Origin of the sequence: Salipiger thiooxidans (genome assembly GCF_900102075.1) — a bacterium.
Taxonomy (GTDB): Bacteria; Pseudomonadota; Alphaproteobacteria; order Rhodobacterales; family Rhodobacteraceae; genus Salipiger; species Salipiger thiooxidans.
In genome coordinates, this window is record NZ_FNAV01000022.1 from 1 (window position 1) to 56214 (window position 56214).

A 56214-nucleotide genomic window follows, 5' to 3' on the forward strand; every position below is an offset into this window, starting at 1 on the left:
ACCATGCTCTTCTGGCCGGTGCCCAGGAGGCCCACGTTCGAGATGTGGAACCCGTCCACGTCCTTGGCGGGCGAGATCGCGTTGATCACCGCGTCCGAGTTCATGTGGTCCGGCAGCGGCAGCTGCACGAGGATGCCATGCACCGCCGGATCGGCGTTCAGCCGCTCCACCAGCGCCAGAAGGTCGGCCTCGGAGGTCTCGGCGGGCAGCTTGTGCTCGAAGCTCTGCATCCCGGCCTCGAGGGTCTGCCTGCCCTTGTTGCGGACGTAGACCTGGCTCGCCGGGTCCTCGCCCACGAGCACCACCGCCAGACCCGGCGTGATGCCGTGGTCCGCCTTCAGCCGCGCCACATGCGCTGCGACCTTCTCCCTCACCTGCTCCGCAAAAGCCTTGCCGTCGATGATCCGTGCCGTCACGTCGGTCTCCCTCACTCGCGCCCGAGCGCGGTCTGTTCGCGCCGGATCGACCATTCCACCAGTTCGCGCCAGAGGGCCTCGGCCAGAGCCGGGTCGTAGCCATCGGTCTCGGCGTTCGCGCGGGCGTTGCCGATCACCTCGTCGACGCGGTCTTCGATGCGGGCCGGCCAGCCGTTGCCCTCCTTGAGCGCCGCGGCGCGCGAGATCAGCCGCGCGCGGTGCCCGAGGAGCGCGCTCAGCGCGCGGTCGGTCACGTCGACTTCGGCCCTCAGTTCGCTCATGTCGCCAAGGTCTTCGGGGTTCCGCATCGGGCCTGCTCCTTGTCTGCCGTCGCGTCCCTAATGCCGTTGCGGAACGGAATGATCAACGCCCGGACGCGGCGCTTTGAGGTCCGACTGCGGCGTTTCGCGTTCCGATGAGCGCCCGCCGGGCGCCGATCAGAACAGTCCCTCGACCTCGCCCGCGTCGTTGAGACGGATCTTCTCAGCCGCGGGGCGGCGCGGCAGTCCGGGCATGGTCATGATCTCGCCGCAGATCGCCACGACGAAGCCCGCCCCGGCCGAGAGCCGCACCTCGCGCACAGGCACGACGTGACCCTCGGGGGCTCCGCGCAGGCCGGGATCGGTCGAGAAGGAATACTGGGTCTTGGCCATGCACACCGGCAGGTGGCCGTAGCCCTGCGCCTCCCATTGGGCGAGCTGCTCGTGGATGCGCTGGTCGGCGGTCACCTCGTGGGCGTGGTAGATGCGCTCGGCCACGCATTCGATCTTCTGCCAGAGCGGCATCTGATCGGGATAGAGCGGCGCGAACTGGGCGCGGTCGGCGTCGGCGATCTCGGCCACCCGGGTCGCCAGTCCCTCGATGCCGGCACCGCCCTCGGCCCAGTGCTTGCAGAGATGCGCCTCGGCCCCCTGCCCGGCCACGTAGGCGCGCACCGCGTCGATCTCGGCCTCGGTGTCTCCGGTGAAGTGATTGATCGCCACCACCACGGGCACCCCGAAGCTCTTGAGGTTCTGGATGTGCCGCCCGAGGTTCGAGCAGCCCTCGCGCACCGCGCTGACGTTCTCGTCGCCGAGCTCGTCGCGCTCGAGCCCGCCGTTCATCTTGAGCGCCCGCACCGTCGCCACCAGCACCACGCAATCGGGGTGCAGCCCGGCCTTGCGGCACTTGATGTCGAAGAACTTCTCGGCGCCCAGATCGGCACCGAAGCCCGCCTCGGTCACCACGTAATCGGCGAGCCGCAGCGCGGTCTTGGTGGCGATCACCGAGTTGCAGCCATGGGCGATGTTGGCGAACGGGCCGCCGTGCACGAAGGCGGGCGTGTGTTCGAGCGTCTGCACGAGGTTCGGCTGCATCGCGTCGCGCAGCAACACGGTCATGGCGCCGTCGGCGTCGATGTCGCGGGCGAAGACCGGGGTGCGGTCGTGGCGATAGGCCACGATCATGTCGCCGAGACGGCGCTGCAGGTCCTGCAGATCCTCGGCGAGACAGAGGATCGCCATGACCTCGGATGCCACGGTGATGTCGAAACCGCTCTCTCGCGGGAAGCCGTTGGCCACGCCCCCGAGCGAGGTCACCACCTGGCGCAGCGCCCGGTCGTTCATGTCGACGACGCGGCGCCAGACGACGCGGCGCACGTCGATCTGATGCTCGTTGCCCCAGTAGATGTGGTTGTCCAGCATCGCCGCCAGCAGGTTATGGGCGCTGGTGATGGCGTGGAAGTCGCCGGTGAAATGGAGGTTCATTTCCTCCATCGGCACGATCTGCGCATAGCCGCCACCGGCGGCGCCGCCCTTCATGCCGAAATTCGGCCCGAGCGAGGCCTCGCGGATGCAGATCGCCGCCTTGCGCCCGATGCGCTGCAGCCCGTCGCCGAGACCCACGGTGGTGGTGGTCTTGCCCTCGCCCGCGGGGGTCGGGTTGATCGCGGTGACGAGGATCAGCCGGCCGCTCTTGCGCCCCTCGAGCCCGGCGATGAACGCCTGCGAGACCTTGGCCTTGTCGTGCCCGTAGGGCAGCAGCTGCTCGGCCGGGATGCCGAGTTTCGCGCCGATCTCGGTGATCGGGCGTTTCTGCGCTTCGCGTGCGATCTCGATATCCGGCTTGACGGCCACGGCTGCGTTCTCCTGTGTCTGACGATCACGCGGACATTGCCCGAACCGCTCGCGAGAGGACAGACCGCAATCCGTATCGGGTCGTCGCGTTGCGGCGTTTCGGCCACCGACCGGGCCAGGCGGCGGGCCGTTGCCCGCCCGGGATCAGCCGCGCACCGCCTCGATATGGGCCCAGAACGGCTGGTCGGGGATGTGCAGCGTGAGCACGTCGCCGAGGGCCAGCCTACCCGGGCGCTCGACCCAGGCGGTAACGCCGCGCAGCCCTGCGGCGGCGGGCTTGAAGCGCTTGCCGAAACCCTCGCGCTCGGTCTCGATCTCGCGCCCCGGCAGCACGCAGGGGCGGTTTTCCATGTCCACCGCAAGCGTCAGCCCGTCCGGCCCCTGCAGCCGCGAGGACGGCGGGATGTGCGAGAAATCCGGCAGCCCCTCGAGCACCACCGACGTCCCGAGCCATTCGTGCTCGAGGGACCCGAGCCCCATGCGCTCGGCGATGCGGGCGATCTCCTCTACCGACATCATCGCAAGCTGGCGGACGTTGCGGATCTCGGTGCCGCGGGGATGCTGCGACAGGAGACGGCTGCAGGAGGGGCGGGTCAGGCCGGAATGGCGCTCGCCCACCGCGCCTTCGAACCCGAGCTCGAGATGGTCCACCGCGACCGAGCGCAGCCCCTCGTCGGTCTCGGGGACGCGCCCGAGCCAGCGTACGGTGGCCGTGAAGTCGGTGGGTTTCAAAGCAGGCATGGTTCGGCAACTCCTTGGAATCCGGTCGACCTTGCCCAAGCCGGTGGTGGCGTCCAACCCGGCCGGGGCAAATTCACGATTATTTCGCGGTGGGCTGTTAGCGCGTGAGGGTGAAGAACAACCTGCGGAACGGGAAGAGAACGCGCCCGTCCGGGAACGGCGGGTAGGCGCTGCCGATGACGCTCTCGTAGGCGGCGATCAGCCGGGTGCGGCCGGCCAAGTCGAGCGGCTCGAGCACCGGGCGCGCAAAGGTCGATTCGGTGAAGCGGCGCACCGGGTGGCCGGTCTCCTCGGCGGGCAGGTCCTGGTAGTACTCCGTTTCCCACAACGACAGCTTCCCGAGCGGCGCCAGAAGGCGATGGTACTGCACCGGCAGCAGGATCGAGGGCACCGCGTCCGGGTCGGTGCTGTCGGGGAACAGCTCCTCGGCCAGCGTCAGCCACAGCCGGTGCGAGGGCGCGTTGTTCTGGTGCGGCACCTGCACGGCGAGCGTGCCGCCCGGTGCCAGCATCGAGACCAGCCTGGGCAGAAGCGTCTCGTGCCCGTCGAGCCAGTGCAGCGCGGCGTTCGAGAAGATCAGCGCGGGCGGCGTCTCGGGCTCCCACGTGGCGAGATCGGCCTCGACCAGCTCGTCGTAGCAGCCGACGGCGCGCGCCTCGTTCAGCATCGCGGGGCTCAGGTCGACGCCGGTGAGCGTCCGTCCCAGCTGCTTCAGCGCCGGGCCCACCGCGCCGCTGCCGCAACCGAGATCGACCACCGGCCCCTCGGGCAGCGGTCCGAGGCTGTGCAGCAGGTCGATGGCGGGGCGCAAACGAAGGCCCCGGAATCTGTGATAGAGTCCGGGGCCCCAATCTGACTTTGCGTCAGTGTTCATGCAGACGGCTCAGGCTCCAGCCCACCCTCGCCCGCCGGCTTGGTCTTGGGCTTGGTCTTGGGGATGGCGGTGACGCTGGGCGTGTCGTCGCCCGAATCCGTCTCGGCGCTGTCGCCCGCGTGTGGCGGCTCGCCCTTCATCACGCGCTTGATCTCCTCGCCGGTAAGGGTCTCGTACTCCAGCAGACCCTGCGCGAGGCGCTCCCAGTCTTCCTTGCGCTCGGTCAGGATCTGGTAGGCGCGCTCGTAGGCGTCCTGGATGAAGGTCTTCACCTCGTCCTCGATCATCTCCTTGGTGTGCGCCGACACCGAGAGACCGGCGGTGTTGCCCTGGTAGCCCTCGTGCGCCTCGGAGTAGTCGATGTTGCCGACCTTGTCCGACATGCCCCAGCGCAGGACCATGGCCCGTGCCAGTGCCGAGGCCTGCTGGATGTCGCCAGCGGGGCCGTTCGAGACGTTGGGCTCGCCGTACTTGATGATCTCGGCGGCCTTGCCCGCCATGGTCATCGCGAGCTTTTCCTCGCACTCGGATTTGTGCCAGTTCAGGCGGTCGATCTCGGGCAGCGAGACCACCATCCCGAGGGCACCGCCGCGCGGGATGATCGTCGCCTTGTAGACCGGATCGCACTGCGGAAGGGCAAGACCCACGACGGCATGGCCGGCTTCGTGGTAGGCGGTCTTTTCCTTCTGCTCCGCGGTCAGGACCATGGAACGGCGCTCGGCGCCCATCATGACCTTGTCCTTGGCGTTCTCGAAGTCTTCCATCGTCACGAAGCGGCGACCGACGCGGGCCGCCATGAGCGCCGCCTCGTTCACCAGGTTCGCGAGATCCGCACCCGAGAAGCCCGGGGTGCCGCGCGCGATGATGCGCAGGTCGACGTCGGGGCCGAGCGGGGTCTTGCGGGCGTGCACGCCAAGGATCTTCTCGCGGCCCTTGATATCGGGGTTGCCGACCATGACCTGGCGGTCGAAGCGGCCCGGACGCAGCAGCGCGGGGTCGAGCACGTCGCGGCGGTTGGTGGCCGCGATGATGATGACGCCCTCGTTGGCCTCGAAGCCGTCCATCTCGACCAGCAGCTGGTTCAGGGTCTGCTCGCGTTCGTCGTTGCCACCGCCGTAGCCCGAGCCACGGTTACGGCCGACGGCGTCGATCTCGTCGATGAAGACGATGCAGGGCGCGTTCTTCTTGGCCTGCTCGAACATGTCGCGCACGCGGCTCGCACCGACGCCGACGAACATCTCGACGAAGTCGGAGCCCGAGATGGTGAAGAACGGCACGCCCGCCTCGCCCGCGATGGCGCGTGCGAGCAGCGTCTTACCGGTGCCCGGAGGGCCCACCAGCAGCGCCCCCTTGGGGATCTTGCCGCCGAGGCGCGAGAACTTCTGCGGGTTGCGCAGGAATTCGACGATCTCTTCCAGCTCTTCCTTGGCCTCGTCGATGCCCGCCACGTCGTCGAAGGTGACGCGGCCGTGCTTTTCGGTGAGGAGCTTGGCCTTGGACTTGCCGAAGCCCATGGCGCCGCCTTTGCCGCCCCCCTGCATCCGGTTCATGAAGTAGATCCAGACGCCGATCAGCAGCAGGAACGGCAGGAGCGAGAGCAGGAAGGCCTGGAAGCCTGATTGTTCCTGCTGTTCCGCCCGGACCGTCACGCCGTTGTCGATCAGGAGGTCCGTGACCTGGGCGTCCTGGGGTTTGACCGTCACGTAGTCGGTGCCATCGGTGCTGCGGTACCGGATCTGCTCGCCGTCGATGGTCACCGAACTGACGTTGTCCGCCTCGACCGCGGACACGAAGTCCGAATAGCTGATCTCACGGCTCTGCAGCGTGCTGCCGCCGCCCGAGAACAGGTTGAACAGCGCCAGGATCAGTAGGAACAGGACCACCCAGAAGGCGATATTGCGTGCGTTGCCCAAGGAAAGCCTCCAAACATGCCTTGCGCGCCCGAGCCGAGCGCGATGTACCTAACATAAGGATCGGGGCGACACGTTCAATGCGAAAGAAGAAAAGCCGGGTAGCTCTGGCCTTCGATCCCGCCCGGACAAAGCCGCGTCGTCCCGCCCGGACCGATCCCAAGCGCATCGCAGGCGACAAGCCTGTCCCCATCCCAGATCGCCGGCAAAGCCCGTGCAACGGCATGAGGCGGCCCGCCTGCCCGGCGTTCCGCCGACTGCCGCCAGCCGTCCTCGCCAAGGGCGCGAATCTCGAGCCCTGACGGTGTCGGGTGGCTGACGCGCCACCTGCCGTCCCAGAGCCCGCCCTCCGTCACGGCCCGTCGCAGCCCGGCGACGGCGGCATATTCGCGGAAGATCCGGATCTCGGCGCGGTCGCAGCGCAGCTCGGCCCCGTGCAGGGTACCGCCCGCCCCGGCATCCAGCCGGTCGAGCAGCGCCTCGAGTTGCGCGGCGCGCGGGCGGTACTCCGCCGACGAGACGTATTGCAGCGCCGCCGCGAGAAGCCGCATGCGGGTGTCCGCCTCCAGCGCCGCGAAGGCGTCGCGCTCGAGGATGAGGTCGCCCGCGACGCCCTCGCGCCCGCAGCCGTGCCACGCGGCAACGGCGCGGGCCCGAAGCGCCTCGCGGGCGCGGGACATGCGCCCCGCCGTGGCGGCGAGGGTCTCGGTCCCGAGCCCCTGCGGCGCCAGCTCGGCAAGCAGCTTACGGACGCGGGCGCGGTCGTAGTGCGGATCCTCGTTGCTGGGGTCGTCAACCCAGCGCCCCTTCAGGACGCGCAGGTAGTGCCGCAGCTCCTCGCGCCCCATGTCGAGGCAGGGGCGGACGACCCGGAAGCCCTCGGTCGCGATGCCAGGCGGGCGGTCGCCGCAGCACTCATCCTCGGTCAGCGGTGCGGGCGGGGCCACGTCGCGGATCTCGCGCACGGGGGCCATGGCGGAAAGCCCGTCGACACCGGAGCCCCGCGCAAGGCGCATGAGGAACGTCTCGGCCACGTCGTCGCGGGTGTGGGCGAAAAGCACCGCCGGCAGGCCGCCGCGCCAGCGCCCGATCAGCGAGAGCCGCCCGCGCCGCGCCGCGTCCATGAGGTTGCCCTGCCCGTCCCAGTGCCAGCGCAGCGTGGCATGGGGCCAGCCGAGCTCGGCGCAGGTGTCGCGCACCAGTGCGGCCTCGGCCGCCGCCTCGGGACGCAGCCCGTGGTCGACCGTCACCACCCAGAGCCGCACGCCCCAGCGGTGGGTCCAGTTGTGGGCGAGGGTGAGCATCGCCATGCTGTCGCCGCCGCCCGAGACGGCGAGACCGATGTCCGAGGGAAAATCCGGACCCAGCGCCGCGCCCATGGCATCGGCGAAGCGCTGGTCCAGGGACGGCGTCACTGGCAGCCGAGGCGGCCCATTTCGGCCTGTGCGTCGGTCACCGACGCCGACCCGGGGTAGCGGGCCGAGACCTCCGATAGGGTGACGCAGGCTTCGCTGACGCTGCCCAGTGCGCCCAGCGACGCCCCGAGCCGCCACAGCGCCTCGGGCGCGGCGTCGCTCTCGGGGTAGTTCGCGTAGGTGTCGAGAAAGCGCCGCGCGGCCTCGCGGGTGTTGCCCACGTCGGCCAGCGCCTTGCCTTCACCCAGCAGGGCCGCCGGTTCTAGGGGGCTCCCCGGAAAGGTCTGGCGGAAGGACGCAAACTGGTCCGCGGCGGATTGAAAGTCACCCGAGGCGAGCGCCTCCTGGGCTCGCCGGAAGTCCGTCTCTTCGCCCACGGCAAGTTGCGCGCCGCCCGCCTGCTGGTTGCCCTGCCCCCCCTGCACCGGACCGGGAAGCGGCGCCGGCGCCGTCACCGAAGAGGTGGTGCTCTCGCCGCCGAGAAGCGGGCTGTCGCCAAGGCTGCCGATGTCGCAACCCGGCTCGATCTCGCAGAGCCGGAACTCGAGATCGCCGACCCGGTTGCTGCCGTCCTGGACCACGGTGTCGATCCGGTGCTGAAGCTCCTCGGTGCGGGCGGTGACGCGCTGCAGCTCGGCCTCGATGGTATTGACCCGGTCGAGCATGCCGCCACTAACCTGAACCCCGGTCGCCCCGGTGGTGTTCATCTCCTGCTTGAGACGCAGCAGCTCGCCCTTCAGGACCGTGAGGTCCTGCCGGATGTCGGCGAGCGTTTCCGAATCCTGGGCCTGCACGGCGGTCGCCGCGAGGCCCAGGCAGAGTGCGATTGCGACAAGGCGCATGCAGATCAGCTCCCGAGACCCATCGAGATCACGGTGACCGCGCGACGGTTCTTGGAATAGCAGGCTTCCTCGGCGCAGACCTCGACCGGGCGCTCCTTGCCGTAGCTGATGAAGCGCAGGCGGTTGGAGGCGATGCCCTTGGACACGAGGTATTCCATCGTGGCGTTGGCGCGGCGGGCGCCGAGCGCGATGTTGTACTCGCGGGTGCCCTGCTCGTCGGCGTGACCTTCGATCACGGCGAGGTAGTCGCTGTTGGTCATCAGCCACTGTGCCTGCGCATCGAGCGTCGCCTGCGCCTGCGGCGACAGGGTCGACTGATCGACGGCGAAGAACACGCGGTCACCGATGGTCTGGTTGAAGTAGGCCGGCGAGGCCGGGTCGCTGGCGCTGCCCGGAACGATGCCGCCATTGGCACCGGCCCCCGCGCCGTAGCCGCCAGCGGCGTCCGCGTCGGAGAAACGGTTGCCGTTGGTGCAGGCCGCCATGCCCAGCACGGCGGCGATCATCAGGGCCTTGGAGAAATATGTCATGAGACTGTCCTGCTCGTATCTTGCCCGCACGCTAGCACAGCCTGCGGGACATGGAAAAGTCGCGAAGACCCCGGCAAGGGGGTGTGGCGGCAAAAATCCCGTGATCGGGACTCCTGCCGCCCGGCATCACTGCAGCGGGCCCCAGCTCGGGTCCGAGGCGCCGTCGGGCGTGCGCACGCGGGTCAGCTTCCGGCCCGCCACGTCGACGGTATAGAGCGACGAGGTGCCCTGCGCGCCGAGCGTCTCGCGCGAGAACATGAGGACGCGGCCGTTGGGCGCCCAGGTCGGGCCCTCGTCCAGCGGCGAGGCGGTCAGGAGGCGTTCCTCGCTGCCGTCGGTGCGCATCACGCCGATGTGGAAGCGGCCCTGATGCTGCTTGGTGAAGGCGATCATGTCGCCCCGCGGCGACCACACCGGGGTGCCGTAGCGGCCCTGCCCGAAGCTGATCCGCGTCGCCTCGCCGCCGCCGGCGGGCATCACGTAAAGCTGCTGGGTGCCCGAGCGGTCGCTCTCGAAGACGATGCGGCTGCCGTCCGGCGAGAAGCTGGGCGCGGTCTCGATCGCCGGGGTGGCGGTAAGCTGGGTGCTCGCGCCGCTGGCGACGTCCATCATGTAGATGTCGGTGTTCGAGCCCTGCGTCACCGAGTAGACGACGCGGCTGCCGTCGGGTGAGAAGCGCGGCGCGAAGCTCATGACGCCGGCGGCCGAGCGCAGGATGCGGCTCTGCACGGCGCCCACGTTGAGCACGTGGATCTGCGGCTCGCCGGTCTCGTAGCTGGTGTAGAGCACGCGGTCGCCGTTGGGCGAGAAGCGCGGCGCCAGCACGATCGAGCGCGAGTCGGTCAGGTACTGCACGTTGGCGCCGTCGTAATCCATGATGGCGAGCCGCTTGGCGCGCTGCTCCTTGGGACCGCTCTCCGAGACGAAGACCACGCGGCTGTCGAAGTAGCCGGTCTCGCCGGTGAGACGCGAATAGACCTGGTCGGCAACCTTGTGGGCCAGCCGGCGCCAGCCGTCGGCGGTGGCGGCGAACTGCATGCCGTCGCCAAGCTCGGTGCCGGCGAAGACGTCCCAGACGCGGAACTTCACGCTGATCCGCCCCCCCTCCTCGGACACGGCGCCGGTGAGCAGCACCAGCGCGTTGATCGCCTTCCAGTCGGCGAACTGCACCGGGCTTTCGAACGAGGTGATGCGGCTGATGTGGGCGTCGCGCGGGATCTCGCGGAAAAGGCCCGTGCCGGTGAGGTCATCGGCCACCACGCGCGCGATCTGCTGGGCGTATTGCTGCGCCCCCGGCGTCTCGGCGACGAAGTCGGGCACCGCGTAGGCCATCGGCTCGATGGTGCCCTCGGTGATCTCGATCCGCAGCGGTCCGTCCTGAGCCCGTGCCGCCGCGGGCAGCACCAGCGCGGCGGCCAGTGCCATGCACAAAGCCATCAGAAATCTCATGCCAAACGTCTCCTTGCCCGTCCTGCCAGCGTCATTCGCGCGTTTTGCAGGATGATAGCGCCCTGATAGCCCTCCGACAGGGATTCTGCGAATTCCGCGTGCGCGGTTCCTTGCCGTCGCAACGCTCATCGCAGCCTCATGTCGTCGGGATTGAAAGTCATCTCGATGCGCTTCCACTGCTGGTACTTGTCCTGCGGAAGCTCGTAGCCGGCGCCCTGGCAGCGCAGGATCGCACGCCGCGCCGCCTGGAAGGCGGTGTCGGCGGCCGACGAACTGCCGCCCGAGCTGCCAACCAGCTTGAGGCTCGAGGACACCACCTGCCCGTTCGGCTCCATGTCCATGGACACCGTCACGGTCACGTTTGCGGCCTCGCTGCCCACGTCGACGATCCAGCACCGCTGCACCGCAAGGCGCAGCGCGTCCTGTTCGCCGCGGGTGAGCGGCGGCCCCGAGGGCGCGTCCGAGCTCGACGATCCGCCCCCGCCTCCGGCAGCAAGCGCCTCGGCGATGGCATCGGCGACCGCGTCATCGGCGGGCTCGGGCTCGGCGGCGGGGGTCGAGGCGGTCGACTCGCTGGCCGGCTGTTCAGGTTCCGGACGCGCCGGGGTCTCCGGCTCGGGTTCGGAGCGCGAGGCGATGTCGCTCGGGCGGGTGCGTGGACGCACCGACTGCGACGGCGCCGAGGCGGCCGGGGTCTCGGCCTCGGTCACGATCTCGGTCGCGGTCTCCTCGGGGGCGGTGGCCTCCTGCTCTTCCTCGACCACGTCCGGGCTCTCGGACTCGGGATCGGCGGCCTGCTGCGCCTCCTCGGCGACGGTCACGTCCTCTTCGGGCGGTGCCACCGGTTCCGGGGCGACGCGCGGCGCGGGGCGCGGGATCGGGCGCGGCGCGGACTCGGGCGCGAACACCTCCGGCACGGTCTCGGCAGCCGGGGGCAGCGGTTCCGGCACCGGTTCGGGCTCGGGCTCGGGCTGCGGCGGCTGGGGCACGGGCTCCGGTTCCGGAGCGGGCTCGGGAGCCGGTTCGGGTTCGGGCTGCGTCTCGGCGACCGGAGGCTCCGGTGCCGGGGTCGGCTCGGGCGTGGGCTGCGGCTCGGGACGCGGCTGCGGGCGCGCCTCGGGGGTGGGCTCGGGCTCGGGCGGCTCGGCCAGGCTCGGCGGGGCGTCGACCTCCTGCTGGGCCTCGGGCGCCTGCGCCGCACGGGTCATCGCGGCGAATTCGTCTTCCGAGAACACCGACACCGCCGACACCTCGAATTCCGGGGGATCCGGCCGGAACACGTTTCCGACCAGCAACCACAGGATGACCAGAGCGTGCACTCCGGCCGATATGAGGAAACTCCTGCGCAATCAGGCCCCCTCAGCCGCCGTCCGCGCCGTCCAACGCGGGACCGCCGCTGTCGGTGACGAGTCCGATCGAGGAAAAGCCGCCGCGGTTCAGCGCGCCCATGACCTGCGCCACCACCTGGTAGGGCACGGCCCCGTCGGCGCGGAGGAAGATCCGGTCGTCGGCACGCTCCACCGCGATGGCGCGCAGCCGGTTGACCAGCTCGTCCATCGGCACCTCGGTGGTCTGGATGGTGATCACGCCGTCGGCGGTGATGGTCACCGCGAGCGGCTCTTCGGCCTCGGACGGCAGCGCACTGGCGGCGGTCTTGGGAAGCTCGACGGGCACGCCGACCGTGAGCAGCGGCGCGGCCACCATGAAGATGATGAGCAGCACCAGCATCACGTCGACCATCGGGGTGACGTTGATCTCGGCCATGGGCTGCCCGCCCCGGCCGCCGCGGCGCCGCCTGCGGCCGCCGCCGCCCCCGGATTTCATCACGCCCCCGGCCATGGATCAGGAATCCAGCTGGCGCGAGAGGATGGTCGAGAATTCGTCGGCGAAGGCCTCGTAGCCGGCGATCACGCGGTTCGCGTCGGCGGAGAGCTTGTTGTAGAAGATCACCGCCGGGATGGCCGCGACGAGGCCGAGCGCGGTGGCGAAGAGCGCCTCGGCGATGCCGGGCGCCACCACCACCAGCGAGGTGTCCTGCTGGTTCGCGATCTCGATGAAGGCGTGCATGATGCCCCAGACCGTGCCGAAGAGACCGACGAAGGGCGCGGCCGAGGCCACCGTCGCCAGCACCGGCAGACCGCGCTGGAGCTCTTCGCTTTCCTTCTGGATCGCCACGTCCATGGACCGGTCGATGCGGGCGTGCGCCCCGGCGATCAACCCGCCGTCATCGCGGTGCGAGCGGCGCCACTCGGTCATGCCGGCGGCGAAGACCCGCTGCGCCCGGCCCTTTGGGTCGGCGCCGATCTGGTCGTAGAGCTCGTCGAGCGGCTCGCCCGACCAGAACGCCCGGTCGAAGCGGGCGGCCTCGCGGCGGGCATGACGGTAGCTGACGATCTTCTCGAAGATGATCGCCCAGCCCCAGACCGAGGACAGCACGAGCATCAGCATCACCAGCTTCACCGTGAGCGTGGCGCGCGCGAAAAGGCCCCACATGGAGAAGTCGATCTCCTGCGCGACCGCGAGGGTTTGTGGATCCATAAGCCTGCTTTTCCTCTCGGGCCTCTGTTCTCGAGGCTCTCGTTACCGTTGATTCTAGCGTATTTGCAGGGGAAACTCCAACACATTGGCGTCATCGGCGAGAACTGCGGTGCTGCAGCGCGGCGCACCGGCGTCTTTCCGCCGGGCCGCCCTCCGGGACAGGGTGGCGGCTCAGTGCACCTTGCGGCGCAGCGCCTGAGGCAGGCGCACCGGCTGGCCGTCGAGGGTCATCGAGACCAGCGTCACCTCGGCCGAGAACAGCAGCTCGCCGTCGCGCAGCACCTCCTGGTGCAGCACCAGCCGCACGCCGCTCACCGCGCCCACGCGGGTCATCACCGTGAGCCGGTCGTCGAAACGGGCCGAGGCGCGGAAGTCGGCCTCGATGCGGCGGATGACGAAGACGATGCCCTCGCTCTCGCGCAGGGCGCTCTGGTCGATGCCCATGCCGAGAACCCAGTCCGACCGGGCGCGCTCGATATATTTCAGGTAGTTGGCGTGGTAGACGATCCCCGCCATGTCGGTGTCCTCGTAATAGACCCGGACCGGAAACTCGTGCTGCATGTGGTGCCCCCTTGCCTGTGTCGCGGCGACCCTAGGCGGGGCGCCGGGGTGGTGCAAGCAGGCCGGGCGCGGCCTAGCGGCGGTTCTTCAGCCAGGCAAGCCGCACGAACCCGCGTTCGACCAGCGCCATGGCGGGCGCCCGCTGCCCGGCCGAGCGCAGCGACAGGTCGGTGTCCATCAGCATCGCCAGCGCCGCCTCGAGGCGGTCGGGCTGCCAGCCCTGCGCCTGCCGCAGCATCCGGTCGCGGCGCGGCCCGAAGAGCGGCGGACGCAGCCGCTGCACCCCTGCCTGCGGCCCGCCGGGGGCCGAGGCCAGCGCGTAGAGCACGCGGAAATGGCGCATTGCCATGATCAGCAGCGTGACCGGCGTGACCCCCTGCCCGGCGAGCCGCTGCACCAGCGGCCCGATCTCGGCGCTGCGGCCCTCGGCCACCACGTGAAGGATGTCGTCGAGCTCGGCCTCGATCGAGGCGGGCGCGCAGGCGGCGACCTCCTCGGGCGCGAGCGGCGTGGGATCGTCGAGCTTGTAGAGCGCGACCTTCTCGAGCACCTGCCGGAAGTCGCCCGGGTCCAGCGCCCGGCCCAGCCCCTCGAGCGCCTCGAAGGCGGCGCGGTCGACCCGCTCGAGCCCCGCGGCGCGCAGCGCGGCCTCGATCTCATCGCGGCCGGGCGGGTCCGAGTAGATGCCGATGGCCAGCGCGTTGTGGTGGCTCTCGAAGAGCTTGCGGAGCTTCGACTTGGCGGCAAGCTGGCCCGCGGTCACGATGACCTGCGCATCGCCGTCGCGCCAGTCGCCCAGCGCCGTGCCGATCACCTCCGAGAGCCCGTCGCCCGCATCCTCGACGAAGGCGACGCGGGGACCGGGGAAGAAGCCCTGCGCCTTGATCGCGTCCAGCAGCATCGCCGGGTCGCGCCGCAGCTCCGGGGCCTGGATCCGCGTCAGGCGCATCTCGGCCTCGCCCTCGGGACCGACCAGCGCGGCGATGACCTCCTGCCGGCGGTGCGCGACGCGCATCGCGTCCTCGCCGTAGAGCAGGACGCCCGCGCGCGACGCATCCGGTTTGCGGAAGAAGGCCTGTGCGTCGCGACCGGTGAGCTTCATCGCGCGCGCTTCATTCCGACAGCGTGTCCGCTTCGAGCAGCAGCCGGTCGACGACCTGATCCGCGAGGATAACCATGAGCCGCCGGTACGCATCGCGTTCGGAGGTCTGGGTGGCCACGGTCGAGCCGGTGGCGGAATAGGCGGTGAAGGAGCTGGTGCGGCCCGAGACCAGAACCTCGTCCACGCCCACCGGGCTCAGCGTGTAAGTCGCCCAGCCGGTCAGGCGGTAGCGCGTGGTCTGGCCGTCGGCGAGCGAGCCCAGCCCCTTGGAGGTCACCGCGGTGCTGACCTTGAGCTGGTACGGGCCGATGCCGCGCCCGAGCCGTTCCTCGAAGCGCTGGTTGAAGTCATAGCTGTCGCGGTCGGTGGGCTCGTCGAGCGCCACCGCGTTCAGCAGCTTTGTGCCGCCGCCCTGCGGCCCGTAGACGGGCGTGAAGCCGCAGCCCGTGAGGGCTGCGAGCGACAACAGCAGGGTTCTGCGATCAGGCAACCACATTGACGATCCGGCCCGGGACGACGATCAGCTTCTTCGGCGCGGCCCCCTGGAGGGTCCGTTCGACAGCCTCGTGCGTGAGAACGAGTTTTTCAATCTCTTCCTTCGGCATGTCCTTGGGCACGGTCAGTTCACCGCGGCGCTTGCCGTTGACCTGGATCGGCAGGGTCACGGTGTCCTCGACCAGCATCGCCTCATCGGCCCTGGGCCACGCGGCGTCGGCGATCAGCCCCTCGCCGCCGAGCAGCTGCCAGATCTCTTCCGAGAGGTGCGGCGTCATCGGCGACATCAGCTGCGCCAGCGCCCTGGCGGCCTGGGTCTTGGCCTCGGTGCCCGCGCGCGACTTGGTCAGCGCGTTGGTGAAGGCGTAGAGCCGTGCGATGGCCGCGTTGAAGCCGAAGCTCTCGACGCCCATGGTCACGTCGTGGATGGCCTTGTGCATCTCGCGCAGCAGCGCCTCGTCCTCGCCGGTGGGCGGCACGTCGGAGCCGGCGATCTCGGCGCAGGCGCGGAACACGCGGGCGAGGTGCTTGTTGGCGGCCTCGGCACCGGCGGCGGTCCACTCGACGTCACGCTCGGGCGGGCTGTCGGAGAGCACGAACCAGCGCGCGGTATCGGCGCCGTACTGGCCGATGATCGCCACCGGATCGACGACGTTGTTCTTGGACTTCGACATCTTGGCCGAGGGGATGATCTCGACCTCGCGCCCATCCTCGAGGAAGCCCTTGCCGTCGCGCAGCTCGACCTCTTCGGGGTAGTGATAGACCGAACGGCCCTCGTCCGAGCGGGTCTGGTAGATCGCGTGGGTCACCATGCCCTGCGTGAAGAGCGCGTTGAACGGCTCCTTGCTCTTCTCCGGCAGATGGCCGGTGATGTACATCGCCCGTGCGAAGAAGCGCGAGTAGAGCAGGTGCAGGATCGCGTGCTCGATGCCGCCGATGTACTGGTCGACGTTCATCCAGTACTCGGCCTCGGCCATGTCGACGGGCGTCTCGGCGCGCGGCGAGGTGAAGCGGGCGAAATACCAGCTCGAGTCCACGAAGGTGTCCATCGTGTCGGTCTCGCGCTTCGCCGGCGCGCCGCAGGTCGGGCAGGCGCAGTCGCGCCACGTCGGGTGACGGTCGAGCGGGTTGCCGGGGATCGAGAAGTCGATCGGCTTGCCACCCTCGTCATAGGGCAGCGCGATCGGCAGGTTTTCCTTCTTCTCCGGCACCACGCCACAGCTCTCGCAGTGGACCACCGGGATCGGGCAGCCCCAGTAGCGCTGGCGCGAGAGGCCCCAGTCGCGCAGGCGGAACTTGGTCACGCCGGTGCCGACGCCATTGGCCTCGCAGAAGGCCACGGCGGCTTCGACCGCCTCTTCGCCGGTCTGCACCTCTTCGCCCGCGACGAGGCGGGTGTAGCGGACCTTCTCGGACTTCAGCGGCACGAAGGGCTCGGCCGCGATGTCGATGCCGCCCTCGAGCGGTTCGAAGGTCTCGACGATGGGCAGGCCGTACTTGGTGGCGAACTCGTGGTCGCGCGCATCATGCCCCGGGCAGCCGAAGATGGCGCCGGTGCCGTAATCCATCAGGATGAAGTTGGCGATGTAGACCGGCAGCTCGACCGAGGTGTCGAACGGGTGGCGCACGGTAAGCCCGGTGTCGAAGCCCAGCTTCTCGGCGGTCTCGATGGCCTCTTCCGTGGTGCCGCCCTTGCGGCACTCGGCCACGAACGCGGCGACCTCGGGGCTGTGGCGCTCGAGGTGCTTGGCCAGCGGGTGGTCCGGCGAGATGCCGACGAAGCTCGCGCCCATGAGCGTGTCCGGGCGGGTGGTGTAGACCTCGATGCGGTCGAAGCCCTCGGGGGCGTCCACGGTCGAGAAGGCGAACTGCAGACCGCGCGAGCGGCCGATCCAGTTGGCCTGCATCAGCTTCACCTTGGCCGGCCAGTCATCGAGCCCGTCGAGCGCGTCCAGAAGCTCGCCCGAGAAATCGGAGATCTTGAAGAACCACTGGGTGAGTTCCTTGCGCTCGACCAGCGCGCCCGAGCGCCAGCCGCGACCGTTCTCGACCTGCTCGTTGGCGAGCACGGTCATGTCGACCGGGTCCCAGTTCACCACAGCGTTCTTGCGGTAGACCAGCCCGGCCTGGAGCATGTCGAGGAACAGCGCCTGCTGCTGGCCGTAGTACTCCGGATCGCAGGTCGCGAACATGCGCGACCAGTCGAGCCCGAAGCCCAGCGGCTTCATCTGCTCGACCATCGTGTCGATGTTGGAATAGGTCCAGTCCTTGGGGTGACCGCCCGAGGCCATGGCGGCGTTCTCGGCGGGCATGCCGAAGGCGTCGAAGCCCATCGGGTGCAGCACGTTGAAGCCGTTCTGCTTCTTGTAGCGCGCGATCACGTCGCCCATCGTGTAGTTGCGCACGTGGCCGATGTGGATGCGGCCCGAGGGATAGGGGAACATCTCGAGCACGTAGTACTTCGGCTTGCCGGCGGCGCGGGCAGCCTTGAAGGTCAGGGCCTTTTCCCAGGCCTGCTGCCATTTCGGCTCGATCGTGGCGGGGTCGTAACGCGACATCTGTCATCCCTCGGAACGGACGGGTTTCCGGGCCGGGTGATACGGCCAAGACCCGCGGGCGTCCAGTGCAAGGCGACATTTCGGCCACCGGAGCGGCGATTTGCGGCCCGGCGCGCGGCCTCGGCCATTGGCGGATGGCCGGGCGCGTGCCACAACTGCGGGATGTCGTTCCCTCACTGACCCGATTTTGCCATGAAGATCCTTGTCATCCACCAGAATTTCCCCGGCCAGTACAAGCACCTCGTCCCGGCGCTTGCGGCAAGGGGGCACCAGGTCGTGGCGCTGACACCCAAGGTGCAGAAGCCGGTGAAATGGCACACGGTCACCATCCTGCCCTACGAGATCAAGGGCCAGAGCACCCCGGGCATCCAGCCGTGGATCGCCGACTTCGAGACCAAGCTCCTGCGCGGCGCCAGCTGCTACCGCGCGGCGCTGGACCTCAAGCACAAGGGCTTCGAACCGGACATGATTCTCGCCCACCACGGCTGGGGCGAGAGCATGTTCCTCAAGGACGTGTGGCCGAAGGCGCGCATGGGGCTCTACTGCGAGCTCTACCACGTCACCTCCGAGACCTTCGTGGCCTTCGATCCCGAGTTCCAGAAGCCCTCGCCCGAACTCGACCCGCTGCGCATCCGCATGAAGAACCTCAACAACCGGCTGCACGAAGAGATCATGGACGCGGGCATCTCGCCCACCCGGTTCCAGGCCAACACCTTTCCGCCCGAGTGGCGCGACCGGATCACCGTCGCCCATGACGGCATCGACACCGACGTGGTGCGTCCCAACCCCGACGCGACGCTCGAGGTCACCGACGGCCGCATCCTGACCCGCGACGACGAGGTCATCACCTTCATCAACCGCAATCTCGAGCCCTACCGCGGCTACCACATCTTCATGCGCGCCCTGCCCGAGATCCTGAAGCGGCGGCCCAACGCCCACGTGACCATCATCGGCGGCGACGAGGTGAGCTACGGCGCCCGCGCACCCGACGGCAAGACGTGGAAGCAGATCTTTATCGACGAGGTCTCGGACCGGGTCGCGCCCGAGGACTGGAAGCGGGTCCACTACCTCGGCCGGGTGCCCTACGAGCGCTTCCTCGCGATGATGCAGGTGAGCCGGGCACACGTCTACCTCACCTACCCCTTCGTGCTGAGCTGGTCCCTGCTCGAGGCGATGAGCGCGGAATGCGCGATCCTCGCCAGCGACACCGAGCCGGTGCGCGAGGCGCTGACCGAGGGCGAGACCGGCTGGATGGTGGATTTCTTCGACAAGGAGCGGCTGGTCGACCGGCTCTGCGCCCTGCTCGACGACCCCGAGGAACGCGCCCGGCTCGGGCGCAACGCCCGCGCCCATGTGCGCGAACACTACGACCTGCGGACCCGCTGCCTGCCGCAACACGTCGAATGGGTCGAATCCCTGATGGCGCTCGAGCCGCGTCCGCCACGGGACTGACCGCCGGGCGCCCGATCTCGGCCCGCGCGCCGGGCGGTGCACGGTTGTGTGTTGAGCTGACGCAGGGGAATGCGATATCCTTGCGGCCAACGGGCAGAACAACACGACCCACCGGGCAGCAGAGTATGACGAAACGCAGCACCTTCCTCGCCGCCGCGACACTGGTTCCGGCACTGGCGCTTCTGGCCGCCTGCGGAGGCGGCGACCGACGACACGGCCACGTCGCCCACGACGAGCTCGATTGCATGACGCGGGCGATGTTCTTCGAGTCGCACCGCTCGAGCCGCGACGGCCTGATCGCCGTCGGCAGCGTGGTGATGAACCGGGTCGAGTCGAGCGATTTTCCCAACACCGTCTGCGGCGTGGTCGGCCAGCGCAACCAGTTCGCGCCGGGCGTCATGACCCGCGAAATGAACTCAAGGGCCATGCCCGAGGTCACCGAGGCCGCCGTCGCGGTGCTGCTCGGCGAGCGTCATCCGCGGATCCAGAACGCCCAGTTCTTCCACGCCGCGAGCTACCACGCCAATTACAACAACATCCATTACGTGCTGACCGCCGGCGGCAATGCCTTCTACGAAAAGCGCCGCCCCGAGCACGTGACCCGCTCGCGCCCGCTGCGCGCCGTCGAGGGGCTCACCGGCGGCTGAGCAGCGCGCCCGGCAGAGCCCGGGCTCAGCGCCCCCGCCGCTTGCGCCGCCCGCCGCTGCTGCGCGCGTGAAAGCTCGGCGGGCGCTTCGCCACCCATGTCAGGAACCGCGCCATCCGCGGATGCGCCCGCAGCGCCTCGATGGTGTGGAACTCGCGCGCCAGCTCGGCCTCGGTGAAGGTCGCGTGGATCTCGCTGTGGCAGATCTGGTGCAGCCGCACGACCGGCCCGCCCTTGCCTCCCTTCAGCTTGGGCACAAGATGATGCAGGCTCTGCCGCGCCTCGGCGGGGATCGGTCGCAGGCAGAGCGGGCAGACTGGATCGGTCACGGGCGGGCCTTGTGCGAGGGCGGCTTGTTGGGCAAGAGACTGGGACCGGAGCGCAGGGGATCAAGGGAAAAGCGACGTGGCGACATCATCCGACAGCCCGGCAGTGGTGATCGGCGGCGGCCCCGCCGGGCTGATGGCGGCGGATGCACTGCTGTCGGCGGGCGTGCCGGTGCTGCTGGCCGAGGCCAAGCCCTCGGTCGGGCGCAAGTTCCTCATGGCCGGGAAATCCGGTCTGAACCTGACGCGCGCGCAGCCCTTTGGCCCCTTCCTCGCAGCCTATGGCGGCGCCGAGGCGGCGCTGCGCCCGATGCTGGCCGAATTCACCCCGGAGACCGTGCAGGACTGGGCGGCGGGGCTGGGACAGACCACTTTCGCGGGCTCGACCGGGCGGGTCTTCCCCACCGCCATGAAGGCCTCGCCGCTCTTGCGCGCGTGGCTGGAACGGCTCGAGGGCATGGGGCTCGATCGCCGCACCCGCTGGCGCTGGACCGGATGGAAGGCCGGCGCGGTCTGCTTCGAGACGCCCGAGGGCCCGCGGCGGCTGATGCCCCCCGTCACCGTGCTGGCGCTTGGCGGCGCGAGCTGGGCGCGGCTTGGCTCGGACGGTGCGTGGGCCGGTCTGCTGGCGGACGAGGGCATCAAGGTGGCGCCGTTCCAGCCCGCCAATGCAGGGCTCTGCGTCGACTGGTCCGGGCACATGGCCCCGCATTTCGGCGCGCCGCTCAAGGGCATCGCGCTTGCGGCAGGCCCCCTGACCAGCCGGGGCGAGGCGGTGATCTCGGCCCGCGGGCTCGAGGGGGGCGGGCTCTACCCGCTGTCGCCGGCGCTGCGCGAGGGCGCCCCGCTGCATATCGACCTCGCGCCCGATCTCTCGGCCGGGGAGCTCGCCCAGCGCCTCGGCAGGCCGCGCGGCAAGCAGAGCCTATCGAACCACCTGCGCAAGGTGCTGAAGCTCTCGCCCGCCGCCCGCGCGCTGCTGATGGAATGCGCCCGCCCGCTGCCCGACGATCCGGCCCGCCTTGCCGCGACCGTCAAGGCGCTGCCGGTACCGCACAAGGGCCTGCGCCCGATGGACGAGGCAATCTCGACCGCCGGCGGCGTGCCCTTCGCGGCGCTTGACGAGGCGCTGATGCTGCGCGCCCGCCCCGGAACCTACTGCGCCGGCGAGATGCTCGACTGGGAGGCGCCGACCGGCGGTTACCTTCTCACCGCCTGCCTCGCCACCGGCCTCTGGGCCGGGCGCCACGCCGCCCTGCGCGCGCTGGGGGCCTGAGGGGTTGGGTCGTCGCGGAAAGCCGCACTCAGGCCCCTGTGGCGCGACCCGCTCACGCGGTGCTGCGCTTGGTCCGGGTGCGCTGCGGCTTCGGCGCCACCTTCGCCTCGATGTGCTGGATCACCAGCCCGGCGATGTCCTTGCCCGAGGTGCGCTCGATCCCTTCGAGCCCCGGCGAGGAGTTCACCTCCAGCACCTTGGGGCCGTCGTCGCCGCGCAGCAGGTCCACCCCCGCAACGTCGAGTTTCATCGCCCGCGCCGCCCGCACCGCGATGTCGCGCTCGGTGCGCGAGATCCGCACCGGCTCGGCGGTGCCGCCCTGGTGCAGGTTCGAGCGGAAATCGTCGGGCCGGCCACGGCGGCGCATCGAGGCCACCACCTTGCCGCCGACCACGAAGCAGCGGATGTCCTCGCCCGCGGCCTCCTTCACGAAGCTCTGCACGAGGAAGTCGGCGCGCAGGCCCTGGAAGGCCGAGATCACCGATTCCGCCGCCTTCTTGGTCTCGGCCAGCACCACGCCCTTGCCCTGCGTGCTCTCGAGCAGCTTCAGCACCAGCGGGGCGCCGCCCACGAGGCTGATGACGTTGCCTGAATCCTTGGGGCTGCGGGCGAAGGCGGTGGTCGGCATGCCGATGCGGTTGCGGGCGAGCACCTGGTGCGCGTGCAGCTTGTCGCGCGACACGGTGATGCCCTCGGAGCCCGCGAGACAATAGGTGCCGAGGCTCTCGAACTGGCGCACCACGGCAGTGCCGTAGGAGGTCACCGAGGCGCCGATGCTCGGGATCACCGCGTCGTAATGCGGCAGCCGGCGGCCGTCGTAATGCACCTCGCCGCCCACGGCGCGGATGTTCATGTAGCAGCGCGAGGTGTCGATCACCTCCATCGTGTGGCCGCGATGCTCGGCGGCCTCGATCAGCCGGCGGGTCGAGTAGTTGCCGGGCTCGCGGGTCAGGATCGCCAGCCGCAGCGCACGGTGGTGATGCTTGTGGCGCGGCACGTCCCGGTAGGTGTCGAAGGACAGCTCGGGCTGGCAGAAGCTCTGGGAGGGCGAGACGATCATGCCCTCGTCGAGCGCCGAGCGCCCGAGCAGCATCCGGTAGGCCATCGAGCCGCGGTCGGTGAGCGTCACCTCTATCGGCCAGCGCCGCCCGCCCATCTCGACCATGGTCTCGATGACGAAGCGCAGCTCGGTCTCGCCGTTCGACGAGGTCACCTCGCGGCGATCCTTGAGTGGCGCCGAGCAGATGATCTCGAGCCCGGCGTCCTGCGGATCCGGGTGGATGGCGAAACGCACCATCGGCTTCTCGGCGGGGCCGAAGGGCTCGATGGCGAAGGCGTGCAGCGCCGAGGTCCGCGCCCCGGTGTCGACCTTGGCACGGATGGCACGGAGGCCGAGGTCCGGAAGGGCGAGCCATTCCTCCCAGCCGAGCGTGAACTGTGTCATTGTCTGGTCCTTTCCAATCGGCCGGTTGCGCGCTCTACCCTTGCAATGTGACGCGCACAATACGGTTCCCCACGGCCCCGGCGATGCCCCGCCACTGTGACGCCTTGCACGCGCCTTTGCCCGCCCCGTGATGGAAAAGGGTTAATTTTTATGCAATGATGCCTACCAAAACGCGAGTCTCGAGCAGAAATTCGCCTCTTGGGCGAAAACACCACACCGCTTGGGGGGGAAACGCCCCAGACTGGTACCCTGTATCGGAGACGGAGGCTGCTATGGGCGCAACATTGCGAGATGGCGACGGAAAGCTGTCGCTGACGACCAGGATCATGATCGCGATGGTGGCCGGGCTCGTGCTCGGCGTGATCCTCAACGCGATCGGATCGGAATTCGTGAACACCCACATCGTTGGCGGGCTGTTCGGCATGGTGGGGCGGATGTTCGTGAACGCGCTCCAGATGCTGGTGGTGCCGCTCGTGTTCTTCTCGCTGATCTGCGGCGTGGCCGGCATCGGCGACATCCGCATTCTCGGCCGCGTCGGAGGCAAGAGCTTCGGGCTCTACATCGCCACCACCGCGACGGCCATCGGCGTCGCCATCCTGATCGCGCTGGTGGTGGGGCCGGGCAACGGCTTCGTGATGGAGGGCATCGACACCTCGGGCGTCACCGGCAAGGATGCCCCGAGCGTCTGGGACACCTTCGCCGCCATCGTGCCGCGCAACCCGGTCGCCGCCTTCTCGGGCGGGGAAATGCTGCAGATCATCTTCTACACCATCGTGCTCGGCATCGCCGTGCTGATGCTGGGGGAACGGTCCAAGCCCTTCGTAGAGGCCTGCGAATACATGAACGAGCTGATGATGAAGGTCGTCCAGATCGTCATGGCCTTCGCGCCCTACGGCGTGTTCTGCCTGATCGCCAAGACCTTTACCGAGCAGGGCATCGGGCTCTTCATCCCGGTGATGGCCTATGTCGGCGTGCTGGTCGCGGCGCTGCTGCTGCACCTCTTCGTGACGCTGATGCTGTTCCTGAAGCTGCTCTCGGGGCTTGATCCCTTCACCTTCATGAAGAAGATCCGCCCGGCGCAGATCTTCGCCTTCTCCACCGCCTCGTCGAACGCGACGATCCCGGTGACGCTGCGCTGCGTGACCGAGCGGATGGGGGTCAACAACTCGGTGGCCTCGTTCACGGTGCCCTTCGGTGCCACGATCAACATGGACGGCACCGCGATCATGCAGGGCGTGGCGACGGTGTTCCTCGCCAATGTCTACGGCATCGACCTCGGGCTCGGCGGCTATATCACGGTGATTGCGATGGCGGTTCTGGCCTCGATCGGCACCGCGGGTGTGCCCGGCGTCGGGCTGGTGATGCTGACCATGGTGCTGGGACAGGTGGGGCTGCCGATCGAGGGCATCGCGCTGATCCTTGGCGTCGACCGCCTGATGGACATGATCCGCACCGCGGTGAACATCACCGGCGACGCGGTGGTCTCGACCATCGTCGCCAAGACCGAGGGACAGGTCGACATGGCGGTCTACCTCGACCCCAATGCCGGAGTGCTCACTGGCGACGACCTGCACATCGACGAAGCGGCCGAGCATATCCTCGCCGACGCGGCGCACAAGCCGGCGGAATGAACCGGCGGGGGGCCGGGCGGGGCGCGTCCCCGGCCGCCGCTACCGTCGGTGGATCTCAGTAGACGACCTGCTTCGCCCGCGACAGGAAGAAGCCATGGCCGCTCTCGTTGCGGCACTCGAGCCCCTTGCGGCTCGAGACGCAGAGAATGCCGCCGATGTCCCAGCGCTCACCGTATTGCAGCACCTGCGGGCCGGGGCCCGAGGGCCGGGCGTAGGACGTGCCCGGCCGGTCGCATTCGACGGTGACCGGGCCGCGGTTGGTCATCGAGACGGTGTGGCCCGAGCTGCGGCAATTGCCGGGGCGCGGCAGGGTCGGGGTGCGTTCGAAGATCGTGCAGATCACGTCCGACATGTCCCGATCGATGCCGACAGAGCAGTTGATGTTGCCGGAAGGGGTATCGAAATAATCGACATCGGCAGAGGCGGGCGCGGCACTGGCCAGCCCTGCCAGAAGGGCAATGGATCTCAACATGGTCTGGTCCTGAAACGGGCTCGTGAAAAAGCGTCCCGAAAAGGGTCGGGCACGCCCCCTGCCCGAGTCAAGTCGGTGTTTCCGGACGCCCCCGGACCCCGGCGCCGTGCTATCCTGCGCGCGGCGGGTCACCCCGGGCCCGCATCATCCCAAAGGTGGCACCATGGCCGTCACGCTTGATATCCAGCAACCGCAGCCCTTCGATCTCGTGGGGTCGACCATCCTCATCGCCGGCAATGCCACGGCCTTCGAGGGGACACTCTCGATCACCGTCTCCGAGGGCCATGACGAGGTCACCTCGTTCATCCAGGTGGGCTCGCTCGGGCTGCGCCAGTTCCAGGGCTCGGTCGAGATCCCCGCCTCGGCGGCCTTCACGCTCAACCGCCTGTTCCTGACGCTGGCCGACGACAGCGGCAACGAGAACGGCCCCTCGGTGACGATCCCGGTGCTCTACGGGCCGCTGATCCTGCCCGGCTATGCCGGCTGGCAGCCCTACACGGTGCAGCCTGGCGACACGCTGACCGCCATCGCGCAGTCGCAATACGGCAACGGGGACTTCCAGCCGATCTTCGAGGCGAACCAGAACATCCTTGCCAACCCGAACCTGATCTTCCCCGGGCAGGTGCTGCGCATCCCGCGCAACGACATCTGAGAGCGGCAGGGGAAGACGGGCACGAAAAGGGCGCGGCACCCGCCGGGTCACCGCGCCTTGCTCAATCAGACGCGCAGGTCAGTGACCGGCGATCATCTCGGATTGCTTCACGATCACCTCGGCCTGCTTGATCGAGGCGATGTCCACCAGACGGCCCTTGTAGACCGTGGCGCCTTCGCCCTTGGCCTTGGCCTCTTCCATGGCGGCGAGGATCTCGCGCGCCTCGGTCACTGCCTTTTCCGACGGGGTGAAGACCTCGTTTGCAAGCGCCACCTGCTTGGGGTGTATCGCCCATTTTCCGACCATCCCCAGCGTCGCCGAGCGCAGCGCCTGCGCGCGGTAGCCCTCGTCGTCGGAGAAGTCGCCGAAGGGGCCGTCCACCGGCAGCACGCCATGGGTGCGGCAGGCGGCGACGATGGCAGCCTGCGCCCAGTGCCACGGGTCGGACCAGTGCTTGGCCCCCTCGTGCAGCATGTAGTAGTTCTCCTGCGTGCCGCCGATGCCGGTGGTGGCCATGCCCATGGAGGCGGCGAAATCGGCCGCGCCGAGGCTCATGGCCTCGAGGCGCGGGGAGCCGGCGGCAATCTCCTCTACATGCGCAATGCCGGCTGCTGACTCGATGATGACTTCGAACTTGATGGGCTTGGTGCGGCCCCTGGCGCGCTCGACGGCAGTGACCAGCGCGTCGACGGCGTAGAGATCGGCGGCGCAGCCGACCTTGGGGATCATGATCTGGTCGAGCCGGTCCGAGGACTTTTCGAGCAGGTCGACCACGTCGCGGTACCAGTAGGGCGTGTCGAGCCCGTTGATCCGCACCGACAGGGTCTTCTTGCCCCAGTCGATGTCGCCGATGGCCTGGATGATGTTCTCGCGCGCGCTGTCCTTGTCGGAAGGCGCGACCGAGTCCTCGAGATCGAGGTTGATCACGTCAGCCGCCGAGCCGGCCATCTTTTCGAAGATTGCGGGGCGCGAGCCCGGACCGAAGAGCTGGCAGCGGTTGGGACGTGCCGGGGCGGCGGGCTGGATGCGGAAGCTCATGTATCACCTCTCCGAGCAAGGAAGTTTCATAAGTGTCGCCGCATGGGTTATTAAATTGCGCAATGCTGCGCAAGCGAAATCCTTGGGCCCCGAATGCTGCAGTGACGAGAGAGTCCCGGGCTGGCGTGCACGATTCTTCGGCGCTGCGCCCGAAATGCACGAATATTCGGCGCGGACCCCGCAGGCAGGGGTGTTTTCGCGATGGAATTGCATGGGACAGAGGGCAAGATCGCGCCGAATCCAAACACAGGGAAAAGAAATGATCGAGACCCCGTATCTGCTCTTCCTCGGAGACGCACCCGACCCGCTGGCCGCGAAGGTGGCACAGGGGATCAAGGACTGGCGCCCGGAGAACTGCGTGGGCCAGTTCCGCCTCGAAGGCTGCAAGGCCGACCTCAAGATCCCCGACATGACGCTGGCCGAAGCCAAGGCCGCCGGTGCCAAGACGCTGGTGATCGGCGTGGCGAACCGTGGCGGCGTGATCTCGCAGACCTGGAAGAAGGTGCTGGTCGAGGCGCTGGAAGAGGGCTTCGACCTCGCGTCGGGCCTGCACAACCTGCTGCGTGACGAGGAAGACCTTGCCGCCGTGGCCCGCGCCACCGGCCGGACGCTGCACGACGTGCGCATCCCCTCCGTCAAGTACCCGATCGCCAACGGCGAGCCCCGCAAGGGCAAGCGCCTGCTGGCCGTGGGCACCGACTGCTCGGTCGGCAAGATGTACACCGCGCTCGCGCTCGACGCCGCGATGCGCGAGAAGGGCATGAAGTCGACCTTCCGGGCCACCGGCCAGACCGGCATCCTGATCACCGGCGACGGCGTGCCGCTCGACGCGGTCATCGCCGACTTCATGGCAGGCTCCATCGAGTACCTGACCCCGGACAACGACGACGACCACTGGGACATCATCGAGGGCCAGGGCTCGCTGTTCCACGTGTCCTACTCGGGCGTGACCATGGCGCTGGTGCACGGCGGCCAGCCGGACGCGCTGGTGCTCTGCCACGAACCGACCCGCAGCCACATGCGCGGCCTGCCGGGCTACCAGCTTCCGACCATCGAAGCGGTGCGCGACATGGCGCTGACGCTGGCGCAGGTCGCCAACCCCGCCTGCAAGGTGATCGGCGTGTCGATCAACACCCAGCACATGGGTGAGGACGAGGCCGTCGCCTATTGCAAGGAGATCGAGGACCGCATGGGCCTGCCCTGCGTCGATCCCTACCGCCACGGCGCCGAGCGCCTGGCCGAGGCGGTTGCCGCGCTCTGACGCGTTTGGCACTGTTGCAACGAACCACGGGCGGCGGCGCGATCTGCGCCGCCGCCAGTCAATCATTTACGGCAAGATGAAGGGGCGGACACTTGAGCATCGAGGTCACGCGCGACACGTTCAGACTGGCACAGGTCTTCACCATTTCGCGGGGCAGCCGCACCGAGGCAAAGGTGCTGACGGTGAAGGTGACCCGGAACGGGGTGACCGGCTGGGGCGAGTGCGTCCCCTACGCCCGCTATGACGAGACGCTCGAGAGTGTCGAGGCCGAGATCATGGGCCTGCCCGCCGACGTGAGCCGCGAGGCGCTGCAGGGGCTGCTGCCGGCCGGCGCCGCCCGCAACGCCGTCGACTGCGCGCTCTGGGATCTCGAGGCCAAGGCCTCGGGCAAGCGCGTGTGGGAGATGCTGGGAATGCCCGCGCCCGGCCCCGAGATCACCGCCTACACGCTGTCGCTCGACACCCCCGAAAACATGCGCGCGCAGGCCGAGAACAACGCCTTCCGGCCGCTCCTGAAGATCAAGCTCGGCACCCCCGACGACATGCCCCGGCTCGAGGCCGTGCGGGCGGGAGCGCCCAACGCCACCATCATCGTCGATGCCAACGAGGGCTGGAGCGCCGAGGTCTACGCTGATCTCGCGCCGCACCTCGTGCGTCTGGGCGTGGCGCTGGTCGAACAGCCGCTGCCCGCGGGCGACGACGACGCGCTGATCGGGATGGACCGCCCGGTGCCGGTCTGCGCCGACGAGAGCGCCCATGACCGCGCCTCGCTGCCCAGGCTCAAGGGCAAGTATGACATCGTCAACATCAAGCTCGACAAGACCGGCGGCCTGACCGAGGCGCTAGCCCTGCGCGAGGCCGCGCAGGCCGAGGGCTACGGCATCTTCGTCGGCTGCATGGTCGGCTCGTCGCTGGCGATGGCGCCGGCGGTGCTGCTGGCGCAGGGCGCCGCCTTCACCGATCTCGACGGACCGCTGCTGCTGGGCGAGGACCGCGCCACGCCGCTGCGCTTCGACGACGCCGGCGTGCACCCGTCGTCGCCCGAGCTCTGGGGCTGATCACCGCCGGTCGATGTAGGTTCTCATGCAGGCCGTCCCGCCCTCCAGCGTCACGTCGTACCGCGAAACCGCGGCCGGCACCTCGACGCCAGTGCAGAGCTCGAAGCTGTTCTCGCCGGACCTGCGGTACTCGACCGCGGCGGCGAAGCCGGTGAGGGTCTGCGGGTTGCGCGCGCAGCTCATCGGGTCAAGCGTCTCCGGGAGGCCATCTTGAGCCAGCGCCTCGCAATCGCGGACCTCGTTGCTCAGCACCCTGAGATCGGCCAGCCGCGCCCGGTCGCGGCGCTCGGCCTGGCCCTGCGCCGGGCCGCCGATGGTGGCGAAGGACAGCCCCAGCGCCAGCACGGAAAGCGCGATGATCGCCCAGCCTGCGGCGGTGGCCAGGGGACGCGTCGCGCCCTCGCGCTCTTGCTGGAAGAACGCCAGCACGATGCCCGAGATACCCGCGACCACGGCGGATTTCGCAAGGAAGCGCGCGGTCATCTGGCCGTCGAGGAAGGTGTAGATCAGGAACAGCGCGTCGCTCAGCAGGGTGATCACCGCGATCAGCAGCGCCAGCGACGACAGCCAGCGCCGGATGGTCCCGTGGCCCCGCGCCGGATCGGCGCGCAGGCCGCGGGCATCGGCGCGCTGCAGCGCCCAGAACACCGGGGTGAAGACGATCAGCGCCGCCATCGACCAGCGCAGCCCGCTGGCGGAGCCCTGCATCAGCCGGTCCGGCTCGGGCAGCCAGATGTTGATCTGCCCGAAGAGCAGCCCCAGCACGTTGCCGGTCACCATGCCGAAGGTCACGAAGAGCAGCGCGTAGAAGAACGCCTCGCGCGCCGCCGAGGAGCGCACCGGACGCGGCACCGGGCCCGCCGGCGTCATCGCGTCGGACCAGCCCGCGAGCGCCGCCTCGGCCTCGGTCTCGGTCCACCCCGCCGCCTGCAGGGCAGAGCGGATCTCGTCGCGCGAGAGGCCGCCCTTCAGGGCCTCCCGGACGAAGCCTGCAAGCTCCTCGGTCTGCGACATGGGCGTCTCCTTTCACGGGTAGTGGTCGATGCGCGTCTGCGGCGCTATTGGGCCCTTATGTGGGGAGTCGCCCGCGCCTGTCCAATGTCCGCGTCGGCCCGCCCGCCGCTCCCGCCCCGCAGCACCTGCGGCTTCACCCGTTTCCCGGCGCCGGTTCCGCCGTCGTCCGCCCCGTCGTTCCAAAGGAGAATGCCATGACCCGCACCGTCTATCTGAACGGAGAGTACCTGTCCGAAACCGAGGCCAAGGTGTCGATCTTCGACCGCGCCTTCCTCATGGCCGATGGCGTCTATGAGGTGACCTCGGTCCTCGGCGGCAAGCTGATCGACTTCGGCGGCCACCTGAAGCGGCTCGAGCGCTCGCTGAACGAGCTCGACATGAAGAAGCCCGCCGCCTTCGACGACCTGCTCGAGATTCACCGCAAGCTGGTCGAGCTGAACGGCATCGACGAGGGGCTGATCTACCTTCAGGTGACCCGTGGCGCGCCCGGCGACCGCGATTTCGCCTTCCCCGATCCCGAGACCACCGAGCCGACGCTGGTGCTCTTCACCCAGAACAAGCCCGGCCTCGCGGACAACCCGACCGCCAAGAAGGGCATCAAGGTGATCTCGATCGACGACATCCGCTGGGGCCGTCGCGACATCAAGACCGTGCAGCTGCTGTACCCGTCGATGGGCAAGATGATGGCCAAGAAGGCCGGCGCCGACGATGCATGGATGGTCGAGGACGGCTTCGTGACCGAGGGCACCTCGAACAACGCCTACATCGTCAAGGACGGCAAGATCATCACCCGCAACCTGTCGACCGACATCCTGCACGGCATCACCCGCGCCGCGGTGCTGAAATTCGCCCGCGAGGCACAGATGATCGTCGAGGAGCGTCCCTTCACCGTGGACGAGGCCAAGGACGCGGACGAGGCCTTCTTCACCTCGGCCTCGGCCTTCGTGATGCCGGTGGTCGAGATCGACGGCACCGCCATCGGCGGCGGCTCGGTCGGCCAGGTGGCCACCCGCCTGCGCGAGATCTACCTCGAGGAAAGCATCAAGGCCGGCGTCTGAGCCCGGCCTCCGCGCCCGCAGCCGGGGCAGGACGCCTCGGGCGGGCGCCGTTGCCGCAATGTCGAACAGGGGGCCGCGCCGGCAATCGCGCGGCCCCTTTCACGTGTCCGGGGTCCGCGATGGCGGTGCCCTTGCCGCAGGGGCCGCCGGGCGTTACACATCCCCGACACCGCAATGGAGGGGGAGACCCATGCCCGCCTATCGTTCCCGCACCACCACCCACGGCCGCAACATGGCCGGCGCCCGCGGCCTGTGGCGCGCCACCGGCATGACGGACGGCGACTGGAACAAGCCGATCATCGCCATCGTGAACAGCTTCACCCAGTTCGTTCCGGGGCACGTGCACCTCAAGGATCTCGGCCAGATGGTCGCCCGCGAGGTCGAGAAGGCCGGCGGCGTGGCGAAGGAATTCAACACCATCGCCGTCGATGACGGCATCGCGATGGGCCATGACGGCATGCTCTACTCGCTGCCATCGCGCGAGATCATCGCCGACTCGGTCGAGTACATGGTCAACGCCCACTGCGCCGACGCCATGGTCTGCATCTCGAACTGCGACAAGATCACCCCCGGCATGCTGATGGCCGCGATGCGCCTCAACATCCCCGTGGTCTTCGTCTCGGGCGGCCCGATGGAAGCGGGCAAGGTGATGTGGGACGACGAGGAGAAGGCGCTCGACCTCGTGGACGCCATGGTCGCCGCCGCCGACGACAAGTACACCGACGCGCAGGTCCAGGCGATCGAAGAGGCCGCCTGCCCGACCTGCGGCTCGTGCTCGGGCATGTTCACCGCGAACTCGATGAACTGCCTCACCGAGGCGCTGGGTCTGTCGCTGCCGGGCAACGGCTCGACGCTGGCCACCCACGCCGACCGCCAGCGGCTCTTCGTCGAGGCCGGTCACCTGATCGTCGACCTCGCCAAGCGCTACTACGAGCAGGACGACGCCTCGGTGCTGCCGCGCTCGATCGCGACCTTCGAGGCGTTCCAGAACGCCATGACGCTCGACATCGCCATGGGCGGCTCGACCAACACCGTGCTGCACCTGCTGGCCGCCGCCAACGAGGGCGGGGTCGATTTCGACATGACCGAGATCGACAAGCTGTCGCGGCAGGTGCCGGTGCTCTGCAAGGTCGCGCCCGCCAAGAACGACGTGCACATGGAAGACGTGCACCGCGCCGGCGGCATCATGGCGATCCTCGGCCAGCTCGACCGTGCCGGCCTGATCGACAGCTCGGTGCCCACCGTGCATGCCGAGACCATGGCGCATGCGCTCGACCGCTGGGACGTGTCGCGCACCAACTCCGAGTCGGTGCACGACTTCTACCGCGCGGCTCCGGGCGGGGTGCGCTCGACGACCGCCTTCTCGCAGGAGCGCCGCTACGACACGCTCGACCTCGACCGCCAGAAGGGCGTGATCCGCGACGCCGAGCACGCCTTCTCGAAGGACGGCGGCCTTGCGGTGCTCTACGGCAACCTCGCCGAGGACGGCTGCATCGTGAAGACCGCCGGTGTCGACGAGTCGATCCTCGTGTTCTCGGGCCCGGCGCGGATCTTCGAGAGCCAGGACAGCGCGGTGAGCGCGATCCTGACCAACAAGATCAACCCCGGCGACGTGGTGCTGATCCGCTACGAGGGACCGCGCGGCGGCCCCGGCATGCAGGAGATGCTCTACCCGACCAGCTACCTGAAATCGAAGGGGCTCGGGAAGGACTGCGCGCTGGTCACCGACGGCCGCTTCTCGGGCGGCTCCTCGGGGCTGTCGATCGGCCACGTTTCGCCCGAGGCGGCCGAGGGCGGCACCATCGGCCTCGTGGCCGAGGGCGACCTGATCGAGATCGACATCCCGGCGCGCAAGATCCATCTCGCGGTGGACGACGCCGTGCTGGCCGAGCGCCGCGCCGCCCGCGACGCCAAGGGCTGGCAGCCCGACGAGCAGCGCAAGCGCAAGGTGACCAAGGCGCTCAAGGCCTACGCGGCGCTGACCACCAGCGCCTCGAAGGGCGCGGTGCGGCAGATCTGACGCGCGCCACGGCGTGAGGTTTCGCGGGGCGCGGGGTCTTCGGATCCCGCGCCCCGTTTCCGTTCCGGCCCCGTTTCCGGTCCGGCGCAGCGGTCTTGCGGCATCGCGGGCCGGCGGGCGTAGCTGGGGGGGCGCTGCCCCCGTCCCTGCGGGACTCCCCCGGAGTTTATCCGGCAAGATGAAGGGGCCGGGTTGCGCCCGGTCAGGCGCGGTCGTCCTTGGGCGATCCCATCACCACGTAGGAGGTGATGGCGTTGACCTGCGGCAGCGTGCCCAGCACCTCGGTGTGGAAATGCTTGAAGGCGGCGAGGTCCGCGGCCTCGATGCGCAGCAGGTATTCCACGTTGCCGGTGATGTTGTGGCATTCGCGGACCTCGGGGGCGCGTGCAATGGCCCGTTCGAAGGCCTCCTGCATGGACTTGGTGTGGGCGTTGAGTCCGACGGTCACGTAGGCGGTGAAGCCGATGCCGGTCTTCTCGGGGCTGAGCACGGCGCGGTAGCCGCGGATCACGCCGGATTTCTCAAGCGCCGCGACCCGGCGCAGGCAGGCAGAGGGCGACAGGCCCACGCGCTCGGCCAGCGCGAGGTTGCTGATGCGGCCGTCGCGCGAGAGTTCACGCAATATCCTGCCGTCCGTGGCGTCAAGATCACTCATGGATTGCAGTATTGCCCGATGGACGCCGCAGTTCGCAATCTTTCTCCGCGAAAGATCGGCAATTCTTGCGTCATGACACCGGATCTTCTCCTTGCCCTTGCGGCTTTTGCGCTCGTCACCGTGATCACGCCGGGGCCGAACAACCTGATGCTGCTGGCCTCGGGCGCCAACTACGGCGTGCGCCGTTCGTTGCCGCACATGGCCGGCGTGGCGCTGGGGTTCCCGTCGATGGTGTTCCTCGTCGGGCTCGGGGTGATGCGGGTCTTCGACCTCTGGCCGATGGCGCACGATGCGCTGCTCTTGGTTTCGGTCCTCTACATGCTGTGGCTGGCGTGGAAGATCGCCAACGCCGCGCCGCCGGAGCAGGACTCCGGCGCCGAGGGCGGACGTCCGCTGGGGTTCCTGCAGGCGGCGGCCTTCCAGTGGGTGAACCCCAAGGCATGGTCCATGGCACTGGGCGCGATCACGCTCTACGCGGCCGGGCGCGACCTGATGTCGGTGCTCTGGGTCGCCGGGGTCTATGTGGCGATGGGGCTGATCTCCACCACCACATGGACCGTGCTGGGGCGTGAGATGCGCAGGGTGCTCGACCGCCCTGCCCGGCTGCGGCTGTTCAACTGGACCATGGCGGCGCTGATGCTGGCCTCGCTGCTGCCGGTGCTGCTGGGCTGAGGTCTGAGCCGCGCGGATCCCGGCCAGCGGATCCGCCGCGGGCGGGGCGAGGTCGCACGCGGAGGGCGGCGCACCCGCCGGATCCAGTCCTCATGGCCTCGCGACAGCGCGTCGTCCCCGCCGGATCCGGGCGTGACAAATCTTGCTTTGTTGCATCCCGGACCCACAGACGCCATATAGGCCCCGCATAACAAGAGTGCCCGGGCAATGACGCATTATCTCGACTTCGAAAAACCCCTCGCCGAGATCGAGGGCAAGGCAGAAGAACTCCGCAACATGGCGCGGAAGAATGAGGAGATGCATGTCGAGGAAGAGGCCGCCGCCCTCGACCGCAAGGGGCAGGAGATGCTCAAGGAGCTCTACAAGAAGCTCACCCCCTGGCGGAAATGCCAGGTGGCGCGGCATCCCGACCGGCCGCATTGCAAGGATTACATCGAGGCGCTGTTCACCGAGTACACGCCGCTTGCCGGCGACCGCGGCTTCGCGGACGACCACGCGGTGATGGGCGGGCTCGCGCGCTTCAACGACAAGCCGGTGATGGTGATCGGCCACGAGAAGGGCAACGACACTCAGTCCCGCATCGAGCGCAACTTCGGCATGGCGCGCCCCGAGGGCTACCGCAAGGCGATCCGCCTGATGGAGATGGCCGACCGCTTCGGCCTGCCGGTGATCACGCTGGTGGACACCCCCGGCGCCTACCCGGGCAAGGGCGCGGAAGAGCGCGGCCAGTCCGAGGCGATCGCCCGCTCGACCGAGAAATGCCTGCAGATCGGCGTGCCGCTGGTCTCGGTGATCATCGGCGAGGGCGGCTCTGGTGGCGCCGTGGCCTTTGCGACCGCCAACCGCGTCGCGATGCTCGAGCATTCGGTCTACTCGGTGATCTCGCCAGAGGGCTGCGCGTCGATCCTCTGGAAAGACGCCGAGAAGATGCGCGAGGCCGCCGAGGCACTGCGTCTGACCGCGCAGGACCTGCTGAAGCTCGGCGTCGCCGACCGCATCATCGCCGAGCCGCTGGGCGGCGCGCACCGTGATGCGTCGGGCACCATCGCCGCGGTCGGCAAGACCATCGCGTCGATGCTGGGAGAGATGGACGGCATGAAGCCCAAGGCGCTGGTCAACGCGCGCCGCGAGAAGTTCCTGAACATGGGCGCCAAGGGCCTCGCGGCCTGATCGCAACCGCCTGCAGGCACATCGACCGCCCCGGCGCCCGACGCGGGGCGGCCCCTCCGGCCCGGGGCTCAGGGCCACTCCCCTCCATCCAGGAACGCCTTCGCCGAGCCGGTGATCCGGTCGCGCTCGGCCTTGTCCTTCTTGCGCAGGTTCGCGAACATCAGGCCCATGCGCCGGTTGTCGCCCAGCGCCTCCTCGTTCTCGATCAGGAAATTCCAGTACAGATAGTTGAACGGGCAGGCGTCCTCGCCGGTCTTCTGCTTGAGATCGTAGGAGCACGCGCCGCAGTAGTCGGACATGCGGTTGATGTAGCTGCCCGAGGCCGCGTAGGGCTTGGAGCCCAGCCGCCCGCCATCCGCATGCATCACCATGCCGTGCACGTTGGGCAGCTCGACCCATTCGAAGGCGTCGGCGTAGACCTCGAGATACCATTTCTCGATCTGGCGCGGCGCGACCCCGGCCAGCAGCGCGAAGTTCCCCGTCACCATCAGCCGCTGGATGTGGTGGGCATAGGCGTTGCGCCGCGTGGTGCCGATGCAGTCTTCCATGCAGCGCATCCGGGTCCCGGCGCCCCAGTACATCTCGGGCAGGTCGCGCTTTGCGTTCAGGAAGTTGCTGTCCTCGTAGCCCGGCATCTCGGTCCAGTAGATGCCGCGCACGAACTCGCGCCAGCCGAGGATCTGGCGGATGAAGCCCTCGGCGGCGTTCAGCGGCACGTCTCCATCCTGCCACGCCTGTTGGGCCTTCTCGCAGACCTCGGCAGCGGTCAGCAGGCCTAGGTTGAGATAGGGCGAGAGCACGCCGTGGAAGAGGAAATCCTCGCCCGCCTTCATGGCGTCCTGGTAGTCGCCGAAGGTCGGCAGGCAATCCTTGATGAAATGGCGCAGTGCCCGCAGCGCCTCGTCGCGGGTCACCGCCCAGCCGAAGCCCTCGAGATCGCCGAAATGGTTGTCGAATCGCGCAGCCACGAGCTCCAGCACCTCCTGCGTGGTCTCGTCGGGGCGAAAGCGCATGCGGTGCGGCAGCTCGAGCCCCTTGGGCAGCGCCTTGCGGTTCTCGGCGTCGAAGTTCCAGTCGCCGCCCGCCGGCCCGTCGCCCTCCATCAGCAACCCGGTGCGGCGGCGCATCTCGCGGTAGAAGTACTCCATACGGGTGGTCTTGCCGGCCGCGACGAGCTCGGCGAACGCCTCGCGGGAGCAGTAGAAGCGGTCGTCCGTGCGGATCTCGACGGGCAGGTCGAGATCGCTTTCCCAGTCGCCCATCATCTCCCACACGCGCCATTCGCCTGGCTCGGTGACGATGATGCGGGCGGGATCGTGGCGCTTCACCGCGCGCGCCAGCTCGCCGCCGAAGCTGTGGGTGTTGTCGGGATCGTCCAGCGTCACGTAGTCGACGGTGACGCCCCGCCCGCGCAGCTCTTCGGCGAAGTGGCGCATGGCCGAGAGGATCAGCGCGATCTTCTGCGGGTGGTGGCGGACGTAGCTGGTTTCGTCGCCGACCTCGACCATCAGCACCACATCATCCTCGCCGAGGTCCGAAAGCGAGGACAGCGACCGGGTGAGCTGGTCGCCGAGGATAAGGCGCAGGCTCCTGCTCACAAGGGTTTCCGCGCCTCGGTCCGGCAGCGGTCGGAGCAGAACTTCACCGCCTCCCAGTCCCGCGCCCACTTGCGGCGCCACGCGAAGGGCCGCCCGCACCGGGCGCAGAGCTTCACCGGCAGGTCCGCCTTCCTGCGCATCTTCGCCATGACATGTCCTCCCCCCGGCACCCCGCCCTGCGTTCCACGCCAACCATCGCGCGGGGTTGAAACTTTCCGCCCCGCGCGCTCGTTTCTTCCGGGAAGCAAGGAGTTCCCCGCATGCAGCTTGTCACCCTCTACGGCGCCACCCTCGCGATCTTCCTCGTGATCGACATCGTGGGCATCACGACCCTCATCAAGCCGGTCTTCGAGCGCCACGTGGGCGAGATGCTGGCCGATCCGCTGCGGCTGGGCCCGGCGGCGGCGTTCTACCTCTTCTACATCGCGGGGCTGCTCTACTTCGTCTCGGTCCCGGCGCTGGCCGCCGGACGCCCGGTGCAGGCGCTGCTCGGCGGGGCGCTGCTGGGGCTGATGTGCTACGGCACCTACGAGTTCACCAACCTCGCGACGTTGCGCGGCTGGTCGTGGAACCAGGTGGTGATCGACAGCCTGTGGGGCGCGGCGCTGACCGGCGGCTCGGCCTGGGCGGGCGTCACCATCACCCGCTGGATCCACGGCTGAGCGCGCGGCGCGGCTCACTGCACCAGCCGCGCGGTGAGCCGCAGCGCGATGCCGTAGGGCAGCACGCGCAAGAGCTTCAGCGGCAGCGTCAGTCGGCGCGGGAAATGCACCTCGAAGCGCCTGCCGTCGAGCCCGCGCACGATGCGCTGCGCCGCGTCCTCAGGCTGCAGCACCGCCGGCATCTCGAAGCTGTTCTTCTCGGTGAGCCGGGTGGCAACGAAGCCCGGGCTGATCATCCGCACCCGGATCCCCGGGGCCAGCTCGGCCCGCAGCGTTTCGGCAAGGCTGATGACGCCCGCCTTCGAGGCGGAGTAGATCTGCCCCTGCGGCAGCCCGACATAGCCCGCGACCGAGCCGGTGAGCACCAGATCGCCCCCCTCGCGCAGGAGCGGCGCCGCGGCCCGGGCGAAATGGAAGCTGCCGGTGAGGTTGACGGAGACGATCTTCGCGGCGAACTCCGGGTCGATCTCGAGCACCTTGCCGGGATCGTAGAGCGCCGCCAGCGTGATCGCCCGGTCGAGAAGCCCGCCCGCGGCGATGCGCTCTGCCGCCGTCGCGAGGCTCTGGGGGTCGGACACGTCCGCGGGCACCGCCTCGGCGCCGATCTCGTCGGCCAGCGCCTGAAGCTTGTCCTCGGAGCGCGCCGAGATCACCAGCGAGGCGCCACGGGCGGCATAGGCGCGGGCGAGCTCGGCGCCGATGCCCTCGGAGGCGCCGACGATCCAGATACGCTCAGGGTCAGACATGGGCCATGCGGTACTGGTAGACGTTGGTGCGCCCGGTCTCGAAGGCCGCGATGCAGGCGGCAAGATAGAAGCGCCAGACCCGGATGAATGGATCGTCGAAGCCCAGCCCGCGCACTTCGGTCACGCGGGCGTCGAAGCGGGTGAGCCAGTCGCGCAGGGTGCGGGCATAGTCCTGACCGAAGGCATAGGCGTCCTCGACCCGCAGCCCGGCGCCCTTCGCCACCTCGCGGAACACGTCCGGCGAGGGCAGCATGCCGCCCGGGAAGATGAAGCTGCGGATCATGTCGCCGCCCGCGCGGTAGCGGTCGAAATAGGCGTCGCCCACGGTGATGGTCTGCACCATCGCCCGGCCCTTTTCCGACAGCACATGGGCGATCTTGCCGAAATAGGTCGGCCAGTAGCGCTCGCCCACCGCCTCGAACATCTCGATGGACACCACGTGGTCGAAGCGCCCGTATTCGTCGCGGTAATCCTGCAGCGCGATCTCGGCGTCGCGGCCCAGCCGCTCACGGGCGAAGCTCGCCTGCTCATGCGAGAGCGTCAGCCCCTTGGGGTGGAAATCGCCCCGCGACATGGCGCGCTCGGCGAAGCCACCCCAGCCGCAGCCGATCTCGAGCAGCCGCCCGGACGAGGTGCCAAGCCCGTCGAGGATGCGGTCGTACTTGCGCTGCTGCCCGGCCAGCAGCGGATCCGAGGCCTGGGCGTCCTCGGGCAGGAACAGTGCCGAGGAGTAGGTCATCGTGTCGTCGAGCCAGAGCCGGTAGAACGCGTTGCCGAGGTCATAGTGTGCCTGGATGTTCCGGCGCGAGCCCCGCTTGGTGTTGCGGTTGAAGAGATACAGAGCGCGCACCAGCAGCGCCTGCATCGGGTGGCCGTAGAGAAACGGCTCCAGCGGCTTCTCGTTGGCCAGCGCGAAGGCGAGGAAGGCGGCGAGATCGGTGCTGTCGCACCAGCCGTCGCGATAGGCCTCGGTCAGCCCGATGTCGCCGCGCGCCGCCGCCGCGGGCACGGTGCGCCAGTCGGTGATGGTGAAATCCGCTTCCGGCCCGGGAAAGCGCCCCTCGAACCGGCGCACCTTGCCATCCGGCGTCGTGAGGGTCAGGCTGCCGACCTCGATCAGGTCGAGGCACCCCAGCATCTTGCTTTCCATCTGACGTTCAAACATCGCGGCTGACCCTGTCCTTGGCCTCGGAGCGTCTCCGGGGAAGCTGTTCGGGTTTTGAGATAAAGCGAACCCCACGCAGAACAAGCTTGAGCGCCTGCCAGTGGATCAGGGCGATCACCTTCTGCGACTGGAACAGGTGCCGGGCCCGCGCCATGGCAAGGCTGCGGGGGGTCAGCGCCCGCGCCGGGCCGGCGAGCGAGGTCTGCAGCTTCACCTCGCCGCCCTCGCCGATCCAGTCGACCCAGGCGCCGAACCGGTCGGGGCCGGGATCGAAGCGGAACACGTAGTGTCCCTCGCGCGGGAGGAAGGGCGACACGTGGAAGAGCTTGCGCCCCGAGATCCGGTCCGAGCGGGTGATGGGGCGGTTGTCGGCGTGGTGACAGAGGTAGAGGTGCCGCTCGCCGAAGGTGTTCGAGACCTCGGCCAGCACCGCCCGCAGCCCGCCCTCGTCGCGGGCGAGCCAGAAGCTCACCGGGTTGAAGCCGTAGCCCGGGCTGCGCGCGGTGGTGACCAGCGTCACCTCGCAATGACCGAGCCCCACGGGCGCCAGCTGGTCGTGGATGAACGCCGAGAGCGCGCTGCCGTCGCGGTGGCCGTAGTCGCGCCGCCGCAGGCTCCAGGCGCCGCCCGCGTCGGGGCGGATCGGCAGCAGGCCCTGTTCGAGCGCCCGCACCGGCAGCGCGAGGTAGAGGCCGGAATAGCGGAAGGCGCGCTCGACGTCACCCTTGCGGGCGTGCCAGATCCGGCCATCGACAAGCGCGCCCTGCCAGAGGTCGGTCATTCCGCCGCCTCCAGGAACGGGCGCGGCTCGGGCGGGCGCTCCGCCGCCCAGGGATCGGCGCCGAGCGGCCAGTCGATCCCCATGGACTGCGCCACCCGCAACGCCGAGAGCACGCCGTCCTCGTGAAAGCCGTAGCGGGTCCACGCGCCGGCGTAGTGGACGCCACCCCGGCCCTGGATCCCGGGCAGGCGGGCCTGCGCCGAGACCGTCGCCGCGTCGTATTGCGGGTGGTTCAGCTCCGCTTCGTCATGGATGTGCCGCGGCTCGTGCTCGGGGTTCAGCGTCACGATCATCGGACGGTCGGTGCCCAGCGGCTGCAGCCGGTTCATCCAGTAGGACAGGCTGATCGGCCGCCCGCTCAGCGCCGTGTCGCCTTCGGTGACATAGTTCCAAGACGACCAGATCGACCGCCGCCGCGGCAGGAAGCGCGTGTCGGAATGCAGCACCATGCGGTTGGGCTCGGTGCGGAACGTCCCGAGGATCGCCTGCTCCTGCGGATCGGGCCGCTCGAGCATCCGCAGCGCCTGCGGCGCGTGGGTGGCAAGGATCACCCGGTCGAACCGCTCGGCGCCGTGGGCGCTGATCACATTCACGCCCATGCCGTCGCGCACCACCGCCGAAACCGGGCAGCCCAGTCGCAGCCGCGCCTGCGTGGCGGCCAGAAGCGCCTCGACGTAGCGCGCCGAGCCGCCCCGGACCGTCAGCCACTGCGGCTGGTCGTTGACGGTGAGCAGGCCGTGGTTCTCGAAGAAGCGCACGAAGCTCTCTGCGGGGAAGTCCATCATGTCGCGGGTGGGCGTCGACCAGATCGCGCCGGAGATCGGCATCAGGAAACGGTCACGGAACTCGGTCCCGAGCCCCAGCGCCGAGAGCAGCTCGCCGATGCTCTGCCCCGCCTCGACCCGTTGCGGCGCCTGCCGGAAGAAGCGCAGGATATCGTTGATCATGCGCCAGTGCGACGGGTCGGCGAGCCTGCGGGCCTGGGCAAACAGGTCCCGCGTGCGGGTGGTGCCGTATTCCAGCGCGCCGTTGCCGAAGCTCGCCGCGAAGCTCATGTCGCTATCGGCCAGCTCGACGCCCAGATGCTCGAGCAGCGGGATGAAGAGCGGATAGGTCCGGCGGTTGCAGACGATGAAGCCGGTATCCACGGCGATTCCGTCGACCTCGGCAGTGCGGGCGTGGCCGCCGGGGCGGTCCTCGGCCTCGAAGACGGTCACCTCGTGATGCGGTGCCAGCAACCACGCCGTGGCAAGCCCCGAGACGCCGCTTCCGATCACGGCGCACTTCAATCCCCTGTCAGTCACCCGAACCTCTCTTCCGTTGGCCACAGCAGAAGAGACGGAGCCCGGAATGAAAGAGTTTCAAGGGCGGCAAAAAAAGTTCACGTCCAGCAAGATAGGCCGCTGGCGGACCCCGAGCTCAGAGCAGGCCCAAGATCCCGCGCAGTCCGGTCAGCAGCGCCATCGCCGCGAGCAGCAGCAGGGCAGCGGCGCGGTAGCCGCCCTCGCCCAGCCTGCGGAAGCCGTGTCCGCCCGCCCATGTGCCCAGCAGCATCGCCGGGAAGGCGATCACCGCCTGCACGAACAGCCCCGCCGACAGCTGCCCCGACCAGTAGAGCCCCGGCATCGCCATCAGCGCGGTGACGAAGAAGAACACCATCAGCGAGGCGCGGGTGCAGGCGGCGGGCTGGGCACGGCCGAGGAAATAGGCGATGGCGGGCGGCCCGGGCATCGCCGCGAGCCCCGCGAAGATCCCCGAGACCATGCCCGCGCCCAGCGCCGGACCAGGTCCGGGCGACAGCCGCACCCTGAGGAGCAATGCCAGCAGTCCCGCGCCCACCAGCAGCGCCAGCACCACCCGCAGCATGTCGGGCGAGAGCTGCGCCAGCCCCCAGACCCCGAGCGGCGTGCCGAACAGAGCCCCCGCCGACAGAAGCCCCAGCGACTGGCGGTCGATCAGCCCGTGCATCGCCACCACGTCGCGCAGCCCCACGAGGCATTGCAGCAGGATGGCGATGACCACGGCGTGGGCGGGGGGCACGAAGAGGCTCATCAGCGGCACCGCGGCCAGCGCGAAGCCAAAGCCGGTGAGCCCGCGCAGCACCCCCGCCGCCAGAACGGCGGCCGCGATGAGCGGCCAGCTGTCAGCCATCGAAGCTCATCACGATGGTCTTCTTGCGGGTGAAGTGCTCGAGCATCGCCTCGAGCGAGGCCTCCTTGCCCAGCCCCGAACGCCCGAAACCGCCGTAGGAGACGTTGGGCTGGATGGTCAGGTTCTGGTTCACCTGCACATAGCCCGCGTTGAGCCGCGCCGTGGCGTCGAGCGCGGTGTTGAGGTCGCGGGTCCAGACCGTGGCGGCAAGGCCGTAGCGGCTGTCGTTGGCGCGGGCGATCACGTCGTCGTAGTCGCTCCAGCCCTGGATCACCGCAACCGGGCCGAAGATCTCGTCGGTGACGCAGGGGTGATCCTCGGGCAGGCCGAGCAGCAGGGTCGGCAGCTCGAAGAGCTCGGGTGACAGCGCCGCGCCTGCGGGACGGGTGCCGCAGCGGATCACCTCGGCGCCGGGCGTGGCCTCGGCCCTGGCGATGTAGCTGCGGATGGTGGCGGCCTGTCTCGCGTTGATGATGGTGCCGATCTCGGTCGCCTCGTCGAGCGGGTCGCCGATCACCATGGCGTCGAGCCGCGCCCTCAGCCGGGCCACGAAGGCGTCCTTGAGGTCGTCGTGCACATAGATCCGCGACGAGGCGGTGCAGCTCTGGCCCTGCCGGGTGAAGCGCATCCCCGACAGCGCGCCCTCGACCACCTTGTCGAGATTGGCGTCGGCGCAGACGATCATCGGGGACTTGCCGCCCAGCTCGAGGCTCACCGGCACGATCTTCTTCGCGCCCGCCTCGTAGACCGCCTGGCCCACGCCCTCGGAGCCGGTGAAGGTGATCTTGGCGACATCCGGATGCGCGGTCAGCGCGGCGCCGCAGTCGGCGCCGGTGCCGCAGACGACGTTGACGGCGCCCGCGGGCAGGTGATGCGACAGGATCTCGGCGCAGAGCAGCGTCGCAAAGGGCGCCTCTTCCGAGGCCTTGACCACCACGGTGTTGCCCGCGACCAGCGCCGGGGCGATCTTGAGCATCATCAGCACCAGCGGCACGTTCCACGGCAGGATCGCCGCAACCACGCCCAGCGGCTCGCGCGTGGTCATGGTGAGCATGCGCGGGTTGTAGGGCACGGTCTCGCCCTTCAGCTCGGACCCGAGCCCGCCGTAGAATTCCAGCAGGTCGGCGGCGACGGCAACCTCGCCGCGGCACTCGGTGCGCAGCGCCTTGCCGGTCTCCATGGCGAGCAGCCGGGCGATGGCCTCGGACTGCGCGGCGATGGCACGGCCGGCGGCGGCGACTGCCTTGCCACGGGCCCGCGCGGGCATCGCGGCCCAGCCGGCGCCCGCGTCCAGAGCGGCGGCCACGGCGGCATCGGTCTCGGCAACGCTCGCCGCAGCGGCCTCGGCCAGCAGCCTGCCGGTCGCAGGGTTGAGCACGTCGAGCCGCGCGTCAGAGGGCACGCGCGCGCCATTGATGAGGTTCATGCCCGCGAAATCGGCGAGCGCGGAGGACGGGTCCAGCAGGGGGGAGAGGCTGTGATTTGTCATGCCGCCTTCTTCCTCGCTGCAGCGCAGCGTTGCATGGGCCACAGGGGCGAATCCGATGGGGCCAGCGCGGCTTAGCGCAGGCTCGCCGCGGCCTCTCCGAGCAGCCGCAGGCCACTGTCGATCTTGCGGTCGTCGATGTACGAAAGCCCGATGCGCAGGAAGCGTCCGGCCTGCCCGGGCGGCACGAAGGGATCGCCGGTCTCGGTCAGCACCCCCCTGCCCCACGCCACGTCCCAGAGCCGGTTGGCGTCGAGCCCCTCGGGGCAGGTCAGCCAGACCGAGGCGCCGCCGCCGCCCTCGCTCATGGTGAAGCCCGGCAGGTAGCGCCTCCGCCCGTCACGCACCCTCCGCGTGCGGCTCTCGAGCGCGGCGCGGAGCTGGCGGACCAGCGTGAGGTAATGGCCCTCGGCAAGGAAGATCGCCGCCGTGCGCTGGTTGTTGAGCGGCGCCGAGCGGTGGATCAGCCGCCGCAGCCAGCGCGCCTCGTCCACCAGCGCGGCATCGGCCACGAGAAAGCCCAGCCGCACCCCCGGGGCCAGCACCTTGGAGAAGGTGCCGAGATAGACCACCCGGCCATCGCCATCGAGCGACTTCAGCGTGGTGCCGTCCGAGGCGAAGGCGGTCTCGCCGTCGTAATCGTCCTCGATCAGGATGGTGCCGTCCTGCCGGGCCTGCCGCAGGATCGCCTCGCGCCGCTCGGGCGGCATCTGCACCATGGTCGGGCAATGGTTGGTGGGCGTGAGAACCGCCACGTCGAGCCGACCGGCGCCGTCGGTGCGCGCGCCGTCTCCATCCACCGGCAGGTCGACGATCTCGGCCCCGTCGGCGGCAAAGATGTTGCGGGCGTCGGGGTAGCCGGGGCTCTCGACGCCGACACGGACGCCGGGGCGCGCCAGCAGACGGGACAGCAGGTAGAGCCCCTCCTGCGTCCCCAGCGTGACGAGGATCTGCTCGGGCCGCGCGAAGATGCCACGCTGCGGCAGCACCTGCGAGCGGATCTGCTCGACCAGCAGCGGGTCGTCCTCGACGGCGCGGTCGGCGGTCCACCAGTCGATGGCCGAGCGGCCCAGCGCATCGCGCGAGCAGGCCCGCCACGTGTCGATGGGAAAGAGCCGCGGGTCGACCTGCCCGCAAACGAAGGGATACTCGTAATCCTGCCAGTTCGACGGCTTGTCGACGTGGCGCAGCGCCGAGGGCCGCTGCCGGATCCGAACCGCCCAGTCGAGCCCCCCGGGCCCGGTGGCGGGCAGTTCCGCATCGCGCGCCGCGTCAAGTTCGCGCCCGACGAAGTAACCGCGCCGCGGCACCGCCTCGAGATAGCCGCGCGCCACCAGCTCCTCGTAGACCGCCGCCACGGTGTTGCGCGCGATGCCCAGCTGTTCGGCCAGCCGCCGCGACGGCGGCAGCTTCTGGCCCGGCGCCATCTTCCCGGCATGGATCGCCCCGACGATCGAGCGTCGGAGCTGCGCCTGGATCGATTCCGGCGCGTCACGGTCGATGGATGCGAACATGGCGTCCTTGCCTCGGGAGGAAAGCGCCGGAGTCCTAGGCCCACGGCGCCGAAAGCTCAATATCCGGGCGCTGCGGAACCGGCCAAACCGGTCGAATTGCCCGAGATATCGGCATCTGGCCCGCTCTGGCCCCATGCGTTCCGCTCTGCTGGCCCTGTCGAAGCGCGGCGATGCGCTGTTGATGTCGCGGGCAAAAGCACAAGGAGTCCGCCCGCATGTTAGACAATGATTTCTCCCCCGTGGTCGAAGCCGACAAGGCGCATGTCTGGCACCACCTGTTCCAGCACAAGGCGCTCGAGTCGCGCGACCCGCGCATCATCGTCGAGGGCAAGGGCCTGTCGGTCTGGGACCAGAACGGGCGCGAGTTCCTCGACGCGGTCTCGGGCGGCGTCTGGACGGTGAACGTGGGCTACGGCCGCGAGAGCATCGCCGATGCGGTGCGCGAGCAGCTGGTGAAGATGAACTACTTCGCCGGCGCCGCGGGCTCGGTGCCCGGTGCGCTGTTCGCCGAGAAGCTGATCTCGAAGATGCCGGGCATGAGCCGGGTCTACTACACCAACTCGGGATCGGAGGCGAACGAGAAGGCCTTCAAGATGGTCCGCCAGATCGCCCACAAGCGGTTCGGCGGCAAGAAGCGCAAGATCCTGTTCCGCGAGCGTGACTACCACGGCACCACCATCGCCGCGCTCTCCGCAGGCGGCCAGCCCGAGCGCAACGCCCAGTACGGCCCGTTCGCGCCCGGTTTCGTCGAGGTGCCGCATTGCCTCGAGTACCGCGCCCAGTGGGACCTGACGGGCGAGGCCTATGGCCAGCGCGCCGCCGATGCCATCGAGGAGGTCATCCTGCGCGAGGGCCCGGATACCGTGGGCGCGCTCTGCCTCGAGCCGGTAACCGCCGGTGGTGGCGTCATCACGCCTCCGCCGGGCTACTGGGAGCGGGTGCAGGAGATCTGCCGCAAGCACGACGTGCTGCTGCACATCGACGAGGTGGTCTGCGGCTTGGGCCGGACGGGCACGTGGTTCGGCTACCAGAACTACGGCATCGAGCCCGACTTCGTGACCATGGCCAAGGGGGTCGCCTCGGGCTACGCGGCGATTGCCTGCTGCGTCACCTCCGAGCGGGTCTTCGACCTGTTCAAGACCGACGCCAGCGACCCGCTCGACCACTTCCGTGACATCTCGACCTTCGGCGGCTGCACCGCCGGTCCGGCCGCGGCCATCGAGAACATGCGGATCATCGAGGACGAGGGCCTGCTCGACAACACGCTCGCCATGGGCGCGCGGCTGCTCGACAACCTCAACGCGCTGAGCGAGAAGCACGCCGCCGTCGGCGACGTGCGCGGCAAGGGCTTGTTCTGCGGCGTCGAGCTGGTGGCCGACCGTGGCGACCGCACGCCCCTCGACGAGAAAACCGTCGCGGCGGTGGTGGCGGAATGCGACCGCAACGGCGTCATCATCGGCATGACCAACCGCTCGCTGCCCGGCCTGAACAACACGCTCTGCCTGAGCCCCGCGCTGACCGTGAGCGCCGAGCAGATCGACCGCATCAGCGACACCATCGACGCGGCGCTGACCACCGTTCTCGGCTGATCCCCGCGAGGGGAGAACGCGACGCCGCTCCGGGAGACCGGGGCGGCGTTTTCGCATTCCGGGGCCTCTCGCGCCCTCAGAGGTGGTCGAACACCGCCCTCAGCAGCCGCTCGGCGGCGCTGTGCAGCGGGCGGAAGCGGTTCTGGATGATAAAGCACGGCGAGACCATGATGGGCTCGGCCAGGTGCAGCTCGACCAGCTTCGCGCCGAGCGCCCCGTGCGCCAGCATCTGCGCCACCTCGCGGGTCTGCGGGGCGATGGTGTCGGTGCTCTCGAGCAGCGCCAGCACCACCAGCAGCGACGAGGAATTGGTGACCCGCGGCGGCGTGTCCAGGGTCTGCGAATGGAACGCCGCCTCCACCGCCTGACGGATCGGAGAGGGCAGCTCCTGCACCACCCACTCGTGCTCGAGCAGCTCTGCCAGCGTGACCTCGCGCCGCCCGGCCAGCGGGTGCTGCGGCCGCACCAGCAGCGACACGGTCTCGTTGCGCGCCGGGTGCAGGCGGAAATCGCGGCTGTCATGGTTGGGCGGCAGGCGCGCGATGATGAAATCGTAATGGCCGTCGACCAGCCCGCGCACCAGCTCGTTCGAAGTGCCGACACCGATGGTCATCTCGATGTCCGGCGCCTCGGCCCGGACCTGCCGCACCGCCGGCATCACCAGCCCCACCGCGGGGCCAGTCACCGCCCCCACGCGCACCCGCCCGGTCTCGCCCGAGGTCACACGCCGCGCCTCTTCCTCGAGCGCGCCGTATTCCTCGAGGATCACCTTGGCGTGGCGGATGCAAAGCGCGCCCAGCGCGGTCGGGCGCATGCCCTTGGGGTGACGCTCGAACAGCGCCCCGCCGGCGCGCGCCTCGATCTCGGCCAGCACGCGCGACGCGGCAGGCTGCGACATCGCCGCCATCTGCGCCGCCCGCTGCAGCTGGCCGGTCTCGGCAATCCGCATCAGCAGCGCGAGGTGGGAAGGCCGGAGACGGTTGGCGAAGTCCATGGCGGCACCACATATCATCTGAGGTATGCAGATTTTCGGTAATTCGAATTGAGCGTTATGTAAACGCCCTGTTACTCCTTCCAGCGGGTTCGGGAGGACCCGCAAGGGAGACCCAGCGCCGACGGGGGAGACGTCTGGCGCATCCAGAGGAGGAATACCGTGTATCTCAAGAGAATCCTGGCCTCGGCCAGCGCTGTTGCGCTGCTCGCGACCGCCGCGCTTGCCGATGGCACCGTGGGCATCGCCATGCCGACCAAGTCGTCGGCCCGCTGGATTTCCGACGGCAACTCGATGGTCGAGCAGTTCAAGGAAGCCGGCTACGAGACCGACCTGCAATACGCCGAGGACGACATCCCGAACCAGCTTGCCCAGATCGAGAACATGATCACCAAGGGCGTGGACGTGCTGGTGATCGCCGCCATCGACGGCACCACCCTGTCGAACGCGCTCGAGAACGCGGCGGCGAGCGGCATCAAGGTGATCGCCTATGACCGGCTGATCCGCGACAGCGAGAACGTCGACTATTACGCCACCTTCGACAACTTCAAGGTGGGCGTCCAACAGGCCACCACGCTGGTCGACGGACTCAAGGAACGGTTCCCGGACGTGAAGCCGTGGAACGTCGAGCTGTTCGGCGGTTCGCCGGACGACAACAACGCCTACTTCTTCTACGATGGCGCCATGAGCGTGCTGCAGCCGCTGATCGACGACGGCTCGGTCAACGTCGTCTCGGGGCAGATGGGCATGGACACCGTCGGCACCCTGCGCTGGGACGGCGCGGTGGCACAGTCGCGCATGGATAACCTGCTGTCGGCCCACTACACCGATAAGGAGGTGCACGGCGTCCTGTCGCCCTATGACGGGCTCTCCATCGGCATCCTGTCCTCGCTCAAGGGCGTGGGCTACGGTTCGGGCGACCTGAAGATGCCCATCGTGACCGGCCAGGACGCCGAGGTGCCCTCGGTGAAGTCGATCCTCGCGGGCGAGCAGTATTCCACCATCTTCAAGGACACCCGGTCGCTTGCGGGCGTGACGGTCGGCATGGTCGACGCCCTGCTCAAGGATGGCGAGCCCGAGATCAACGACACCTCGACCTATGACAACGGGGTCAAGGTGGTGCCGTCCTACCTGCTCGAGCCGCTGCCCGTCACCGGCGAGAACTGGGAAGAGCGCCTGATCGACAGCGGCTACTACAGCATGGACCAGATCAAGTAATCCAACCGGCTCCTCCTGGCCTGTCCGGGCCATGACCCGGGCGGGCCGCTTTCAAGCGAAGGGTGTGTCATGTCCGCACTTCTCGAAATGCGCGCGATCACCAAGACCTTTCCCGGCGTCAAGGCGCTCGACGAGGTCAACCTCACGGTCAGGCAGGGCGAGATCCACGCGCTGGTCGGCGAGAACGGCGCCGGCAAGTCCACCCTGATGAAGGTGCTGTCGGGCGTCTACCCGGCGGGCTCCTACGACGGCGAGATCCACTATGACGGCGCTCTCGCCGAGTTCCGCGACATCTCGGACAGCGAGAAGCGCGGCATCATCATCATTCACCAGGAACTGGCGCTGGTGCCGCTGCTGTCGATCGCCGAGAACGTCTTTCTCGGCAACGAGAACGCCCGCAACGGCGTGATCGACTGGCAGGGCACCTTCCAGCGGACGGAAGCGCTGCTGCGCAAGGTCGGCCTGCGCGAGGCCCCGACGACACTGGTCGACAAGCTGGGCGTCGGCAAGCAGCAGCTGGTCGAGATCGCCAAGGCCCTGTCCAAGGAGGTCCGGCTGCTGATCCTCGACGAGCCGACCGCGGCGCTGTCCGAGGCGGACAGCCAGGCGCTGCTCGACCTGATGCTCGAGCTGAAGGTGCAGGGCGTCACCAGCATCATCATCAGCCACAAGCTCAACGAGGTGCGGCGTGTCGCCGACACCGTGACCGTGATCCGCGACGGCTCGACGGTGTCCACGATGGACGCCCGCAGCCACCCGATCACCGAGGCCGCCATCGTGCGCGACATGGTGGGCCGCGACATGGCCCACCGCTACCCCGAGCGCCAGCGCCGCGCCGGCGAGGTGCTGATGGAGGTCAGCGACTGGAACGTCTGGCACCCCGAGCACGTCGACCGGCAGGTGATCCGCTCGGCCAGCCTGCACGTGCGCGCGGGCGAGGTCGTGGGCATCGCGGGGCTGATGGGCGCCGGGCGCACCGAGCTCGCCATGAGCCTCTTTGGCCGCTCGTGGGGGCGCAATGTCTCTGGCACGGTGAAGATCCGCGGGCAGGAGGTCGACGTCTCGAAGGTCGACCGCGCCATCGCCGCGGGCCTCGCCTACGTCACCGAGGACCGCAAGAGCCTTGGCCTGATCCTCGAGGAGACGATCCAGCGCAACGTGACGCTGGCGAACCTGCAGGGCGTGTCCTCGGGCGGGGTCCTGAACGAGAACGCCGAGACCGAGGTCTCCGAGAAATACCGACGGGCGATGAACATCCGCACGCCGAGCGTCTTCCAGAAGGTGATGAACCTCTCGGGCGGCAACCAGCAGAAGGTGGTGCTGTCGAAGTGGCTCTTCGCCGGGCCCGAGGTGCTGATCCTCGACGAGCCCACCCGCGGCATCGACGTCGGCGCCAAGTTCGAGATCTACGGCATCATCAACGAGCTGTCGGCACAGGGGAAAGGGGTGCTGATGATCTCGTCCGAGATGCCCGAGCTCCTGGGCATGTGCGACCGAATCTACGTGATGAACGAAGGGGCCCTCGTCGGTGAGCTCACCGCGGCAGAGGCCAGCCAGGAGCGCATCATGTCGCTCATCGTGACGGAATAGGGAGGAGCGGGGCACATGGCACTTGCGGAACAGACCGGCGGGGAGACCGCGACCAAGAGCGTCGGGGACTACCTGCTCAGCCACCTGCGGGAATACGGGCTGCTCTTCGCCCTGATCGCCATCATGGTGTTCTTCCAGATCGTGACCGGCGGCACGCTGCTGCGCCCGGTCAACATCACCAACCTGCTGCTGCAGAACAGCTACATCATCATCATGGCGCTGGGGATGCTGATCGTCATCGTCTCGGGCAACATCGACCTCAGCGTCGGCTCGGTGATGGGCTTCATCGGCGCGCTGGCGGCGGTGCTGATCGTCAACATGGGGCTACCGTGGCTGCTGACGATCCTGATCTGCCTCGTGGTGGGCGGGCTCATCGGCGCGGCTCAGGGCTACTGGGTCGCCTACTGGAAGATCCCCTCGTTCATCGTGACGCTGGCCGGGATGCTGGTGTTCCGCGGCCTGTCGCTGTGGCTGCTCGAAGGCCAGTCCGTGGGCCCCTTCCCGCGCGAGTTCCAGACCATCGCCAACGGCTTCGTGCCAGACATCTTCCCCGCCGCCATCGGGCAGGCACTGGCCCCGGTCTTCGACGCACGACAGGTGAACGTGCTGGCGCTGATCACCGGCATCGTCGCCGCCGCCATCATCGTCTGGGGCGGCATGCGCAAGCGCGCCCGCAACAAGGCCTACGGCGTCGTCGACGAGCCGCGCAGCTTCTTCATCGCCCGCAACGTCATCATCGGCGCGGCGCTGATCTTCATCATGTACAAGCTCAGCACCTTCCGCGGCCTGCCCAACGTGCTCATCACCATGGGCGTGCTGACCATCATCTACGCCTTCCTCACCGAGCGCACGGTCACCGGCCGCCGGATCTATGCCCTCGGCGGCAACCAGAAGGCCGCCAAGCTCTCGGGCATCAAGACCGAGCGGCTGACCTTCCTCGCCTTCGTCAACATGGGCATCCTCGCCGCCGCCGCCGGGCTGGTCTTCGCCGCACGGCTCAACACCGCGACGCCCAAGGCGGGCTTCTCGCTCGAGCTCGACGTGATCGCGGCGGTGTTCATCGGCGGCGCCTCGATGTCCGGCGGCGTCGGCAAGATCGTCGGCGCCGTGGTCGGCGCCTTCCTGATGGGCGTGCTCAACAACGGCATGTCGATCATGGGCATCGGCATCGACTACCAGCAGATGATCAAGGGCCTCGTGCTTCTGGCCGCCGTGATCTTCGACGTCTACAACAAGAGCAAGCAGGGCTGAGCCATGACGTTTTCCCCGGCACCCTGGCCGCGCAAGCTGCGGTCGCAGGAATGGTATGGCGGCAATGGTCGCGACACGATCTACCACCGCGGCTGGATGAAGAACCAGGGGCACCCGCACGACCTCTTCGACGGGCGCCCGGTGATCGGCATCCTCAACACCTGGTCCGACCTCACCCCCTGCAATGGCCACCTTCGTGAGCTGGCCGAGAAGGTGAAGGCCGGCATCTGGGAGGCCGGCGGCTTCCCGGTCGAGGTGCCGGTGTTCTCGGCCTCCGAGAACACCTTCCGCCCCACCGCGATGATGTTCCGCAATCTCGCGGCGCTGTCGATCGAGGAACAGATGCGCGGCCAGCCCATCGACGGCGCCGTGCTGCTGGTGGGCTGCGACAAGACCACGCCGTCGCTGCTGATGGCCGCGGCCTCGACCGACCTGCCCTCCATCGTGGTGACCGGCGGGCCGATGCTGAACGGTTATTTCCGGGGCGAACGCGTGGGCTCGGGCACCCATCTCTGGAAGTTCTCCGAGGCGGTGAAGGCCGGGGAGATGACACAGGAGGAATTCCTCGAGGCGGAGGAATCCATGAGCCGTTCGTCGGGCACCTGCAACACCATGGGCACGGCGAGCACCATGGCCTCGATGGCCGAGGCGCTGGGGATGGCGCTTTCCGGCAACGCGGCCATCCCGGCGGTGGACAGCCGCCGCCGGGTCATGGCCCAGCTTTCGGGGCGACGCATCGTGCAGATGGTCAAGGACGACCTGAAGCCCTCGGACATCATGTCCAAGGCGGCCTTCGAGAACGCCATCCGCTGCAACGGCGCCATCGGCGGCTCGACCAACGCGGTGATCCACCTGCTCGCCATCGCGGGCCGGGTGGGCGTGGACCTGACGCTCGACGACTGGGACCGCTGCGGGCGCGACGTGGCGACCATCGTGAACCTGATGCCCTCGGGCAAGTACCTGATGGAAGAGTTCTTCTACGCCGGCGGCCTGCCGGTGGTGCTGAAGCGGCTCGGCGAGGGCGGGCAGCTCAACCGCGATGCGCTCACCGTTTCGGGCGAGACCATCTGGGACGAGGTGAAGGGCGTCCGCAACTGGAACGAGGACGTGATCCTGCCGCTCGACCAGGCGCTCACGCAGCAGGGTGGCATCGCCGTGCTGCGCGGCAACCTCGCCCCCGACGGGGCGGTTCTGAAGCCCTCAGCCGCCTCGCCGCACCTGCTGAAGCACCGGGGCCGCGCCGTCGTCTTCGAGGACATCGACGACTACAAGGCGCAGATCAACGACGAGGCGCTCGACATCGACGAGACCTGCGTCATGGTGCTTAGGAACTGCGGGCCCAAGGGCTATCCGGGCATGGCCGAGGTCGGCAACATGGGCCTGCCGCCGAAGGTCCTGAAGAAGGGCATCACCGACATGGTGCGGATCTCGGACGCGCGCATGTCGGGCACCGCCTACGGTACGGTGATCCTGCACACCTCGCCCGAGGCCGCCGCGGGCGGGCCTCTGGCGGTGGTGCGCTCGGGCGACATGATCGAGGTCGACGTGGCGGAGCGGCGCATCCATCTCGACATCCCCGACGAAGAGCTGAGCGCGCGGCTCGCGGCGTGGCGGCCCAATCACGAGCAGCCCGAAAGCGGCTATGCCTGGCTGCACCAGGCCCATGTGCAGGGCGCCGACACCGGCGCGGATCTCGACTTCCTCAAGGGCTGCCGGGGCGCCCCGGTCGGAAAGGACTCGCATTGATGGAGATCGCGCTCGTCGGCATCGGGAAGATCGCGGTGGACCAGCACGTGCCCGCCATCGCGTCGAGCCCCGACTGGGAACTCGCCGCCACGGTTTCGCGCCATGGCCGCGTCGAGGGCGTGCCCGCCTATGACGATTTCGCCCGGATGCTGGCCGAGCGGCAGGACATCCGCGTGGTCTCGCTCTGCCTGCCGCCGGTGCCGCGCTTCGACTACGCGCGGGCGGCGATCGAGTCCGGACGCCATGTGATGCTGGAAAAGCCCCCCGGCGCGACCCTCGGCGAATGCCACGCGCTCGAGGAGATGGCCCGCCGACACCGGGTGTCGCTCTACGCCACGTGGCATTCGCGGCAGGCCGACAAGGTGCCCGCGGCCAAGGCCTGGCTGGCGGAGCGGACGCTGCGCCGCCTGCGGATCACCTGGCTCGAGGACGTCCGGCACTGGCATCCCGGACAGGACTGGGTGTTCGAGGCCGGCGGGCTCGGCGTCTTCGATCCCGGCATCAACGCGCTGTCGATCCTGACCGAGATCCTGCCCGACGACGTGCACCTCACGGAGGCAGAGCTGCGTTTCCCGTCGAACCGCGAGACCCCCGTCGCCGCGAGCTGCCGCTTCCACCACCCGGGCCGCGCCGAGGTGAGCATGGAGCTCGACTGGCTGCATCAGGGCCCGCCCACCTGGAGCATCGAGGCCGAGACCGACGCCGGCACCCTGCTGCTCGAGAACGGCGGCGCCACGTTGTCTATCGACGGCACGCGGGACGAGAGCCTGCCGGGGCTCGCGGGCGAATACCCGAGGCTCTACGCGCAGATGGCAGAACTCGTGCGCTCGGGCGGGGTCGACATGGACCTTGCGCCGTTGCGCCACGTGGCCGACGCCTTCCTGCTGGGCCGGCGCGTTGTCGTGGCAGCCTTCGACTGGGACGCCGCGTGACCGACGCCCCTGCCCCCTTCGGCACCGCCCCCGACGGCAGCCCGGTGAAGATCGCGAAGATCACCGCCGGGGACGTCACCGCGCGGGTGATGAGCTGGGGCGCGAGCCTCGTCGATTTCCGGCTGGGCGGCGTGCCGCTTGTGCTGGGGTGCGACGCGTTCGACGCCTATCTCGGCCCGATGCGCTATTTCGGCGCCATCGTCGGGCCGGTGGCCAATCGCATCGCCGGGGGCCGCATGGTGCTGGGCGGGCAGCGCCACGATCTCGACCGCAACGACGCCGGGCGCACCACGCTGCACGGCGGGTCCGACGGGTTCGGTACCAGCAACTGGCGGATTGTGGATCTCACCGACAGCTCGGTGGCGCTTGCGCTGCACAGGCCCGGCGGGCTCGGCGGCTTTCCCGGCTCCCTCGAGGTCGAGGCCCGCTACACGCTCGACGAGGGCGGTGCGCTGACGCTCGACATCGCCGCGACCACCGACAGAGAGACGGTCTTTGCCCCCGCCTTCCACGGCTACTGGTCGCTCGATGGCCAGCCAGACCTTGGCGGGCACAGGCTCACGGTCGCGGCCGAGACCTACCTGCCCGTCGATAGCGCCAAGATCCCCGAAGGCGCGCCGCAGCCGGTCGCGCGCACGGTCTTCGACCACCGCACGCCGCGCACGCCCGACCCGGGGATCGACCACAATTTCTGCCTGAGCACCGAGCGCGGCACCCTGCGCCACGCCTGCACGCTCGAGGCAGGCGGGCTCCGCCTCGAGGTCTCGAGCACCGAGCCCGGCCTGCAGGTCTACGCGGGCGCCAAGATCGACAGCGCGCCTTTCCCCGGCCACGGCGGCGCGCCCCATGGCCCCAACGCCGGCATCGCCATCGAGCCGCAGGGCTGGCCGGATGCGGTCAACCGCCCGGACTTCCCGCCCGTCGTGCTGCGCCGCGGCGAGCCCTACCGACAAACCTCACGCTTCGCCGTGACCCGCATCGACTGAAGAGGCCCCCGATGAAGACACCGCTGACCGGAATCCTGCCCGTCGCCCCGACCCCGTTCCACGACGACGGGCGCATCGACCCCCAGGGCATGTGCCGCGTGCTCGACTGCATGATCGATCAGGGCGTGGACGCGATCTGCATCCTCGCCAACTACTCGGAACAGTTCCTGCTCTCGGACGAGGAGCGCGCCACGCTGACCCGGGTGAGCCTCGAGCATGTCGCCGGGCGCGTGCCGGTGATCGTCACCATCAGCGCCTTCGCCACCGCCATCGTGACCGCCCGCGCCCGCGAGGCCGAGAGCCTCGGCGCTGCGATGCTGATGATGATGCCGCCCTACCACGGTGTCGGGCTGGTGCCCGCCGAGGCCGGGATCTTCGAGCATTTCCAGGCGGTGTCGGACGCGGTCGCGATCCCGAT

General features: G+C 69.0%; 53 protein-coding genes (1 of these 53 only partly in view). 20 read left to right on the forward strand and 33 right to left on the reverse strand.

The genetic code is table 11. The annotated features are described in order from the left end of the window. From BLQ77_RS24045 to leuS, 17 genes are all read right to left on the reverse strand, one after another. A partial coding sequence (locus BLQ77_RS24045) for a tetrahydrofolate dehydrogenase/cyclohydrolase catalytic domain-containing protein (RefSeq protein ID WP_278184726.1) occupies positions 1–416 on the reverse strand: 416 nt, incomplete at its 3' end. A gap of 11 nt (positions 417–427) precedes the next feature. After that, complete coding sequence (locus tag BLQ77_RS24050; protein WP_089963410.1) at positions 428–724, reverse strand: chorismate mutase; 297 nt, start codon at positions 722–724, stop codon at positions 428–430. 129 nt (positions 725–853) lie between these two features. Next, positions 854–2530, reverse strand: coding sequence for a formate--tetrahydrofolate ligase (locus BLQ77_RS24055; protein ID WP_089963412.1), 1677 nt, complete (start codon positions 2528–2530; stop codon positions 854–856). Between the two features lie 144 nt (positions 2531–2674). Continuing rightward, entirely contained in the window at positions 2675–3271 is a 597-nt protein-coding gene (locus BLQ77_RS24060) for an MOSC domain-containing protein (RefSeq protein WP_008886904.1), read from the reverse strand. A 97-nt stretch (positions 3272–3368) separates the two neighbouring features. Then, positions 3369–4082, reverse strand: a complete 714-nt coding sequence (locus tag BLQ77_RS24065) for a methyltransferase domain-containing protein (protein WP_375360215.1) — start codon at positions 4080–4082, stop codon at positions 3369–3371. Positions 4083–4141: 59 nt separating this feature from the next. After that, the gene (gene ftsH / locus BLQ77_RS24070) at positions 4142–6058 is read right to left on the reverse strand and encodes an ATP-dependent zinc metalloprotease FtsH (RefSeq protein ID WP_008887229.1); all 1917 of its coding nucleotides are present in this window, start codon (positions 6056–6058) and stop codon (positions 4142–4144) included. Between the two features lie 74 nt (positions 6059–6132). After that, entirely contained in the window at positions 6133–7434 is a 1302-nt protein-coding gene (gene tilS / locus BLQ77_RS24075) for a tRNA lysidine(34) synthetase TilS (RefSeq protein ID WP_446000280.1), read from the reverse strand. Between the two features lie 32 nt (positions 7435–7466). Continuing rightward, entirely contained in the window at positions 7467–8312 is an 846-nt protein-coding gene (gene ybgF, locus BLQ77_RS24080) for a tol-pal system protein YbgF (RefSeq protein ID WP_089963417.1), read from the reverse strand. A gap of 5 nt (positions 8313–8317) precedes the next feature. Further along, the gene (gene pal / locus BLQ77_RS24085; protein WP_008886487.1) at positions 8318–8842 is read right to left on the reverse strand and encodes a peptidoglycan-associated lipoprotein Pal; all 525 of its coding nucleotides are present in this window, start codon (positions 8840–8842) and stop codon (positions 8318–8320) included. Between the two features lie 126 nt (positions 8843–8968). Further along, positions 8969–10291 carry a Tol-Pal system beta propeller repeat protein TolB gene (gene tolB / locus BLQ77_RS24090; RefSeq protein WP_207545885.1) on the reverse strand — a complete coding sequence of 441 codons (1323 nt, stop codon included), beginning with the start codon at positions 10289–10291 and terminating at the stop codon, positions 8969–8971. Between the two features lie 125 nt (positions 10292–10416). Continuing rightward, entirely contained in the window at positions 10417–11640 is a 1224-nt protein-coding gene (tolA, locus tag BLQ77_RS24095) for a cell envelope integrity protein TolA (protein WP_242661844.1), read from the reverse strand. 10 nt (positions 11641–11650) lie between these two features. Then, positions 11651–12130: a protein TolR gene (gene tolR / locus BLQ77_RS24100; protein ID WP_008887093.1), complete on the reverse strand. Its 480-nt coding sequence runs from the start codon at positions 12128–12130 to the stop codon at positions 11651–11653. 3 nt (positions 12131–12133) lie between these two features. Beyond that, entirely contained in the window at positions 12134–12829 is a 696-nt protein-coding gene (gene tolQ, locus BLQ77_RS24105; protein ID WP_008886934.1) for a protein TolQ, read from the reverse strand. A gap of 171 nt (positions 12830–13000) precedes the next feature. Next, entirely contained in the window at positions 13001–13390 is a 390-nt protein-coding gene (gene ybgC, locus BLQ77_RS24110; protein ID WP_089963421.1) for a tol-pal system-associated acyl-CoA thioesterase, read from the reverse strand. Between the two features lie 73 nt (positions 13391–13463). Continuing rightward, positions 13464–14492 carry a DNA polymerase III subunit delta gene (holA, locus tag BLQ77_RS24115; RefSeq protein WP_089963423.1) on the reverse strand — a complete coding sequence of 343 codons (1029 nt, stop codon included), beginning with the start codon at positions 14490–14492 and terminating at the stop codon, positions 13464–13466. 10 nt (positions 14493–14502) lie between these two features. Beyond that, positions 14503–14958, reverse strand: coding sequence for an LPS assembly lipoprotein LptE (lptE, locus tag BLQ77_RS24120; RefSeq protein WP_242661845.1), 456 nt, complete (start codon positions 14956–14958; stop codon positions 14503–14505). Between the two features lie 16 nt (positions 14959–14974). Beyond that, positions 14975–17545, reverse strand: a complete 2571-nt coding sequence (leuS, locus tag BLQ77_RS24125; protein ID WP_089963426.1) for a leucine--tRNA ligase — start codon at positions 17543–17545, stop codon at positions 14975–14977. Positions 17546–17737: 192 nt separating this feature from the next. Here leuS and BLQ77_RS24130 point away from each other — a divergent pair, with 192 nt between their 5' ends. Together BLQ77_RS24130 and BLQ77_RS24135 are read left to right on the forward strand one after the other, a co-directional pair. Then, on the forward strand, positions 17738–18997 hold the full coding sequence (locus BLQ77_RS24130) for a glycosyltransferase family 4 protein (protein ID WP_089963430.1): 1260 nt from the start codon (positions 17738–17740) through the stop codon (positions 18995–18997). A 125-nt stretch (positions 18998–19122) separates the two neighbouring features. Then, on the forward strand, positions 19123–19644 hold the full coding sequence (locus BLQ77_RS24135) for a cell wall hydrolase (RefSeq protein ID WP_089963432.1): 522 nt from the start codon (positions 19123–19125) through the stop codon (positions 19642–19644). Positions 19645–19669: 25 nt separating this feature from the next. On the opposite strand, the gene BLQ77_RS24140 is transcribed toward BLQ77_RS24135, so the two are convergent. After that, positions 19670–19972, reverse strand: a complete 303-nt coding sequence (locus tag BLQ77_RS24140; protein ID WP_089963434.1) for an HNH endonuclease — start codon at positions 19970–19972, stop codon at positions 19670–19672. A gap of 76 nt (positions 19973–20048) precedes the next feature. Here BLQ77_RS24140 and BLQ77_RS24145 point away from each other — a divergent pair, with 76 nt between their 5' ends. Then, positions 20049–21245: a TIGR03862 family flavoprotein gene (locus tag BLQ77_RS24145; protein WP_089963436.1), complete on the forward strand. Its 1197-nt coding sequence runs from the start codon at positions 20049–20051 to the stop codon at positions 21243–21245. 52 nt (positions 21246–21297) lie between these two features. Here BLQ77_RS24145 and rimK read toward each other — a convergent pair whose 3' ends face one another. Next, on the reverse strand, positions 21298–22689 hold the full coding sequence (gene rimK / locus BLQ77_RS24150) for a 30S ribosomal protein S6--L-glutamate ligase (protein WP_089963438.1): 1392 nt from the start codon (positions 22687–22689) through the stop codon (positions 21298–21300). 272 nt (positions 22690–22961) lie between these two features. Here rimK and BLQ77_RS24155 point away from each other — a divergent pair, with 272 nt between their 5' ends. Further along, positions 22962–24320, forward strand: a complete 1359-nt coding sequence (locus BLQ77_RS24155; RefSeq protein ID WP_008887291.1) for a dicarboxylate/amino acid:cation symporter — start codon at positions 22962–22964, stop codon at positions 24318–24320. 55 nt (positions 24321–24375) lie between these two features. On the opposite strand, the gene BLQ77_RS24160 is transcribed toward BLQ77_RS24155, so the two are convergent. Beyond that, positions 24376–24792, reverse strand: coding sequence for a DUF6636 domain-containing protein (locus tag BLQ77_RS24160; RefSeq protein ID WP_089963440.1), 417 nt, complete (start codon positions 24790–24792; stop codon positions 24376–24378). 163 nt (positions 24793–24955) lie between these two features. On the opposite strand from BLQ77_RS24160, the gene BLQ77_RS24165 reads away from it, so the two are divergent. Next, positions 24956–25444 carry a LysM peptidoglycan-binding domain-containing protein gene (locus tag BLQ77_RS24165; RefSeq protein ID WP_089963442.1) on the forward strand — a complete coding sequence of 163 codons (489 nt, stop codon included), beginning with the start codon at positions 24956–24958 and terminating at the stop codon, positions 25442–25444. Between the two features lie 78 nt (positions 25445–25522). On the opposite strand, the gene BLQ77_RS24170 is transcribed toward BLQ77_RS24165, so the two are convergent. Next, entirely contained in the window at positions 25523–26482 is a 960-nt protein-coding gene (locus BLQ77_RS24170; RefSeq protein ID WP_008886630.1) for an L-malyl-CoA/beta-methylmalyl-CoA lyase, read from the reverse strand. A gap of 259 nt (positions 26483–26741) precedes the next feature. Here BLQ77_RS24170 and dgcN point away from each other — a divergent pair, with 259 nt between their 5' ends. Together dgcN and dgcA are read left to right on the forward strand one after the other, a co-directional pair. After that, positions 26742–27743: an N-acetyltransferase DgcN gene (dgcN, locus tag BLQ77_RS24175; protein ID WP_089963444.1), complete on the forward strand. Its 1002-nt coding sequence runs from the start codon at positions 26742–26744 to the stop codon at positions 27741–27743. Between the two features lie 92 nt (positions 27744–27835). Beyond that, positions 27836–28801 (forward strand): N-acetyl-D-Glu racemase DgcA, encoded by a 966-nt coding sequence (dgcA, locus tag BLQ77_RS24180; protein ID WP_089963446.1) that lies wholly within the window; start codon positions 27836–27838, stop codon positions 28799–28801. Here the strand turns inward: dgcA and BLQ77_RS24185 are convergent, their stop codons facing one another. Further along, positions 28802–29815 (reverse strand): DUF5671 domain-containing protein, encoded by a 1014-nt coding sequence (locus BLQ77_RS24185; protein ID WP_089963448.1) that lies wholly within the window; start codon positions 29813–29815, stop codon positions 28802–28804. It abuts the gene before it with no gap. A gap of 194 nt (positions 29816–30009) precedes the next feature. Between BLQ77_RS24185 and BLQ77_RS24190 the strand changes: the two genes are divergently transcribed. Further along, positions 30010–30873, forward strand: coding sequence for a D-amino-acid transaminase (locus tag BLQ77_RS24190; RefSeq protein ID WP_089963450.1), 864 nt, complete (start codon positions 30010–30012; stop codon positions 30871–30873). Positions 30874–31063: 190 nt separating this feature from the next. After that, positions 31064–32893 carry a dihydroxy-acid dehydratase gene (gene ilvD / locus BLQ77_RS24195; RefSeq protein WP_040384699.1) on the forward strand — a complete coding sequence of 610 codons (1830 nt, stop codon included), beginning with the start codon at positions 31064–31066 and terminating at the stop codon, positions 32891–32893. 202 nt (positions 32894–33095) lie between these two features. On the opposite strand, the gene BLQ77_RS24200 is transcribed toward ilvD, so the two are convergent. Beyond that, positions 33096–33548 (reverse strand): Lrp/AsnC family transcriptional regulator, encoded by a 453-nt coding sequence (locus BLQ77_RS24200; RefSeq protein WP_008886756.1) that lies wholly within the window; start codon positions 33546–33548, stop codon positions 33096–33098. 72 nt (positions 33549–33620) lie between these two features. Between BLQ77_RS24200 and BLQ77_RS24205 the strand changes: the two genes are divergently transcribed. Both BLQ77_RS24205 and BLQ77_RS24210 read left to right on the forward strand, forming a co-directional pair. Beyond that, a complete protein-coding gene (locus BLQ77_RS24205; RefSeq protein WP_089963451.1) occupies positions 33621–34220 on the forward strand; it encodes a LysE family translocator in 600 nt (199 codons plus the stop codon). Positions 34221–34427: 207 nt separating this feature from the next. Further along, a complete protein-coding gene (locus BLQ77_RS24210) occupies positions 34428–35390 on the forward strand; it encodes an acetyl-CoA carboxylase carboxyltransferase subunit alpha (RefSeq protein ID WP_089963453.1) in 963 nt (320 codons plus the stop codon). Between the two features lie 68 nt (positions 35391–35458). On the opposite strand, the gene BLQ77_RS24215 is transcribed toward BLQ77_RS24210, so the two are convergent. Further along, positions 35459–36988 (reverse strand): cryptochrome/photolyase family protein, encoded by a 1530-nt coding sequence (locus BLQ77_RS24215; protein ID WP_089963455.1) that lies wholly within the window; start codon positions 36986–36988, stop codon positions 35459–35461. After that, positions 36985–37137, reverse strand: a complete 153-nt coding sequence (locus tag BLQ77_RS24220) for a DUF2256 domain-containing protein (protein WP_089963457.1) — start codon at positions 37135–37137, stop codon at positions 36985–36987. Before BLQ77_RS24220 ends, BLQ77_RS24215 begins: the two co-directional genes overlap by 4 nt. A 111-nt stretch (positions 37138–37248) precedes the next feature. Here BLQ77_RS24220 and BLQ77_RS24225 point away from each other — a divergent pair, with 111 nt between their 5' ends. Further along, entirely contained in the window at positions 37249–37650 is a 402-nt protein-coding gene (locus tag BLQ77_RS24225; protein WP_008886882.1) for a DUF2177 family protein, read from the forward strand. A 14-nt stretch (positions 37651–37664) separates the two neighbouring features. On the opposite strand, the gene BLQ77_RS24230 is transcribed toward BLQ77_RS24225, so the two are convergent. From BLQ77_RS24230 to BLQ77_RS24260, 7 genes are all read right to left on the reverse strand, one after another. Continuing rightward, positions 37665–38396, reverse strand: coding sequence for an SDR family NAD(P)-dependent oxidoreductase (locus BLQ77_RS24230; protein WP_089963459.1), 732 nt, complete (start codon positions 38394–38396; stop codon positions 37665–37667). Next, positions 38389–39561, reverse strand: coding sequence for an SAM-dependent methyltransferase (locus BLQ77_RS24235; protein ID WP_089963461.1), 1173 nt, complete (start codon positions 39559–39561; stop codon positions 38389–38391). The genes BLQ77_RS24230 and BLQ77_RS24235 overlap by 8 nt, the downstream gene beginning before the upstream one ends. Next, a complete protein-coding gene (locus tag BLQ77_RS24240; protein WP_089963463.1) occupies positions 39554–40342 on the reverse strand; it encodes a DUF1365 domain-containing protein in 789 nt (262 codons plus the stop codon). Before BLQ77_RS24240 ends, BLQ77_RS24235 begins: the two co-directional genes overlap by 8 nt. Further along, positions 40339–41619, reverse strand: coding sequence for an NAD(P)/FAD-dependent oxidoreductase (locus BLQ77_RS24245; RefSeq protein ID WP_242661846.1), 1281 nt, complete (start codon positions 41617–41619; stop codon positions 40339–40341). The genes BLQ77_RS24240 and BLQ77_RS24245 overlap by 4 nt, the downstream gene beginning before the upstream one ends. 142 nt (positions 41620–41761) lie before the next feature. Next, on the reverse strand, positions 41762–42493 hold the full coding sequence (locus BLQ77_RS24250; RefSeq protein WP_089963467.1) for a sulfite exporter TauE/SafE family protein: 732 nt from the start codon (positions 42491–42493) through the stop codon (positions 41762–41764). Then, positions 42486–43982 carry an aldehyde dehydrogenase family protein gene (locus BLQ77_RS24255; RefSeq protein WP_089963471.1) on the reverse strand — a complete coding sequence of 499 codons (1497 nt, stop codon included), beginning with the start codon at positions 43980–43982 and terminating at the stop codon, positions 42486–42488. The genes BLQ77_RS24250 and BLQ77_RS24255 overlap by 8 nt, the downstream gene beginning before the upstream one ends. A gap of 71 nt (positions 43983–44053) precedes the next feature. Continuing rightward, complete coding sequence (locus BLQ77_RS24260) at positions 44054–45493, reverse strand: aminotransferase-like domain-containing protein (RefSeq protein WP_089963473.1); 1440 nt, start codon at positions 45491–45493, stop codon at positions 44054–44056. Between the two features lie 215 nt (positions 45494–45708). Here BLQ77_RS24260 and BLQ77_RS24265 point away from each other — a divergent pair, with 215 nt between their 5' ends. Next, complete coding sequence (locus tag BLQ77_RS24265; protein ID WP_089963475.1) at positions 45709–47082, forward strand: aminotransferase family protein; 1374 nt, start codon at positions 45709–45711, stop codon at positions 47080–47082. Positions 47083–47158: 76 nt separating this feature from the next. On the opposite strand, the gene BLQ77_RS24270 is transcribed toward BLQ77_RS24265, so the two are convergent. Continuing rightward, a complete protein-coding gene (locus tag BLQ77_RS24270; RefSeq protein WP_089963478.1) occupies positions 47159–48076 on the reverse strand; it encodes a LysR family transcriptional regulator in 918 nt (305 codons plus the stop codon). 159 nt (positions 48077–48235) lie between these two features. Here BLQ77_RS24270 and chvE point away from each other — a divergent pair, with 159 nt between their 5' ends. From chvE to BLQ77_RS24305, 7 genes are all read left to right on the forward strand, one after another. Then, positions 48236–49291, forward strand: a complete 1056-nt coding sequence (chvE, locus tag BLQ77_RS24275) for a multiple monosaccharide ABC transporter substrate-binding protein (RefSeq protein WP_089963481.1) — start codon at positions 48236–48238, stop codon at positions 49289–49291. Between the two features lie 69 nt (positions 49292–49360). Next, positions 49361–50881, forward strand: coding sequence for a multiple monosaccharide ABC transporter ATP-binding protein (gene mmsA / locus BLQ77_RS24280; RefSeq protein WP_089963484.1), 1521 nt, complete (start codon positions 49361–49363; stop codon positions 50879–50881). 15 nt (positions 50882–50896) lie between these two features. Then, positions 50897–52132: a multiple monosaccharide ABC transporter permease gene (gene mmsB, locus BLQ77_RS24285; RefSeq protein ID WP_008886539.1), complete on the forward strand. Its 1236-nt coding sequence runs from the start codon at positions 50897–50899 to the stop codon at positions 52130–52132. Between the two features lie 3 nt (positions 52133–52135). After that, positions 52136–53878 carry an L-arabinonate dehydratase gene (araD, locus tag BLQ77_RS24290; RefSeq protein WP_089963486.1) on the forward strand — a complete coding sequence of 581 codons (1743 nt, stop codon included), beginning with the start codon at positions 52136–52138 and terminating at the stop codon, positions 53876–53878. Next, positions 53878–54810: a Gfo/Idh/MocA family protein gene (locus BLQ77_RS24295; RefSeq protein ID WP_089963489.1), complete on the forward strand. Its 933-nt coding sequence runs from the start codon at positions 53878–53880 to the stop codon at positions 54808–54810. Before araD ends, BLQ77_RS24295 begins: the two co-directional genes overlap by 1 nt. Continuing rightward, positions 54807–55796 (forward strand): aldose epimerase family protein, encoded by a 990-nt coding sequence (locus BLQ77_RS24300; protein ID WP_089963491.1) that lies wholly within the window; start codon positions 54807–54809, stop codon positions 55794–55796. Before BLQ77_RS24295 ends, BLQ77_RS24300 begins: the two co-directional genes overlap by 4 nt. An 11-nt stretch (positions 55797–55807) precedes the next feature. Next, positions 55808–56214: the beginning of a dihydrodipicolinate synthase family protein gene (locus BLQ77_RS24305; protein WP_089963494.1), read on the forward strand. 511 nt of this gene lie beyond the right edge of the window; only the first 407 of its 918 coding nucleotides appear in the window; its start codon is at positions 55808–55810; the stop codon falls past the right edge of the window.

Bases quoted from the DNA above. Each gene is read 5' to 3' on its own strand.
- BLQ77_RS24050 (WP_089963410.1), bottom strand. From the start codon at position 724: ATGCGGAACCCCGAAGACCTTGGCGACATGAGCGAACTGAGGGCCGAA.
- tolQ (WP_008886934.1), bottom strand. From the start codon at position 12,829: ATGGATCCACAAACCCTCGCGGTCGCGCAGGAGATCGACTTCTCCATG.
- BLQ77_RS24130 (WP_089963430.1), top strand. From the start codon at position 17,738: ATGAAGATCCTTGTCATCCACCAGAATTTCCCCGGCCAGTACAAGCAC.
- mmsB (WP_008886539.1), top strand. From the start codon at position 50,897: ATGGCACTTGCGGAACAGACCGGCGGGGAGACCGCGACCAAGAGCGTC.
- BLQ77_RS24265 (WP_089963475.1), top strand. From the start codon at position 45,709: ATGTTAGACAATGATTTCTCCCCCGTGGTCGAAGCCGACAAGGCGCAT.
- BLQ77_RS24135 (WP_089963432.1), top strand. From the start codon at position 19,123: ATGACGAAACGCAGCACCTTCCTCGCCGCCGCGACACTGGTTCCGGCA.
- BLQ77_RS24235 (WP_089963461.1), bottom strand. From the start codon at position 39,561: ATGTTTGAACGTCAGATGGAAAGCAAGATGCTGGGGTGCCTCGACCTG.
- BLQ77_RS24190 (WP_089963450.1), top strand. From the start codon at position 30,010: ATGACCCGCACCGTCTATCTGAACGGAGAGTACCTGTCCGAAACCGAG.
- BLQ77_RS24185 (WP_089963448.1), bottom strand. From the start codon at position 29,815: ATGTCGCAGACCGAGGAGCTTGCAGGCTTCGTCCGGGAGGCCCTGAAG.
- BLQ77_RS24250 (WP_089963467.1), bottom strand. From the start codon at position 42,493: ATGGCTGACAGCTGGCCGCTCATCGCGGCCGCCGTTCTGGCGGCGGGG.
- tilS (WP_446000280.1), bottom strand. From the start codon at position 7,434: ATGGGCGCGGCGCTGGGTCCGGATTTTCCCTCGGACATCGGTCTCGCC.
- leuS (WP_089963426.1), bottom strand. From the start codon at position 17,545: ATGTCGCGTTACGACCCCGCCACGATCGAGCCGAAATGGCAGCAGGCC.
- BLQ77_RS24155 (WP_008887291.1), top strand. From the start codon at position 22,962: ATGGGCGCAACATTGCGAGATGGCGACGGAAAGCTGTCGCTGACGACC.
- tolR (WP_008887093.1), bottom strand. From the start codon at position 12,130: ATGGCCGGGGGCGTGATGAAATCCGGGGGCGGCGGCGGCCGCAGGCGG.
- rimK (WP_089963438.1), bottom strand. From the start codon at position 22,689: ATGACACAGTTCACGCTCGGCTGGGAGGAATGGCTCGCCCTTCCGGAC.
- BLQ77_RS24060 (WP_008886904.1), bottom strand. From the start codon at position 3,271: ATGCCTGCTTTGAAACCCACCGACTTCACGGCCACCGTACGCTGGCTC.
- mmsA (WP_089963484.1), top strand. From the start codon at position 49,361: ATGTCCGCACTTCTCGAAATGCGCGCGATCACCAAGACCTTTCCCGGC.
- araD (WP_089963486.1), top strand. From the start codon at position 52,136: ATGACGTTTTCCCCGGCACCCTGGCCGCGCAAGCTGCGGTCGCAGGAA.
- ybgC (WP_089963421.1), bottom strand. From the start codon at position 13,390: ATGCAGCACGAGTTTCCGGTCCGGGTCTATTACGAGGACACCGACATG.
- ilvD (WP_040384699.1), top strand. From the start codon at position 31,064: ATGCCCGCCTATCGTTCCCGCACCACCACCCACGGCCGCAACATGGCC.
- ybgF (WP_089963417.1), bottom strand. From the start codon at position 8,312: ATGCGCCTTGTCGCAATCGCACTCTGCCTGGGCCTCGCGGCGACCGCC.
- holA (WP_089963423.1), bottom strand. From the start codon at position 14,492: ATGAAGCTCACCGGTCGCGACGCACAGGCCTTCTTCCGCAAACCGGAT.
- BLQ77_RS24260 (WP_089963473.1), bottom strand. From the start codon at position 45,493: ATGTTCGCATCCATCGACCGTGACGCGCCGGAATCGATCCAGGCGCAG.
- pal (WP_008886487.1), bottom strand. From the start codon at position 8,842: ATGACATATTTCTCCAAGGCCCTGATGATCGCCGCCGTGCTGGGCATG.
- BLQ77_RS24200 (WP_008886756.1), bottom strand. From the start codon at position 33,548: ATGAGTGATCTTGACGCCACGGACGGCAGGATATTGCGTGAACTCTCG.
- dgcN (WP_089963444.1), top strand. From the start codon at position 26,742: ATGATCGAGACCCCGTATCTGCTCTTCCTCGGAGACGCACCCGACCCG.
- BLQ77_RS24295 (WP_089963489.1), top strand. From the start codon at position 53,878: ATGGAGATCGCGCTCGTCGGCATCGGGAAGATCGCGGTGGACCAGCAC.
- BLQ77_RS24230 (WP_089963459.1), bottom strand. From the start codon at position 38,396: ATGTCTGACCCTGAGCGTATCTGGATCGTCGGCGCCTCCGAGGGCATC.
- tolB (WP_207545885.1), bottom strand. From the start codon at position 10,291: ATGAGATTTCTGATGGCTTTGTGCATGGCACTGGCCGCCGCGCTGGTG.
- BLQ77_RS24170 (WP_008886630.1), bottom strand. From the start codon at position 26,482: ATGAGCTTCCGCATCCAGCCCGCCGCCCCGGCACGTCCCAACCGCTGC.
- BLQ77_RS24270 (WP_089963478.1), bottom strand. From the start codon at position 48,076: ATGGACTTCGCCAACCGTCTCCGGCCTTCCCACCTCGCGCTGCTGATG.
- BLQ77_RS24160 (WP_089963440.1), bottom strand. From the start codon at position 24,792: ATGTTGAGATCCATTGCCCTTCTGGCAGGGCTGGCCAGTGCCGCGCCC.
- BLQ77_RS24240 (WP_089963463.1), bottom strand. From the start codon at position 40,342: ATGACCGACCTCTGGCAGGGCGCGCTTGTCGATGGCCGGATCTGGCAC.
- BLQ77_RS24165 (WP_089963442.1), top strand. From the start codon at position 24,956: ATGGCCGTCACGCTTGATATCCAGCAACCGCAGCCCTTCGATCTCGTG.
- BLQ77_RS24255 (WP_089963471.1), bottom strand. From the start codon at position 43,982: ATGACAAATCACAGCCTCTCCCCCCTGCTGGACCCGTCCTCCGCGCTC.
- BLQ77_RS24210 (WP_089963453.1), top strand. From the start codon at position 34,428: ATGACGCATTATCTCGACTTCGAAAAACCCCTCGCCGAGATCGAGGGC.
- BLQ77_RS24225 (WP_008886882.1), top strand. From the start codon at position 37,249: ATGCAGCTTGTCACCCTCTACGGCGCCACCCTCGCGATCTTCCTCGTG.
- BLQ77_RS24205 (WP_089963451.1), top strand. From the start codon at position 33,621: ATGACACCGGATCTTCTCCTTGCCCTTGCGGCTTTTGCGCTCGTCACC.
- BLQ77_RS24220 (WP_089963457.1), bottom strand. From the start codon at position 37,137: ATGGCGAAGATGCGCAGGAAGGCGGACCTGCCGGTGAAGCTCTGCGCC.